This is a genomic window from Bradyrhizobium sp. LHD-71, from assembly GCF_031157255.1.
Classification (GTDB): Bacteria; Pseudomonadota; Alphaproteobacteria; order Rhizobiales; family Xanthobacteraceae; genus P52-10.
Map to the genome: position 1 here is coordinate 1 of NZ_JAVIFX010000039.1, position 57671 is coordinate 57671.

General features: G+C 62.5%; 48 protein-coding genes (1 of these 48 running past the window's edge). 19 read left to right on the forward strand and 29 right to left on the reverse strand.

All coding sequences use genetic code 11. The annotated features are described in order from the left end of the window. Positions 1-143: 143 nt before the first annotated feature. From RCO31_RS30815 to RCO31_RS30830, 4 genes are all read left to right on the forward strand, one after another. Positions 144-1634 carry an amidohydrolase family protein gene (locus RCO31_RS30815; RefSeq protein ID WP_308972167.1) on the forward strand — a complete coding sequence of 497 codons (1491 nt, stop codon included), beginning with the start codon at positions 144-146 and terminating at the stop codon, positions 1632-1634. A gap of 2 nt (positions 1635-1636) precedes the next feature. After that, positions 1637-2569 carry a GTP-binding protein gene (locus RCO31_RS30820; protein WP_308972168.1) on the forward strand — a complete coding sequence of 311 codons (933 nt, stop codon included), beginning with the start codon at positions 1637-1639 and terminating at the stop codon, positions 2567-2569. 111 nt (positions 2570-2680) lie between these two features. Beyond that, positions 2681-4273, forward strand: coding sequence for a GMC family oxidoreductase N-terminal domain-containing protein (locus RCO31_RS30825; RefSeq protein WP_308972169.1), 1593 nt, complete (start codon positions 2681-2683; stop codon positions 4271-4273). Between the two features lie 137 nt (positions 4274-4410). After that, a complete protein-coding gene (locus RCO31_RS30830) occupies positions 4411-5136 on the forward strand; it encodes a transporter substrate-binding domain-containing protein (RefSeq protein ID WP_308972170.1) in 726 nt (241 codons plus the stop codon). A 35-nt stretch (positions 5137-5171) separates the two neighbouring features. Here RCO31_RS30830 and RCO31_RS30835 read toward each other — a convergent pair whose 3' ends face one another. The 6 genes from RCO31_RS30835 to RCO31_RS30860 form a co-directional block, all read right to left on the reverse strand. Continuing rightward, on the reverse strand, positions 5172-6164 hold the full coding sequence (locus tag RCO31_RS30835) for a tripartite tricarboxylate transporter substrate binding protein BugD (protein WP_308972171.1): 993 nt from the start codon (positions 6162-6164) through the stop codon (positions 5172-5174). Between the two features lie 199 nt (positions 6165-6363). Further along, positions 6364-7221 (reverse strand): nucleotide kinase domain-containing protein, encoded by an 858-nt coding sequence (locus tag RCO31_RS30840; RefSeq protein WP_308972172.1) that lies wholly within the window; start codon positions 7219-7221, stop codon positions 6364-6366. Positions 7222-7262: 41 nt separating this feature from the next. Continuing rightward, positions 7263-8048, reverse strand: coding sequence for a GntR family transcriptional regulator (locus RCO31_RS30845; RefSeq protein WP_308972173.1), 786 nt, complete (start codon positions 8046-8048; stop codon positions 7263-7265). A gap of 8 nt (positions 8049-8056) precedes the next feature. Then, positions 8057-8926, reverse strand: coding sequence for an amidohydrolase family protein (locus RCO31_RS30850; protein WP_308972174.1), 870 nt, complete (start codon positions 8924-8926; stop codon positions 8057-8059). After that, complete coding sequence (locus tag RCO31_RS30855) at positions 8913-9743, reverse strand: NAD(P)-dependent oxidoreductase (protein ID WP_308972175.1); 831 nt, start codon at positions 9741-9743, stop codon at positions 8913-8915. Before RCO31_RS30855 ends, RCO31_RS30850 begins: the two co-directional genes overlap by 14 nt. Positions 9744-9794: 51 nt before the next feature. Further along, complete coding sequence (locus tag RCO31_RS30860) at positions 9795-10778, reverse strand: tripartite tricarboxylate transporter substrate binding protein (RefSeq protein ID WP_308972176.1); 984 nt, start codon at positions 10776-10778, stop codon at positions 9795-9797. Between the two features lie 305 nt (positions 10779-11083). On the opposite strand from RCO31_RS30860, the gene RCO31_RS30865 reads away from it, so the two are divergent. Further along, entirely contained in the window at positions 11084-11665 is a 582-nt protein-coding gene (locus RCO31_RS30865) for a hypothetical protein (protein WP_308972177.1), read from the forward strand. A 49-nt stretch (positions 11666-11714) separates the two neighbouring features. Here RCO31_RS30865 and RCO31_RS30870 read toward each other — a convergent pair whose 3' ends face one another. After that, complete coding sequence (locus RCO31_RS30870) at positions 11715-12395, reverse strand: glutelin (RefSeq protein ID WP_308972178.1); 681 nt, start codon at positions 12393-12395, stop codon at positions 11715-11717. A 218-nt stretch (positions 12396-12613) separates the two neighbouring features. Here RCO31_RS30870 and RCO31_RS30875 point away from each other — a divergent pair, with 218 nt between their 5' ends. Next, on the forward strand, positions 12614-13408 hold the full coding sequence (locus RCO31_RS30875) for an aldolase/citrate lyase family protein (RefSeq protein WP_308972179.1): 795 nt from the start codon (positions 12614-12616) through the stop codon (positions 13406-13408). Positions 13409-13497: 89 nt separating this feature from the next. Here RCO31_RS30875 and RCO31_RS30880 read toward each other — a convergent pair whose 3' ends face one another. The 4 genes from RCO31_RS30880 to mbfA form a co-directional block, all read right to left on the reverse strand. Next, entirely contained in the window at positions 13498-14868 is a 1371-nt protein-coding gene (locus RCO31_RS30880; protein ID WP_308972180.1) for an aminotransferase, read from the reverse strand. 143 nt (positions 14869-15011) lie between these two features. After that, complete coding sequence (locus RCO31_RS30885; RefSeq protein ID WP_308972181.1) at positions 15012-15935, reverse strand: NAD-dependent epimerase/dehydratase family protein; 924 nt, start codon at positions 15933-15935, stop codon at positions 15012-15014. 53 nt (positions 15936-15988) lie between these two features. Continuing rightward, complete coding sequence (locus RCO31_RS30890; RefSeq protein ID WP_308972182.1) at positions 15989-16285, reverse strand: cupin domain-containing protein; 297 nt, start codon at positions 16283-16285, stop codon at positions 15989-15991. 127 nt (positions 16286-16412) lie between these two features. Beyond that, positions 16413-17405: an iron exporter MbfA gene (mbfA, locus tag RCO31_RS30895; protein ID WP_308972183.1), complete on the reverse strand. Its 993-nt coding sequence runs from the start codon at positions 17403-17405 to the stop codon at positions 16413-16415. Positions 17406-17907: 502 nt separating this feature from the next. On the opposite strand from mbfA, the gene RCO31_RS30900 reads away from it, so the two are divergent. Together RCO31_RS30900 and RCO31_RS30905 are read left to right on the forward strand one after the other, a co-directional pair. Then, positions 17908-18318 (forward strand): hypothetical protein, encoded by a 411-nt coding sequence (locus RCO31_RS30900; RefSeq protein ID WP_308972184.1) that lies wholly within the window; start codon positions 17908-17910, stop codon positions 18316-18318. Positions 18319-18722: 404 nt separating this feature from the next. Beyond that, positions 18723-20504, forward strand: a complete 1782-nt coding sequence (locus RCO31_RS30905; protein ID WP_374991557.1) for a chloride channel protein — start codon at positions 18723-18725, stop codon at positions 20502-20504. 42 nt (positions 20505-20546) lie between these two features. Here the strand turns inward: RCO31_RS30905 and RCO31_RS30910 are convergent, their stop codons facing one another. After that, positions 20547-22097 carry an alpha/beta fold hydrolase gene (locus RCO31_RS30910; protein ID WP_308972185.1) on the reverse strand — a complete coding sequence of 517 codons (1551 nt, stop codon included), beginning with the start codon at positions 22095-22097 and terminating at the stop codon, positions 20547-20549. Positions 22098-22279: 182 nt separating this feature from the next. Between RCO31_RS30910 and RCO31_RS30915 the strand changes: the two genes are divergently transcribed. The 4 genes from RCO31_RS30915 (at position 22280) to RCO31_RS30930 (ending at position 26685) form a co-directional block, all read left to right on the forward strand. Next, complete coding sequence (locus tag RCO31_RS30915) at positions 22280-23257, forward strand: NADPH:quinone oxidoreductase family protein (RefSeq protein ID WP_308972186.1); 978 nt, start codon at positions 22280-22282, stop codon at positions 23255-23257. 69 nt (positions 23258-23326) lie between these two features. After that, positions 23327-24310, forward strand: coding sequence for a hypothetical protein (locus tag RCO31_RS30920; protein WP_308972187.1), 984 nt, complete (start codon positions 23327-23329; stop codon positions 24308-24310). A 3-nt stretch (positions 24311-24313) separates the two neighbouring features. After that, positions 24314-25393: a methyltransferase domain-containing protein gene (locus RCO31_RS30925; RefSeq protein WP_308972188.1), complete on the forward strand. Its 1080-nt coding sequence runs from the start codon at positions 24314-24316 to the stop codon at positions 25391-25393. A 35-nt stretch (positions 25394-25428) separates the two neighbouring features. Next, entirely contained in the window at positions 25429-26685 is a 1257-nt protein-coding gene (locus RCO31_RS30930; RefSeq protein WP_308972189.1) for a vanadium-dependent haloperoxidase, read from the forward strand. Between the two features lie 66 nt (positions 26686-26751). Here RCO31_RS30930 and RCO31_RS30935 read toward each other — a convergent pair whose 3' ends face one another. After that, a complete protein-coding gene (locus tag RCO31_RS30935) occupies positions 26752-28263 on the reverse strand; it encodes a sorbosone dehydrogenase family protein (RefSeq protein ID WP_308972190.1) in 1512 nt (503 codons plus the stop codon). After that, positions 28247-28714, reverse strand: a complete 468-nt coding sequence (locus RCO31_RS30940) for a DUF2231 domain-containing protein (protein WP_308972191.1) — start codon at positions 28712-28714, stop codon at positions 28247-28249. Before RCO31_RS30940 ends, RCO31_RS30935 begins: the two co-directional genes overlap by 17 nt. A 190-nt stretch (positions 28715-28904) precedes the next feature. Here RCO31_RS30940 and RCO31_RS30945 point away from each other — a divergent pair, with 190 nt between their 5' ends. Then, the gene (locus RCO31_RS30945; protein ID WP_308972192.1) at positions 28905-29762 is read left to right on the forward strand and encodes a cytochrome c oxidase assembly protein; all 858 of its coding nucleotides are present in this window, start codon (positions 28905-28907) and stop codon (positions 29760-29762) included. Between the two features lie 94 nt (positions 29763-29856). Here RCO31_RS30945 and RCO31_RS30950 read toward each other — a convergent pair whose 3' ends face one another. Genes RCO31_RS30950 through RCO31_RS30965 form a run of 4 tightly spaced genes read right to left on the reverse strand, consistent with a single transcriptional unit; the run spans position 29857 to position 34171 of the window. After that, a complete protein-coding gene (locus tag RCO31_RS30950; RefSeq protein WP_308972193.1) occupies positions 29857-30216 on the reverse strand; it encodes a hypothetical protein in 360 nt (119 codons plus the stop codon). Positions 30217-30222: 6 nt separating this feature from the next. Then, entirely contained in the window at positions 30223-32790 is a 2568-nt protein-coding gene (locus RCO31_RS30955) for a cbb3-type cytochrome c oxidase subunit I (protein WP_308972194.1), read from the reverse strand. Then, positions 32787-33812: a cytochrome c oxidase subunit II gene (coxB, locus tag RCO31_RS30960; protein WP_308972196.1), complete on the reverse strand. Its 1026-nt coding sequence runs from the start codon at positions 33810-33812 to the stop codon at positions 32787-32789. Before coxB ends, RCO31_RS30955 begins: the two co-directional genes overlap by 4 nt. Continuing rightward, positions 33809-34171 (reverse strand): c-type cytochrome, encoded by a 363-nt coding sequence (locus RCO31_RS30965; protein WP_308972197.1) that lies wholly within the window; start codon positions 34169-34171, stop codon positions 33809-33811. The genes coxB and RCO31_RS30965 overlap by 4 nt, the downstream gene beginning before the upstream one ends. A 423-nt stretch (positions 34172-34594) precedes the next feature. Between RCO31_RS30965 and RCO31_RS30970 the strand changes: the two genes are divergently transcribed. Continuing rightward, a complete protein-coding gene (locus tag RCO31_RS30970) occupies positions 34595-35683 on the forward strand; it encodes a c-type cytochrome (protein WP_308972198.1) in 1089 nt (362 codons plus the stop codon). A gap of 282 nt (positions 35684-35965) precedes the next feature. Beyond that, positions 35966-36592: an FMN-binding negative transcriptional regulator gene (locus RCO31_RS30975; protein ID WP_308972199.1), complete on the forward strand. Its 627-nt coding sequence runs from the start codon at positions 35966-35968 to the stop codon at positions 36590-36592. A 40-nt stretch (positions 36593-36632) separates the two neighbouring features. Here the strand turns inward: RCO31_RS30975 and RCO31_RS30980 are convergent, their stop codons facing one another. The 8 genes from RCO31_RS30980 to RCO31_RS31015 form a co-directional block, all read right to left on the reverse strand. Then, entirely contained in the window at positions 36633-38813 is a 2181-nt protein-coding gene (locus RCO31_RS30980) for a TRAP transporter permease (protein ID WP_308972200.1), read from the reverse strand. Positions 38814-38860: 47 nt separating this feature from the next. Further along, entirely contained in the window at positions 38861-39832 is a 972-nt protein-coding gene (locus tag RCO31_RS30985) for a TAXI family TRAP transporter solute-binding subunit (protein WP_308972201.1), read from the reverse strand. A gap of 187 nt (positions 39833-40019) precedes the next feature. Then, positions 40020-40775, reverse strand: a complete 756-nt coding sequence (locus tag RCO31_RS30990; RefSeq protein ID WP_308972202.1) for an ABC transporter ATP-binding protein — start codon at positions 40773-40775, stop codon at positions 40020-40022. Then, positions 40756-42549: a branched-chain amino acid ABC transporter ATP-binding protein/permease gene (locus tag RCO31_RS30995; protein WP_308972203.1), complete on the reverse strand. Its 1794-nt coding sequence runs from the start codon at positions 42547-42549 to the stop codon at positions 40756-40758. Before RCO31_RS30995 ends, RCO31_RS30990 begins: the two co-directional genes overlap by 20 nt. A gap of 11 nt (positions 42550-42560) precedes the next feature. Then, positions 42561-43418: a branched-chain amino acid ABC transporter permease gene (locus tag RCO31_RS31000; RefSeq protein WP_308972204.1), complete on the reverse strand. Its 858-nt coding sequence runs from the start codon at positions 43416-43418 to the stop codon at positions 42561-42563. 3 nt (positions 43419-43421) lie between these two features. Further along, positions 43422-44612: an ABC transporter substrate-binding protein gene (locus tag RCO31_RS31005; RefSeq protein ID WP_308972205.1), complete on the reverse strand. Its 1191-nt coding sequence runs from the start codon at positions 44610-44612 to the stop codon at positions 43422-43424. Positions 44613-44901: 289 nt separating this feature from the next. After that, positions 44902-45537, reverse strand: coding sequence for a pyridoxamine 5'-phosphate oxidase family protein (locus tag RCO31_RS31010; RefSeq protein WP_308972206.1), 636 nt, complete (start codon positions 45535-45537; stop codon positions 44902-44904). A gap of 29 nt (positions 45538-45566) precedes the next feature. Beyond that, a complete protein-coding gene (locus RCO31_RS31015) occupies positions 45567-46883 on the reverse strand; it encodes an ArgE/DapE family deacylase (protein ID WP_308972207.1) in 1317 nt (438 codons plus the stop codon). Between the two features lie 381 nt (positions 46884-47264). Between RCO31_RS31015 and RCO31_RS31020 the strand changes: the two genes are divergently transcribed. Next, positions 47265-48140, forward strand: coding sequence for a helix-turn-helix transcriptional regulator (locus RCO31_RS31020; RefSeq protein ID WP_308972208.1), 876 nt, complete (start codon positions 47265-47267; stop codon positions 48138-48140). Positions 48141-48173: 33 nt separating this feature from the next. Here RCO31_RS31020 and RCO31_RS31025 read toward each other — a convergent pair whose 3' ends face one another. Beyond that, complete coding sequence (locus RCO31_RS31025; RefSeq protein ID WP_308972209.1) at positions 48174-48914, reverse strand: IclR family transcriptional regulator; 741 nt, start codon at positions 48912-48914, stop codon at positions 48174-48176. A gap of 165 nt (positions 48915-49079) precedes the next feature. Between RCO31_RS31025 and RCO31_RS31030 the strand changes: the two genes are divergently transcribed. Continuing rightward, positions 49080-50294: an ABC transporter substrate-binding protein gene (locus tag RCO31_RS31030; RefSeq protein WP_308972210.1), complete on the forward strand. Its 1215-nt coding sequence runs from the start codon at positions 49080-49082 to the stop codon at positions 50292-50294. A gap of 154 nt (positions 50295-50448) precedes the next feature. After that, positions 50449-52152: a gamma-glutamyltransferase gene (gene ggt, locus RCO31_RS31035; protein WP_308972211.1), complete on the forward strand. Its 1704-nt coding sequence runs from the start codon at positions 50449-50451 to the stop codon at positions 52150-52152. Positions 52153-52176: 24 nt separating this feature from the next. On the opposite strand, the gene RCO31_RS31040 is transcribed toward ggt, so the two are convergent. Then, a complete protein-coding gene (locus RCO31_RS31040) occupies positions 52177-54426 on the reverse strand; it encodes a DUF2235 domain-containing protein (RefSeq protein WP_308972212.1) in 2250 nt (749 codons plus the stop codon). Between the two features lie 580 nt (positions 54427-55006). After that, positions 55007-55201 (reverse strand): hypothetical protein, encoded by a 195-nt coding sequence (locus tag RCO31_RS31045; RefSeq protein WP_308972213.1) that lies wholly within the window; start codon positions 55199-55201, stop codon positions 55007-55009. 307 nt (positions 55202-55508) lie between these two features. Between RCO31_RS31045 and RCO31_RS31050 the strand changes: the two genes are divergently transcribed. Next, positions 55509-57671: the 5' portion of a CHAT domain-containing tetratricopeptide repeat protein gene (locus tag RCO31_RS31050; RefSeq protein ID WP_308972214.1), read on the forward strand. 1077 nt of this gene lie beyond the right edge of the window; the window shows 2163 of its 3240 coding nt (coding positions 1-2163); its start codon is at positions 55509-55511; its stop codon lies beyond the right edge, outside the window.

The following is a 57671-nucleotide window of genomic DNA, read 5'->3' on the forward strand; positions in this document are numbered from 1 at the left end:
TTTATGGATCAGAAATTCGCACGATGGACTCGCGGCAACGATGGCGCGAATTTCTGATCCACGACACTAGAGACGGCCGGGACATGGTCGCTTGACGTGTTGCAGCCGCTGCTGCCGGACTTTGTGCGTGAAGGGATGCCGATATGGGTGGACTGGTGATCAGTGGCGGCCGGGTGGTGGATCCGGCAAGCGGGATGGACGCCATTGGCGATGTCGCAGTGCTGGATGGCAAGATCACCGCTGTCGGCACGGGGCTCGGCAGCGCTGAGCGGACGATCGACGCGACCGGGCTGGTGGTCGCTCCCGGCTTCATCGATCTGCATGCGCACGGCCAGTCGATACCTGCCGACCGCATGCAGGCGTTCGACGGCGTGACGACGACGCTCGACCTCGAGGCCGGTGTACTGCCGGTCGCGTCCTGGTATCGGCGTCAGGCCGCGCAGGGACGCGTGCTGAACTACGGCGCGGCTGCCAACTGGGCCTTCGCGCGCATCGGGGCGATGACCGGCTCCAATACGGAAAGCTCGCTGGAGGCGTTCGGCAATGCCATGCGCGATCGCCGCTGGATCGAGAACGTGGCCAGCGACGGGGAGGTGGCCGGCATCCTCGACCGTCTTGCAACCGGACTGAACGAGGGCGCCATCGGCATCGGCATCCTCAACGCCTATGCCCCCGGCGCCGGCGTGCAGGAGCTGACCGCGGTGTGCCAGCTGGCGGCGGCTCAGGATGTGCCGACCTTCACCCACATCGCCTACATGTCGCGTATCGACCCCGAAAGCGCTGCCGAGGCCTATATCCGCCTGATCGGCTATGCCGGCGCCACCGGCGCGCACATGCACATCTGTCACTTCAACAGCTCCAGCAAGACGGACGTGGAGCGTTGCGCCGTTTTGGTCGCCAAGGCGCAGGCACAGGGCCTGCCGATCACGGTGGAGGCCTATCCGTATGGCACCGGCTCGACGGTGCTGGCGGCAGCGTTCTTCAGCGATCCCGACTTCGAGACGCGCAACGGCACTGCTTACGATTCGGTGCAGCGCGTGACTGACGGGCGGCGTTTCCGCAACCGGCAGGAGTTGCTGTCGGCGCAGGCGGAAGAGCCTTCCACGCTGGTGCTGTGGCATATCCTGGATACGGAGCACAATCCGCATCATCGTGACCTGCTCGACATATCGGTCTTGTATCCCGGCGGCGCGATCGCCTCCGATGCGATGCCATGGACCCTGTCGGACGGCAGCGTTTACACTGGCGACGCTTGGCCGCTGCCTGAAGACGCCACCTCGCATCCGCGTTCGGCGGGTTGCTTCACCCGCTTCATCCGCGAGTGGGTGCGCGAGCGCCAGGCCGTGTCGCTTTTGGAAGGCGTGCGCAAATGCGCGCTGATCCCGGCTGACATCCTGGCCGCGAGCACGCCCGCGATGCAGGCCAAGGGCAGGCTCCAGCCGAGCGCGGATGCCGACATCGTCGTGTTCGATTTCGACACGTTGAGCGACCGGGCCACTTTCTCGGCCATGAACCGCCCGTCGGAGGGCGTGCGGCATCTGCTCGTCAGCGGCCAACCGCTGATCAGCGACGGTGTGCTCGATGTGGCGGCGCGGCCCGGCCGGCCGGTGCGCCGGCCCGTTGTCGAGAGCTGATTGTGCCGGTTCCGATCCTGCTGGTCGCCGGATTCCTCGGGGCGGGCAAGACCACGGTCGTGAACCATCTGCTGGCGCATGCCGAAGGACGGCGGATCGCCGCCGTGGTCAATGATTTCGGCGCGATCAACATCGATGCGGAGCTGATTGCGGGCGCCAGCGACGGGGTGGTCAGCCTGAGCAATGGCTGCATCTGTTGCTCGCTGGAAGGCGATCTCCTGCGCACGCTTGCCGCCCTGCTGCGGCGTGATCCGCGGCCTGAGTTCATCGTGATCGAAACCAGCGGCGTCGCTGATCCCTCGGACATCGTGCGCAACCTGATGGACCCGATGATATGGCGGGAGGCGCCGCTGGAAACGGTGCTGTGTGTGGTGGACGCAACGACAACGGCGACGGCATTGAACGATGCGTTGCTACGGTCGCAGTTGCGCGCGGCCGACGTGGTAGCGCTGAGCAAGGTGGACCTGGTGGATGCACCGGCGCGCGCCGAACTGCGCGATGCTGTGCGGATGTTGCATCCGGCGGCAGTCGTGGTCGATGCCTTGCATGGCGAGGTTCCAGCGGCGCTGCTGTTCCCGGCGGACGTGGACCGTGTACCGACGCCGCGCGAGACCGGGCCGCGACGGCCGGCGGCCGAGCGGTTCGAGACGCTGAGCTGGACATCGGACCGGCCGGTGTCGCTCGCCCGACTGCAGCAAGCGATCGGTCGGCTGGCGCCGAAGCTCGCTCGTGCGAAGGGGATGTTCGAGACAGTCGAGCAGCCCGGAGAGTCGATGGTGTTTCAACTCGCCGGCGGGCGCGCGACGCTGGCGCCAGGCGGGCCGCTGCCGTCTGGGGCTCCGCGAGCGCGAATCGTATTCATTGCCGAGATCGGCGTCCTCTCGAACACCGAGATCGACAGGATCATGGACGCGTGCATCGACCAGCAAATTTGATTGCCAGTGGAGTTGCCCTGCACGCGTTCACGATGCGATGCTGCATCAAAACGAGCGTCGAAAATCTAAGGCTCGGCCGCCCAGCCGACCTTGCCTTGGGAGGAAACAGGGATGCATGCGGATTATGTCGTGGTCGGTGCCGGCTCGGCGGGATGCACAGTTGCTGCGCGCCTGTCCGAGAGCGGCGCTTCGGTGATCGTGCTCGAGGCCGGACCACGCGACTGGCATCCGATGATCCATATCCCGGCCGGCATGCGTTCACTGCTGCGCAATCCGCTGGTCAACTGGAACTACACGACCGAGCCGGACAGCAACAGCGGCGAGCGGCGCATCGAGTGGCCGCGCGGCCGCACGCTGGGTGGCTCGTCCTCAATCAACGGCATGCTCTACGTGCGCGGTGCGCCGGCCGACTTCGACGGCTGGGCGCAGATGGGCTGTCAAGGCTGGAGCTATGACGATGTGCTGCCTTACTTCAGAAAGTCCGAGCACTATGTGCAGAAGGGCGACTCCGAGGTGCGCGGGCAGGGCGGCCCGCTCAAGGTCGAGGACTATCGCACCGTCCTGCCGCTGACCCATCGCTTCGTCGAGGCCGCGCAGCAGGCGGGATTCCCGTTCAATCCCGACCTCAACGGCAGGCAACGCCATGGCGTTGGTTACTCGCAGATGACGCGCCGCGGCCGCTGGCGCGGTTCGACGGCGCAGACCTTTTTGCGCGAGGCGCGGCGGCGTCCCAACCTGCGTGTCGAGACCAGTGCGCAGGGCGGCAAGCTCTTGTTCGAGGGCAAGCGTTGCACGGGAGTCGAATTCCAGCGCGACGGCAATGTCACCACCGTACGCGCGCACCGTGAGGTGATTGTGTCCGGCGGCACGGTGAACTCACCGCATATCCTGCAGGTCTCCGGTGTTGGCCCTGCGGCCCATCTGCAATCATTAGGAATCCCCGTCGTGCACGACCTGCCGGGCGTCGGCTCGAACCTGATAGACCACTATGTGGTTCGCATCGTGAATCGCGTGCAGGGCACGCCGACGGTGAACGAGCTGGCGCGCTTCCCGCGCGTGCTGCCAGAAATCGCGCGCTTCTTCCTGACCGGCAAAGGCGCGCTGACTTTCGGCGTCACTACGGCACAAGTGTTCTGCGACAGCCGTGAGGGCCTTGCCTCGCCCGATCTGCAGCTCCTGTTCACGCCCGGCAGCACCCACCCTCTGAAGTTCGGCCAGCTCGATGACGAGCCGGGCATGAGCTGCGTGGTCTGCGTGGTGAAGCCCGATTCGCGCGGAACCATCATGGCAACGTCGGCGGATCCATTTGCGCGGCCCGCGATCCGGCCAAACTATTTTTCGACCCGCACTGACGAGCTCGCGCTGCTGGGCGGGGTGCATCACGCACGGCGCATATTCTCTGCACCTGCGCTTGCCCGGCACAGTCTCGGCGAGACCAAACCCGGGCCCGACCTCACAAGCGACGCCGAGCTGCTCGATTATGCCCGTCGTTTCGGTAACACGCTCTATCACCCTGTCGGCACATGCAAGATGGGCGAGGACCCGCGCGCCGTCGTCGATTCACGGCTGCGCGTGCACGGTATCCAGGGTCTGCGCGTGATCGACGCATCGGTGATGCCGACGCTCACCACGGGTAACACCAACGCGCCCGCCATCATGATCGGCGAGAAGGGCGCTGCGATGATCCGCGAGGATGCTGGCTGACGTTTCGAATGTCATCGGCCTGGTCCGGCGTCTGCTGTTTTCCCGGATCAGAGGTGCTTGAAAAATAGCGGCGCGACGCGCGCGTTTCCTTTAGTCTCTCACGGGGAGAGGGACGTTCTGAAGTGAGAAAGGTCGTCATGTCATCAGAAGTTATCGCCGAGCTTGCGCCAACCGGTGTCCTCCGCGCAGGCATCAACTTGAGTAATTTTCTGCTCGTCACCGGGCGAAGCGCATCAGGCGATCCGGAAGGGGTCGCTCCTGACATGGCAAAAGCGGTCGCGGATCGATTAGGCGTTCCCATCCGTTATGTGCCCTTCGCCAAGCCAGGGCTGCTCGCAGATGCAGTGGACGACGATGTTTGGGACATCGGGCTGATCGGGGCAGAGCCGCAGCGCGCCGAGAAGATCGCCTTCACGGCCGCTTATACCGAGATCGAGGCGACCTATCTGGTGCCGGGCGGCTCCTCCATCACAGCGATCGATCAGGTCGATCGTCCCGGCGTCCGCATAGCCGTCAGTGCGCGCTCCGCCTACGATCTTTGGCTGGAGCGCAATATCAAGCATGCGACGGTGCTGCGTGTCGAAGGGCTCTCCGCCGCGTTCGCGAAGTTCCGCGACGAGGGCTTGGAGGCATTGGCGGGCTTGCGTCCCGGGCTTTTGACGGATGTGGAATCGCTTCCCGGCGCGCGCATTCTTGACGGTCAGTTCACCGCCGTTCAGCAGGCGATCGGTACGCAGCGCCGCAAGACCACGGGCGCCGCCTTCTTGCGAGACTTTGTGGAGGAAGCGAAGGCTTCCGGTGTCGTTGCCCGCTTCATCGAGAAACACAAGGTACGTGGCCTTTCGGTTGCGGCAGCCGCTTGAGACCCACCTCGAAGATTCTGGTACAGCGCCCTCGATCAGCCCGCCGGCTTGACCCCGGCGGCCTTGATCATCGGCCACCATTTATCGGCCTCCGCCTTCTGATGCGCGCGCAGGGCTTCCGGCGTCTGCCGGTTTGCCGGCATGGCCTCGAGACCAAGGTCGCCAAACCGCTTGAGCACGGTGGGATCGGCGAGCGCTTCGCGCATCGCGGAGTTCAGCTTCGCGATGACATCCTGCGGCGTTCCTTTCGGCACCCACATGCCGGACCACAGCCAGATGTGGAAGCCGGGCAAGCCCGCCTCGTCAACTGTCGGGATATCGGGAGCTGCGGTCATTCGCTTGTTCTGAGTGACGGCGTAGGCCCTGATCTTGCCATCCTGCACCTGCGGCATTGAGTTCGAGGCCTGGTCGATGATGATGTCGACGTTTCCGGCAACCAGATCCTGCATCGCCGGACCGGTGCCGCGATAGGGAACATATCTTGCCTTCGTGCCAATCAGGCTCTGGAGGTAGACCCCGCTGAAATGCGAGCCTGAACCGACGCCGGCGGTGCCGAACGTGACGTTCTCTTCATTCGCCTTGATCCAGGCAATCAATTCCTTGAGGTTCTTCGCCGGCACTGCGGTCTTGCTGACCACCAGCAGCGGATTGCCGCCGATCAGACCGACCGGTTCGAGATCGTCGAGCAGGTTGAACGTCAGCGGATAGATCGCGCCGTTGATCACGTGCGTCCCGAGGTGGCCGAAGCTCACGGTATAGCCGTCAGCCTCCGCGCGCGCCGCGCGTGTCACACCGATCGTGCCGCCCGCTCCGGTGGCGTTCTCGACAATGACCGGCTGATTGAGCACAGTGCGCATTCGCTCGCCGAGCAGACGCGCCAGCACGTCCGACGGCCCGCCGGCCGCGAACGGCACGATGATCGTGATGGGTCTTGAAGGATAGGTCTGCGCAAAGACGAGGCGCGAGCCGACGGGACATGCTGCGGTGCCAGCAGCCAGATGCAAGAACGTGCGGCGAGAAAGTCTCATGGCGATCCTCTCTGAGATGCCGATGAAAACGTCTTCACTCGGTCCTCGAACGCCAGTGACAACGGATCTTGTGCACGATCGCAGTTGTGCCTGCCGGCGGCACCAGGACTGCCAACGCCCGGAACGAGAGCTTGATACCATTCTCGCCTTAACGCAGCGCGTGGGCAAGCTGATCAACGCGCTCAGTTTGCTCCGCGTTTCAGTGCCCGCGCCCCGCGACGTATAAGCCGCGGGGTCTGCCTTCGCGGTTCTTCACCCTCAGATACTTGTCCGTCTCGCACAGGATGTTCGGGACATCGCTGAAATCCATCTCCACGCCCGTCTCGTTACGGACAACACGGTAAATCGCGCGCATCTCGCTTAGCGCCTGCGCCTGTGACAGCCTGCAATCGATGGCCCGCCCGTGCAGGCGATTGAGGCCGCGGATGGTGCCGGGGCCAGCAGCCGCCCAAGTCTCTCGATCCGCAGCGTGATCGAGGAGTGACGTGAACCGCATGTCCACGACCGCCTGATAGGCCATGAACTGGCCCCAGCCGTTCGATCTGGTGACAAGCTCGTGTGTTCGTTGAAGCGTTGCGTCCTGCCATTGCGAAAACAGCGCTCTACGCGCCCACAGGCCCCCGCAGACGGTCTCTGCAATGTAAGCTTGCTTGCTCGTGCCCTTGGTGGATGGCGCTGAGATCATGTAGGCACCGGTGTAGACCTTTTCTCCGCGCGCCTGCCATTCGTTAAGCTCGCGCGCAATCGCCGGACAGGGGTCGGCGTTGTCCGTCGCCGGCCAGGCTTCCGACGCCATTAGGTGAGAGAGCGTGGGTGGCCAGTTGATCTGACGGGCGATGCACAGCATGAACCAAAGGTGAGGGTGATCGGCATAGGGCTTTCGAATGTTGTCGCGCACCCAGACGGTCACGCGATCGTCTTCGCGCCGAACATTGCAGAACCGATACGTTGAGAGGATTGGATCATCGGTCCATGGCCGCGCGTCGCCGCGGTCCTTGCGGATGCGGACGTGTTCGCGCTCTCTCACCCAGTACCAGAGCGGTGCATATTCGGGCATCGGTCCGGTCCTTCCGTGCTGCGCGGTCATGAGTCCGCGGCCTACGCCACCGAAAAATCCCGTTCAATCGTGCGGCTCTGTTCCTGTTCGGATGCGCTGCCCGCGGCATTCAGCGCGCGCTGCTTGCCGTTGAGGATGTGCTGTCTGAAGACTTCGCCGGCTTTCCGTGCGTCACGCGCGACGATGGCCTTGACGATGTCCGCATGTTCCCGGTTCGATGTGGCGATGCCGGAAGGCTGGACCAGGCTGCGGTGCCGGTAGAGGTGCAGCTCCTTGTCGGTGCCGATGAACATCTCGGCGAGGCGCGGATTGCCGGACAAACGCACCAGCTCCGTGTGGAAATGGATGTTCTGCCGGTAGTACTCGCCGACATTGCCGGCCTTGACGTTGCGCTCCATCCGCCGGACCAGCCGTTGCAGCGCGTCGATGTCGCTCTGGCTGGCGCGCTGCGCGACCAGCGCGCCAGCCAGGGCTGCCAGCGCGGCGCGGATGTCGTAGATATCCATCGCCTGTTGCAGGTCGATGCGCCGCACGAAGATGCCGCGGTTCTTGATGATCTCCACGATCCCGGCCTGCTCGAGCTTCCGGCACGCCTCGCGGATGGGGCTGCGGCTGACGCCGAGCGCCCGCGCCAGCGCGAATTCGTTCAATCGTTCACCGGCCTTGATCTCCTCGCTCAGGATCATGTGCTCGATCTTCTTCTGAATCACCGTCGTCAACGAGGCTGAGCGCAGGAACGCCAGATCTGACGCCGGCTGCCGTTCAGCATTCGGTGCGGCCACTTCTGGCGGAGCCGACACGAGCCTCTTGCGACGATTGTTGTTCATCAGTCGACCTATCGCACAGAAAGACCTTCGTTGTTCGACAGACAATTGAAACCATACAGCCGGGCGGGATTGTCCACGAACAACGCCTGCCGACTGGCCTGATCCGGCAGAACCGCGAGCAGGGAGCGCAGCGTCGCCGCCTCGTCCGGCTTGTGCCGGGCTGGCAGATTTGGGTGCGGCCAGTTCATTCCCCAGATCGCGCGATCGCCCGCCGCATCGAGGCACGCGTGCAGACGTGGTCGCAACGTGCTGAAGTCGGACGCGCCATTCTCGGTGCCGTAGTAGGGCGCTGACAGCTTGATCCAGCCGCCCTGGCGCAGAAAGCGCAGCAGACTCTGGAAGACCGCGTCGTGCGTGCGCATGCCCGGCGGCACGCGCCCCATATGATCGAGCACGACAGGACAGTCGGCCACTGCCAGCGTTCCGTGCGCGCCTGCCAGTGCCGCGGCCGGCGCCTGAACCAGCGCGCTCCATCCAAGCGGCGCGATACGACGCGCCATCGCCAGAATTGCGGCGGTATCGACTGCGTCGTCGGGGCCAAAAAGAAAGCGCACGCCACGAACCCCTCGCTGATGCAGCTGCGCCAGATCTTCAGGCGTCAACGACGCATCCGCGACGATGACGCCGCGCGACCGCTCGATGCCGACGTCGGCCAACGCCTGCAGGAGCCAGCGCGTATCGGTCCCATAGGCCAGAGCCTGCACCAGGACATGGCGCTGCACCCCGAGCGCGCGGCTGATTTTAAGGTAATTGTCGAGGCTGCCGCCGGACGGGATCGCATGCCCGGCGCGCACCGGAAAAGCCTGCGGGTCGCCAAAGACATGCGAATGGGTCTCGCAGGCGAGCGGCGGCAGCAAGATCTGCTCAGCCGCGGCCACCGTCGCCTCCCGTCGGCGGTTCGGCTGCTCGCCGATGCTCGGCCCGTTTGCCGCCTTGCAAGGGATAACGCCTTTGCGCTGATGAGTCCGCCGGCGCATCCAGAATGGGTTGCGCATGGCGTGTTGCGTCGTCCTGCGGTTCGAATTCCAGTGCGCGCGCCTGGCCGTTGTCCCACCATGCGTCGCGGTTGGCGGAGATACCGTAGACAGGCAGAAAACCGATCGCCGGCGTTTGCAGGCTGCGCAGCAGCAGGCGCTCATAGTCCTGTTCGCTCAACCACGTCGAAAGCTCTCGGATCTCCCCGGGCCGGGGCCGTGCTGTGCCGATGCGCCAGCAGACTGATTCCAGCCCGAACTTGTCCCAGTAGTAGCGGGCCAGATTCTCGCCGAAACATTTGCTCAGCCCGTACAGGCTGTCCGGCCGCATGGGTGCGTCCAGTCCGAGCGTCTGTCCCACCGGATACATGCCGATGACATGATGCGAACTGGCATAGGCAATGCGCTTGACGCCGGCACGCCGCGCCGCCTCGTAGAGGTTGTAGGTTCCCTCGATATTGACCCGCAGGGTCTCGGGCCAGTCATCGACGTTGAGGCTGGCGCCGAGGTGCACGACATAGTCGATGCCGGTCACCAGCCGTTCAAGGTCTTGAGCATCTGTCAGATCGCAGGGCCGGATCTCCTCGTTTTCGGCGGCGTCCTTGAGCGGCGCGATATCCGACAACCGGAGCAGACCCACTTTGCTTTGCAAGCATTTGCGCGTCCATTGTCCGACGTGGCCAGCAGCTCCGGTAACCAGCACTTTCTTGTCGCTCAGCATGCGCCTCGTTTCCTCCTGTTGCGGCAAGTTGCGTCTCCCGGGCCGCCCGGATCAGTTCATCTGCAAATTACCCGCGCGGACCACGTCTCCCCAGCGCGAGACTTCCGACTGCAGAAACTTGGCGAAAGCAGCCGGCTCGTCCAGCACAGGCTCATTGCCGGACGCAAGCAGGCGTTCACGCGCATCGCCCTGGGACATGGCCTGGACGACGTCCTTGTAGATTTTCTGCACGAGCTTCGGATCCAGGCCGGCCGGCGCATACAACCCGTTCCATGTCGCCGTCTCGATGTCGCCTGCGCCGGATTCCTTGATCGTCGGAATGTCCTTGGCCTGCGGCGAGCGCTGCCGGCCGGTCGTGACCAGCGCCTTCAGTTGTCCTGAATTGATATGCGGCATGCCTGTCGGAATGTTCGCGAACAGCACGGGGACCTGTCCGCCCAGAACGTCGTTGAGCGCCGGAGCTTCGCCGCGATAAGGCACATGAACCATTTTCAGGCTCAGCTCCTTGTTCAATAGCTCCTGTGTCATATGCGGCGAGGAGCCCATGCCGCCGGATGCAAAGCTGATCTTGCCCGGATTGGCCCGGACGTGCGCGATGAACTGGGCGAAGTCGTTGGGCCCGAAGGACGGATGGGCGACCAGGACCAGGGGCGACGAGGCAATGGCGGTGATCGGCGTCAGATCACGCAGCGGATCGTAGGGCGGCTTGGGCATCATCTGCGGGGCGACGGCGATAGCAGTCTGAGGCGACACCAACAGTGTGTAGCCGTCCGGCTTCGCGCGCACCACTTCAGTACCGGCAATGGTGCCGCTGGCGCCGGTGCGGTTCTCCACGACGACAGACTGTCCCCAGATCTGCGAAAGCTGCTGGGCCAACATCCGGGCGACGAAATCGCTGACACCCCCCGGCGCAAAGCCGACGAGGATGCGGACGGGTTTGTCGGGGAAGGGCTGAGCTGCGGCGAACGGAACGGCAGCAAGTGTCGCCCACGCGATGGCACAAGCCAGCGCAAGCAATCGCAGAATGCGGTCCATATTGGCGTCTCCTCATGTTTCTTTTGATACCGCGTGCCACCCGCGGCCCGCTCAGAATGACGGCGGCGGTCCAGTCGGGTAGCGCGCGGTACGGTTTTGTCAGTCGAAATGTAGTCCGATTGACGATTGTCGACAATCTCGGATGGTTACCGCCGCCTAAACAACTGACGTCGAAACGGCGACGCATTCATTTTCGGGGCTTGGGTTGGGTGCCGACCCCGGGTTGGACCGGTCCGTGCGCTGATCCGATCGGATCGGGTGCCGCTGCCCGGCCGCCGACCGTCCAGACTCACGGGAGGAACTGATTGGTCGACAAATTGTTGGACCGTCGGCTGCACCTGAGCGCTGTAACCGCGATGCGAAACGTGCACGGCATGTCCGCAGCTAGGTCACGAGCCGAGCAGGGCTACGACAAACGAAGCTGGAGCGTTTCAATGTGTGACTACAGCCTGCGTTCCGTTCAATCGCGTCCCGCTAAGGCGGGAGATATGCTGATCACGAGCGAATTCCGTCATTCGTTTTCGCGAGGGTTCACGGCGGTCGGGGAGCCGGACGTCGCTGTGTGCGTGTTGCCGGGCACTGAGCTTGCCTTCAGCGATGACGCCGTTTGCGATCATCCGTTTGCGAGGCTCTTTCCAAGAATGTTCGGCGGCATAGGGGCCCGGCTGGCGCGTTTTCGGAAGATCGATCAGGAAATCACCGATACCCACCACGACGCGCTCGAGTTTGCGAACGGCAAGGTCGTACTTCTTACAAGATTGCGTCCTGGTCAGGTCGCCACTGTCCTCCAGCTTCCTGCGATGGACCACGCTGACAGGAAAATCGTGGAGGAGGAGCACGGTCCGCGCTCGGCGGTGCAAAATCACGGGCGCGTTGCGGGCAGCTGAGTCCGCGCAGCGAGCAGTTAGGTCGGATCTGCAAGAAATGGCGGCTGGATCACGGTGAGGCCAGTTGCCGGCTGATCGCGCGATCAATCCAGATGTCGCGCGATATGCCCGACTTCGCCGCAGCCTTGTCTATCTGATCGAGCAAACTCGGCGTGAGCGGCAGATCGACAATGACCGCCAGTTCGTCCTGCTCTGATGGCACGAACGCAAGCCCAGCCACCTGGCGTGCGAATCGGCGCACGCGGGTCGTCTTCTGCGCGTCCGAAAGACTGGTGTCCGCAAGGACGAGCGGACAGTAGGCTCCGACCAGATAGTTGACGATCGATGACGGGCTCGTGCCGTTCTTGCGTAAATCTGTGACGAGTACATTGAGCCGCTGATCGGCCGTCGCGTCGGTTGCCCCTGTGAAAAGATCGGCAAGCGGGGGCGCGTTTTTGGATGCGTCCATCGCCGTGGTGGAGGGACAGGTAAAGCCTGCGGCAACGGCGGGCTGCCCGATGAAAGCACCAGCACCTGCTGCGGAAACAAGCGCGACAAGTAAAACCTGTCGGAGCATGTTCACTCCTTTCGATTGAACGTTTGCCAGCCCTTGCGGCGCGAGGTCGTCGACGTCAGCGGTTGCAAGCCTGCGGCTCGTTGGATGAAAACGACGGCACACAATATCCGACAAGTTGGTTGGCATTTTCTGTTCTTTTGAAGAGCATGCTCTTCGGCTTTGCACGGCGGCCATGCGCCATCGTCGCGAGCTTTACAACGAAGCAGTTCCGCAAAGGTTGCTGTCCCCGGTTGCGGCTTTGCCGCTGTGCGAGCTGTTGGCCATGTGCGGCTGGAAAAGCCTGCCTGAGCTCGGATTTCATGATAGGCACGGCTGGTTGACCGGACGATTTGGCGGCAGATTATCTGGCAGGTTTTTCGCAAATGATCCGGCAACGAGAACAGGGGCGCGACATGACGCTGATCAGGAATGAAGCCAAGCGAAAATTGATGGCCGGCGAACTCGCACTCGGCTTTGGCGTCCATCATTTGCGGACGTCTGCAGTCGGCATGCTTGCTGCATCCTGCGGTCACGACTGGATCTTCATCGATATGGAGCACGGCGCCTTTTCGATGCAGGAGGCGACGCAGATCTGTATCGCAGCGCTTCCGACCGGCGTGACACCGATCGTTCGGGTTGCCGCCGACGCTCTCGACGAGGGCGCACGTGCGCTGGACAATGGCGCGATGGGTGTCGTTGTGCCCCACGTCGATACCCGCACGCAGGCTGAACGCGTGGCGCGCGCCTACCGCTACCCGCCTGCGGGCACGCGGAGCTGGGGTGGCCCGCCAGCGGCCTTCCGTTTCAAGGCGCCGGGTCACGCGGAGGCGCAGGCCCTGCTCAACGACGAAATTCTCATCGTCGCCATGATCGAGAGCCGCGAGGCAGTCAACAACGTTGAGGCGATCGCCGCCGTTGCAGGCATCGATGTACTTCTGATCGGAACGTCGGACCTCTCTGCCGACCTTGGGATTTCCGGACAGATCGGGCATCCGGAAGTGCAGGCCGCGTATCAGGCCGTCGCGGCCGCCTGCCGCAACAACGGCAAGGTTCTCGGCATGGGCGGCGTGTACGACCGCGAGTGGGCGACGCGATACATCAAGGAAAGCGGCGCGCGCCTCGTGCTGAGTGGCAGTGACCACAACTACCTGGTCGCAGGCGCAACGCAGCGAACGGAGTTGCTTCGCAGCATCGTGCCCGGCAAGTGACCGGAAACTGCGCGAGTAGCGTGCTCTAGATTCGTTTGTTTGGTCGCATTTTCTGCGGAAAACCGGTGTCCACTTTTCCGGAAAATGCTCTAGCTAGGAAGCTCCGCCAGTGTTGCGTTCAGCGCCGCCAGCAGCTTATCGCGCATCTCGACGATTTGACCTTCAGTGATGATAAGGGGCGGAGAGAAGGCAATCCGATTGCCGATGTAGCGAAGGATGAGACCATTGCGGCGCGCGTGAGCGTCGATCTTGCTCGCAACTTGAAGCGCAGGGTCGTGCGGGCGCCGGGAATCCTTGTCGGCAACGATCTCGATGCCGCCGATCAGGCCTGTACCGCAGAAATGGCCGACGAGCGGGTGCGAGGTCAGGCTGCCGATCGCTTCGAGAAAGGTCGGTTGCACGGCGCGCACATGGCCGACGATATCCATTTCTTCGTAGATCTTCAGCGTCTCCAGCGCCACCGCGGCCATCACCGGGTGACCGGCATAGGTATAGCCGTGCGCGAAGCCTCCGAGCTTGCCGCTCTCGCTGACCATCGCCTGAAAGATGCGGTCGTTGATCAAAAGGGCCGAGATCGGCGCCAGGCTGGCCGACAATGCCTTGGCGCTCGAGACCATGTCGGGCTTCAGGTCGTAGGTTTGCGAGCCCCACATGTTCCCGGTGCGGCCGAAGCCGCAGATCACCTCGTCGGCGACGAACAGGATGTCGTACTTTTTCAGGATAGCCTGGATTTTTTCGAAGTAACCCTTTGGCGGAACGACGGCACCGCCGGCGCCCATCACCGGCTCCGCCCAGAATGCCGCGACCGTGTCCGGTCCTTCGGCGAGGATCAGCCGCTCGAGCGCATCGGCCATACGTGCCGAGAACTGTTCCTCGCTCTCGCCCGTTTCGTGGAAGCGATAGTAATGAGGGAAACTGGTGTGCAGGAACGGCGCGAACGGCAATCCGAAGTCGGCATGCATGTCCGGTTTGCCGGTGAGGCTGACGCTGGCGCAGGTCGAGCCGTGATAGCTCTGTGTGCGCGCGATGATCTTACGCTTTTCCGGCTTGCCGACCGCATGCCAGTAGTACCAGACGAGCTTGATCGCGGTGTCGTTGGCTTCCGAACCGGAGCATTGGAACAGCACCTTCGACATGGGCACCGGGGCAAGCTGCAGCAGTCGCTCGGCGAGCTCGATCGCGGGGCCGTGGGAATGGGAACGATAGATCTGATAATAGCCCAGGCTGCGCATCTGTTCGTAGGCGACCTTGGCGAGCCGCTCTACGCCAAATCCCAGTGAAGCCGACCAGAGCCCCGCGGCGCCTTCGAGATATTTATTGCCCTCGTCGTCGTAGACGTAGATGCCTTGCGCCTTGTCGATGATCGTCGGGCCGGTTTGCAGGTGGCTCTGCAGGTTGGTTTGCGGGTGCACGAGGCTCGCGATGTCTCGGGCATGTAGACTGTTGGGGCGGAAAGTCATTGCCGGCTCCTTGTCGTGCCATTCGTTCAGTCGAATGCGCAGTAAAGTGTTTTTGTAAGATCCGAGAGGCCCGTCTCATCGAGGCCGTGCTCCCGAAGCAGCTCTTCGTTGTTGCAGATGTCGGCAGCCGTGCCCCCAGCTCCCTAGTGATTGCTTTCGGAGATCATCGACGTATAACAACCATGTTCGATCTCATCGATCAGCGCCGGGCTTTTCGGAGTCCATTTGAGCTCATTTCGTGCGCGAACAGCGCGCACGCGGCTGTTCGACCCCATGGTATTTTGCGCCGCGCTCTCGCCCCACTCGCGCGCGGCCTCCGTCAGCGACATGGCGATCGGCGCCTTGTCGATCCCGAGCGTTCGATTGATGGCCTCGCAGACCTCCTTCATGGAGTCTTCGCCGTTCTCGGCAAAATAGAATGCGCCGGCGGGCGCCGACGCGAGGGCAAGACGATAAAGCTCGACAAGGTCATCGATATGCACGTTGGACCAGATGTTCTCGCCTGGACCATAGTGCCTGGCTCCGCCGCGTTCCCGGGCGAGCGCGATCAGCCACGGGACTTGCATGCTGTGCTTTGCTGGACCGCGACCGACCCCGTAGATCAGGCTAGGGCAGATGATAATCGGACGAAGGCCCTTCGTCCTGGAAGACAGGATGAATTCGTTCAACGCGACCCGGGCGGCACGCCCAGGCGATGGATTGAAAGGCGTCTCCTCGTCGTAAATGGCGTCAACTCTCTCCCCCGCAGACTGGGTACCAACGATGCTGGAGCCGCTGGTATGGATGAAGGTCTTGCCCGAGCCTTCAAGAGCCTGCAGGAGGGCATCAGCTGAGCGTTCATGGTCAGCGTTGGCCGCGCTGATGACCACGTCCGAGCGGGCTGCCGCATCCGCCAGGACCTCGACATCATCGAGCGAACCGAAGATCGGCTCGATTCCGAGAGTTTTGACTGATTGTGCGCTGCTTTCAGAGCGTACCAGTCCGGAAACCTCATGCCCTGACGCGATCAGCGCAGCGGCGACCGATCCGCCGATATAGCCCGCTGCACCGGTACAAAAAACCTTCATGATCTGGCTCCTGGCAAAGCCGAGGCCTGAGCGAAGCGCCGCATCAAAACCCGTCAGCGCTTCATTTCAATTTCGATGAAGGCCATGTGGTTCTCGCCGTTATTCCTGACATCATGCTTGATGCCTGCCGGGCGGATGTAGCTTTGGCCGGCCTTCAGCGTGGTTTCCGTCACCACACCGTCCATCTCATACGCCATCGTCGCGTCCGTCATCATCACGACCGCGTAGTCCATGGCATGCTCATGCCAACCCGTCGTTGCGCCGGGCGCAAAATCCCATCGGGTGATCTTTGCCCGCTCGTCCTCTGCAAGCAACGTGGGGACGGCGGGAGTCGTGCAGACGAATGGCATGGGCGCACCTTCAGGAGAGCATCAGCAAAGCCTGATCTTCGCCTCTGGAATCAAACATGCCAAGGCCGAATGTGGGGCAAGGCGCTCCTGGGCAGCGCACCTTTCGCTGAACAGCGGGGATGGCGGGTCATGCCCCGCCGATCAGGATGCCGGCCGCGAGCACCAGGCTTCCGCCCAACACGATCTGCAGCGTTGCGCGCAGAAACGGCGTTTCCATATAGCGGTTCTGCACCCAGACGATCGCCCACAGTTCCAAAAAGACGACGACCAGAGCGATCGTCGTCGCGGTCCAGAAAGAAGGAATGAGATAGGGCAGCGCATGGCCAAGCCCGCCCAGCGCCGTCATCACTCCGGATGCGAGTCCGCGCTTGATTGGGGAGCCACGGCCCGACAACTTGCCGTCGTCGTGTACGGCCTCGGTGAAGCCCATCGAGATGCCGGCGCCGATGGAGGCCGACAGACCGACCAGGAGCGTCGTGCGTGGATCATGCGTGGCGAACGCAGTGGCGAAAATCGGCGCCAGCGTCGATACCGATCCGTCCATCAAACCGGCAAGACCCGGCTGCACCCAGGTCAGGATGAACTGCCGCCTGGCGGTTCTATTCTCTTCCTCACGCGCGTCGGTGCCGAGATATTCATCGGCAAGGTGTTCGGCCTTGTGCTCATGACCGGATTCCGCGGCGGCCAGGTCGCCGAGCAACTTACGGGTCGCGGCATCGGTGGCCCGCCCTGCGGCGCGCAGATAAAAGTCCCGCGCCTCCCGCTCCATATCCGCGGCTTCCTGCCGGATGCGCTCAAGCCCGAGATTCTCGATCAGCCACACCGGCGAGCGGCTCATGAAGTCGGCGACGTGCTCGCGGCGGATCGGCACGATGAAGTCGCCGAAACGACGCCGATAGAGGTCGATCAGCGCCTTGCGATGGCCGTCCTCCTCGGCCGCCATAGCCTCGAATACGGCGGCGGACGCGGCAAAATGGGGGCGCAGCTTCTCGGCATAGGCGGCGTAGATTGCGCCATCCTCCTCTTCCGACGAGATCGCGAGTGCGAGCACCTCGCGTTCGCTCAACTCGTCGAAACGACGCCTGCGTCCGAAGTGAAAGAGCGGCCGGTAACTGAACATGACGGAAGCCTTGCGGAGGTCGGATCTCCACTTTATAATCATTCTAAAGTAGAGATGCGCAGGTTTTTTGACGCCTGCTCAATGCAGCATGCGCGGCGTGTGTCGCCGTCATCGCTGGTCGGTACATGGTCGTCCTGCTGGCGAATGTTGATCGCGAGGTCTTGGCCAGAGCGCAAGCGATCGAGGACGGCGTGAATGAGTTGGCCTGCGGTGCTTTCCTCGAGGCCGGCAATTGCTGCGCGTGAATCGCAGAGGCGTCGGATGCATCGACAATAGCAAGCGATGCGCAGGCTTTGTTCGTCGAGTGCATTTCGTCCGCAGGAAAATCGCGCCTGCGTACGAACGAAACTGCTTCGCACATGACGGCCAGATCGTCGGGCGCGTCCGCTATCGTACGTTACAAATTGGTAAGACAGTGCGAGAGCCGCGCCGGTTGCGCACTGAGCCTGATAGCGTTTGTGCGCGCAGGAGAATGCTCTCCTGCAGAGGAGGGGAAACGCTCATGAACATATCCGGAGCTCAAGCAGAAACGATCAAGACCTTACTGCAAGGCGCGGCGATCGGGTGTCTGCTCGTTGCGATCGGGGGGCAGTTCTGGCCCGGCTACATGCTCGACAGCAATGTGAAGGCTGCGGCCGATCAGGCGACCGAGGCGGCCAATACCACGAGTGCGGCGCTGCTATGCCAAGAGATCTACATGAATGCGCCGGACAGCAAGGTGAAGCTCGCTGCACTTCGCGCACTCGACTCGTATCGCGTCAGCCAGGACGCCGACGTTGCGGCGGCTTCGGAGCAGGCGATCAAGCTTTTCTCGACTGCGAAGATCTCGCCTGAGCCGAGCAGCTACCGCGTGAAGTCCGCATGCGGCGATCAGCTCCACAAGAAGCCGCAGACGGCAGCATTGCTCAAGTAGCTGTCGCCGTGAGGTCAAGCCCTGCGCTTCATCGGCGCAGGGCTTTGTATTGCAGCAAAGCGCCACGATGGGGGCGGTACGCCCCGGTCAAGGAAATGGGGAGCCATGTCGCCTCTGAAGTGCTCGCGGTGCAAAGGCACTACGTTCTTTCGCACGCCAATCTCCGATCCGAAGACCACGCTGACTGCCCTTCTTTATACCTGCAAAAGTTGCGACCATCGTGAATGGGTGATGCCACGCGAGCAGAATGACCCGTCGCCCGCAAAGCCTGGACGGACAGGCTCGCGCGACTGAATCGCGCGGGGCGCGCTTTCGTCCGTTCCATGAACCATCCGATTGCCGCGATCGGAGTATACGCCTGATTGTTTGTGGAGTAGCAGGAGCGGTCGTTACGATTCACCGACATGCTCATGAAATCAGGTAACTGGCTCCGGCTCGTCCTCCCCACGTTCGAAGTTCCACAGTCGTTGCGTACGCTGGTCCGTGCGCGGGAAACGGGCTTTGTCGTGCTGTCGGCGCTGATCGGCGGGCTGGCCGGCGTGGTCGTTGCGTTAATGAGCCTCGGCGTGATGCTGATGCACCGGGTCCTGTTCGGCATTGCGCCAGGCGAACATCTGTCCGCGTTGAGTGGATTGAAACCCCGTTTCGCTCTCCTTGTTCCGACGGTCGGCGGGTTGGCGTTCGGGCTTGCGTTGGTGCTGCTGTTGCGCTGGCGGCCAAGCCGGGAAATCGACCCGATCGAGGCCAACGCCCTTCATGGCGGGCGGATGTCGCTGCGCGGCAGCATCATCGTGGCGTTACAGACAGTCTGGTCGAGCGGCGTCGGCGCGTCGGTAGGCCTTGAGGCCGGCTACACGCAGATGTCGAGCGGGCTTGCTTCCTGGATCGGCCGGGCTTTCCGGCTGCGTCGTCGCGACTTGCGCGTCCTCGTCGGCTGCGGCGCGGCCGGCGCAATTGCGGGCGCATTCGGCGCGCCGCTCGCCGGCGCGTTCTACGCCTTCGAGCTCGTGATCGCGAGCTACTCAGTCGCGAGTCTCGCGCCTGTCGGAATCGCGGCCGTGGTCGGATACACCGTGTCAAGCATCTTCTACGAGCCTTCGCTCGGTCTTGGCACGCCCTACACGTCGCTCGTGCGCGGATATGACCTTGCCATCGCTGCCGTCCTTGGCCTGGTTGCCGCCGCCGTCGGCATCCTGCTGATGCGCGGCGTGGCCGCGTGTGAAGCGATGATGAGCTGGATGCGTGTTCGTCCCGAACTGCGGCCCGCACTTGGCGGACTCGCGGTCGGCACGATGGCCATCCTGACGCCGCAGGTCATGTCGTCGGGCCACGGTGCGATCCATCTTTCGGCGGTGATGGCCAGCCCCTTGTCGACCCTCGCACTGCTGTTCGTGCTGAAATCGTTGGCGTCGATCGTCTCATTGGGGTCGGGCTTTCGTGGCGGCCTGTTCTTTGCCTCATTGATGCTCGGCGCTCTGGGCGGCAAGCTCTTCGCGGAAACGACGATGGCGGTGTGGCCCGCAGCCGCGCTCGATCCGCACGTCTACATGATCATCGGCATGGGGGCGGTGTCCGCATCGGTGATCGGCGGACCGCTGACCATGACATTCATCGCTCTGGAAACCACCGGCGACTTCTGGCTAACGGCCGCGGTTCTGGTCGCGATCATCATGTCGGCACAGGTAACGCGCGAAACGTTCGGGTACTCGTTTGCGACCTGGCGTTTTCATCTGCGTGGCGAGACCATCCGCAGCGCAGCCGATATCGGCTGGATTCGCGAGCTTACCGTGCGCCGCATGATGAGAACGGACGTGCGCACAGTTCCGGCGCACACGACCGTGGCGCGGTTCCGGCTTGTCTGCCCGCTCGGCTCGACGACGCATGTGATAGCCGTCGACGAAGACAAGCGCTACGCCGGCATCGTCTTGGTTGCCGAAGCACATGCGACGGATCTCGACGATACCATTCCGGTGCGCGACATCCTGCATTTTCAAGAGGTCTGGCTGCTGCCGAGCATGTCGGTGAAGGAAACAGCTACGCTGTTCGACAAGGCTGAAGCGGAAGCGTTGGCCGTCGTCGACTCGCCTGAAAGTCGGGACGTGATCGGACTCCTGACCGAAGCCTACGCCTTACGCCGTTATTCGGAAGAGCTGGAGCAGCGCCGGCGGGAACTGGTTGGAGAATAGGAACGGCACGGCGTGACGCTTCGTTGCGGCAACCAATAGGTTTCACGCCGTGAGACTGTCGACAAACTGCTTGATGCTGGCCAGCACTGGTTGTTGATCACCGGCAAAGGCCCAATGATCGGCACCGTCCAGCTCGATAAATCGCGCTTGAGCGATGTGATTGGCAAGATGCCGGCCGGCGCCGACGCGTACGGCGCGATCGTCGCGACGATGAAGCACTAGGGTTGGAGCCGAAATTCGTCGGAGAAGATGCCGCACATCGGTGTCGCGCAGTGCCTCGAGCACGCCCTTGATGGCTCCCGGGCTGGAAGCCGCGCGGAGCAAGCCTGCCCACCAGGCTCTCGCCTGCGCATCGCCAGAAAGACTCGGCGCAAACGTCTCGATGCCGGCAGGGCCGCCCCACTCCGTGACCAGTTGCTGCAGCCATATGTCATACTGGCCGGCATGCAACGCGTGCGGATAGTCGGGCGTCGCGCTTCCCTTCGCCAATGATGCGAACAGGATGAGGCCGGCGACGCGGCCCGGCTGATCGGCTGCGAGCTTGATGCAGGCCGGTCCGCCCTCGGACGCGCCGAACAGGATCACTCGCCGGCTGCCTGCGGCATCGAGGACGGTGCCGATGTCCTGTGCGGTTGCCTCCACATCGGGATGCGATCCGACCCGGTCAGAAAGGCCAATGCCCCGCCGGTCGAGTAAAATGAGTCGACCCATCCCGGCGAGGGAGGACAGGAAGGAGCGGCACCGGGGTTCCTCCCACGCGCGTTCGACATGTGAGACGAAGCCAGGCAGCGCCAGAATATCGATCTGTCCGGCGCCATAAGTCTGGAACGCGAGATGGATGCCGCCACCGCTGGCGTACCGCGTCGGCGGCGGATCCGTGGTTGGCAACTTTGCGTCGGCGTTCAGCAGCGCGCGGGTTTCGGCTTCGGGGGCTACGCCGAGCTCGTCGCGAAGGCGCTGCGTTAGAGCCTCGAAGTGACGCTCGGCAGAAGCTCGATCGCCGGCAAGGGTGAGATTGCGGACGAGGTGTTGACCGTACACTTCGCTCAGCGGATCAAGCTCAACGAGACGAAGCGCATGCGCGGCGGCGGTCGTGTAGTCACCCATCGCATTCTTGTCGTGCACCACGCGTTCGAGCGCCTGGATCGCTCGGCCGCGCAAGGCCTCGCGTCGAAAGAATGCCCACTCGTCAAACTGCGGCGCGTCACCGGGCGAAAAGCCCGCAAGGAAGTCGCCCAGATAGAGTCGGCAGGCCTGCTCGAACTCGCCGCGGTCGCATGCCTGCTCGAACAGCCGGGAATCGAGCTCCAGCGCGATCGCCTGCGACCAGCGAACGGTCGACCGGTCGATTGCAAGCGCGTCGTCACCGAGCGCAGGTTGAAGCCGATGCAGCAGGCGTCTTAGCCGCGCTCGCACGATCTCTTCGGGGCTCTCCTGCCAGAACATGGTCGCGAGAACATCACGCCCGACGGAGCCGTTTGCTTCGGCCAGGTAAACCAGCAGGGCAAGACCTTTGCGCAAGGCCAGCGGGCGCAGCTGGTCGTCCCGACGTATCTCCGGAAATCCAAGCGTCCGCACACTGAACCGAGTCATCGTTAGCGACCAGCAATGAAGGCGTCCGGGGACGCTCAGGGGACGGGGCGACGATATCACTCCTGACAGACGATCGTCGCTGGAATCAGCGGCAACGGATTAGGCCCGCGCGCTCCGACTGTCCAGATCGCGCGTGCCTTGCGCGGAAATTGTCGTCGCATGAACAGATTGCGGAGGGTGATGTGCGTGCCGTTCATTGCAATGCTTTCGAGGGCATCAAGGCTCTCACTCTAACCGAAGCTGCCGAACCGCAGCCGGCGGCGAACGAGGTTCTGATCGACGTCCACGCCGCGTCTGTAAGTTACATGGATTATTTGATGACCTGCGGCGGGTATCAGATGCGGCCGGCACTCCCTTATGTGCCGGGAACGGACGCCGCCGGCATTGTTGTTGCGTGCGGCGAACGGGTCAGTCGCTTTCGTCCCGGTGACCGGGTCTGCTGCGGAAACTGGTTCGGCGGCTTTGCGGAACGCATGGTCGCCCAGGAGTCGAGCACCGCATTCCTTCCAGAAAACGTGGACTTCATTGTCGGATCGACCATCCTGCACGCTTATCTCACCGCTTGGTACGCTCTCGTCGCGCGCGCGCAGCTCAAGGCTGACGAGACCGTTCTCGTCACGGGTGCCGCCGGCGGCGTCGGCCTGGCTTGCGTAGAGCTCGCAAATCTGCTCGGCGCACGCGTTATTGCAGTGGTCGGCAGCACCGCAAAGGCGGCTGTTGTCCGCGAGCATGGGGCGCGAGAGGTCATCGATCATTCGCGAGAAGATGTACGTCAACGTGTGAAAGCCCTCACGGACGGCGAAGGTGTCGACGTCTGCGTCGAGAACATTGGCGGTGCGCTCTTCACCACTCTGGCCCGGCTCATGCGTTGGAATGGCCGGCTGATGCCGATCGGATTCACCAGCGGCGAGATCCCGTCCCTGCCGATGAATCTCCCTCTGCTCAAGAACTATTCGATTGTGGGCGTCTTTGTCGGTCCCTGGAAAGAACGTTTTCCAGACGATGCGAGACGAGCAGTCGACACCGTCATGAAATGGGTCGGCGAAGGCAAATTGCGCCCGCACGTTGACCGCGTGCTACCGCTTGAGCGCGCCGCCGAAGCAATGGGTGCTGTCGCCGATCGGAGCGCTCAGGGACGGACTGTGCTGCGGGTCAGGTGAACCATCAGCGCAAGCAGGGACAGAACGATCGAACGCCGACCGTCGGCGTCGTTTTCCGCGGAGTTGCCGATGAAGTCTATCGTGATCGAGAAACGTTTCTGTGGTCCGCCCAACTCGGCCAATGGCGGCTATGTTTGCGGACTTCTCGCGGCCCATATTGCTGGAAGCGCGGAAGTCACTCTTCTGGCGCCACCACCGCTCGACCGTCGACTTGATATCGTGACGCTTGAAGGCGGTGTGGAACTCAGGAAAAACGCGACGACACTGGCGACAGGCCGCAGAGCCGAGGTCGACATTCCTGAAATTCCCATCGTCGACTTCGCTGAAGCGCAAGAAGCGGTTCACCGCACGCCATATGATGCTAGCCGTCATCCTTTGCCGAGATGCTTTGTGTGCGGGCCAGAGCGTGTGGACGGCGATGGTCTCCACATTATTCCTGTTCCTTTGTCGGCACGCACCAACTCCAAAGTCGGATCGTTCGTAGCACCGTGGGTTCCTCACGCAAATCTCGCAGGCGAGGGTGGTGCCATCGCCAGCGAGTTTGTCTGGGCCGCATTGGACTGCCCGACCGGATTTGCTGGCGTCGGCGCGCGGCATCTGGGAATGACCGGCGCGGAAACAATGCTCCTCGGACGGATGAGGGCGCGCATTGAAAGACGTCCCCGTCCAGATGACCGATGTATCATTGTCGCTTGGCCGATAGGTCGAGACGGCCGCAAGCTGTTTGCAAGCAGCGCCTTGCTGAGCGCGGCTGGCGAGCCCCTGGCGGTCGCCCAGGCAACCTGGATCCTCGTAGACCGACGGGGTCAACTAGGTGACGGGGCAGGTTGTCTCGGACCGACACCATCACGGCCGCTGGGAGATTCGCGGCTTCATCGACGCCTGCAACCGTTCCGCCCATTTCGGGCCTGTGGGACGCGATCGCGCCAGGCGCACGATCCGCATGACGCAGCTTCCCTGATTTTTCGAACGCGTGAGTTCGGGGCGACGGTGCCACCCGGACGGCTGAACGTGCGATCACCACAACGCTGCCACTTCATCAACCGGAGATAGACGATGCAAGGCCAAAATGTTCAGAGCGCGCTGGACGAAAACAAGCTCAATGACTTCGTGGGCCAGATGCTGGCAGATCTCGGCGGCGCATCCAGTGTTGCCATGGTCCGCACCGGCGATGCGCTTGGCCTTTACAAGACGCTCCATGCCCAGGGCCCCATGACATGTGCACAGCTTGCCAAAGTCTCGAATGTGCATGAGCGATACCTGCGCGAGTGGCTGTCGCATCAGGCGGCATCCAACTATCTGGCATATGACGCCAAGACCGCCAAGTTTGCCCTTCCGCCGGAACAGGCGCTGGTGTTCGCTAACGAAGACAGTCCGGTCTACATGATGGGCGGCTTCGACGTCGCGGCGGCCATGCTGGAGAACCAGCCAAAGGTCCAGGAGGCCTTCAGGTCGGGTGCCGGCGTCGCCTGGGGCGAGCAGGGCGGTTGCATGTTCTGCGCCGTGGCCCGGTTCTTCAGGCCAAGCTATCAGAATCACCTCGTGCGCGACTGGCTTCCTGCGCTCGGCGGCGCGGTCGAGAAGCTTCGCCGTGGCGCGAAGGTGGCCGACGTCGGCTGCGGGCATGGCTGGTCGACGGTTCTGATGGCCAAAGCATTCCCGAGGTCGCAATTTATTGGCTACGACTTTCACACCGGCTCGATCGCGCAGGCCAGAGCACATGCCGAGACACACGGTGTATCTGCGAACGTTCGCTTCGAGGTGGGATTGGCCAAGGATTACTCCGGCACCGACTTCGACCTCGTCACCTGTTTCGATTGTCTGCACGATATGGGCGATCCCGCGGGCGCGGCTGCGCACATTCGCCGATCCCTCAAGCCGGATGGTACCTGGATGATTGTCGAGCCGATGGCGGGCGACAGCCTCGAGCACAACCTCAATCCGGTCGGGCGTCTCTATTACGCGGCCTCAACGATGATCTGTCTGCCGACGTCGTTATCGCAGGAGGTCGGTACCGGTCTCGGTGCTCAGGCCGGCGAGGCGAGGCTGCGGGAGATCATCCTCGCCGGTGGCTTCCGCGAGGTGCGGCGTGCCGCAGCGACGCCGTTCAACATGGTTCTGGAAGCCCGTTCCTAAACGCATACTCACCGCTCCAGCTTGCAAGAGGAATCATGATTGCGCCAGCATTCAGGTTAGCGCCGATGTTGTGTGTCGGCGTGTTGCTAAACCTCGGAACAGCGTTCGCTACGCGCGCCGACGTCATCATCGACTGGAACGCAAAGGCCGAAGCGATCGCAGTCGACAAGCGGATGCTGCCGCCCGCGAACGCGCGCGGGATGGCCATTATGCATGTCGCCATGTTCGAAGCCGTGAACGCCATCGAGCGGCGGTATTCCACCTACCGGCTCAGCCTAACCGCCGATCGTAATGCGTCGAAAGACGCGGCTGCCGCGGCCGCGGCCTACGCCGTGTTGGTGGCTCTTCATCCCGAGCAGGAGAAATCGCTGACCGCGCATCTCGTGGCTGCGCTCCAGCAAATCCCCGAGGCGGAAACCAAGGCAAGTGCGATCGCACTCGGCACGAAGGCCGCAACGGAGATCCTCGCATGGCGCGCCAACGACGGCGCAAATGCGGTGGAGGGATATCGTCCGCACACCACGGCGGGACTCTATGTCCCGACCGTGATTCCGGTCAGTTCGACCTACGGTCGCGTCGTGCCGTGGGCGATGAGCTCGGGATCGCAGTTCCGGCCGCTGCCGCCGCCGTCGTTGACGTCCGCGAAGTGGGCGAGGGACGTCAACGAGGTCAGGGAGTTCGGCGTTCGTGCTAACTCAAAGCGTAGTGCCGAGCAGACGGATGTCGCCCGCTTCTGGTTCGTCACTGGTCCGCAAGCGTGGAATCCGATCGTGCGGCAGCTTGCTGCGATGAGGAAGCTCGATGTCGTCGACAGCGCGAGACTGTTTGCACTGGTGGCGATTGCAACGGATGACGCGTTCATCGCCGTGTTCGATGCAAAGTATCATTATAACTTCTGGCGACCGATCACTGCTATCCGCAATGCCGACCTAGGCAACAATCCCGGTACACCGCGCGATGGCGCGTGGCTGCCACTCGGCGATACGCCGATGCATCCGGAATATCCTTGCGCTCATTGCATCACGACGATGGCCGCCGCTGCTGTGTTGCAGACGGCTTTTGGTAACGATATCCCGGAAGTATCGATGACAAGCCCGACAGCGCCTGGCGTTACGCGGCGGTGGACGCGCCTGCAGGATTACGCCGACGAGGTGGCAATCGCGCGCATCTACGCAGGCTTCCATTACCGCTTCTCGAACGGAGCGGCGCAGGACATGGGACGCGACATCGCCAAGCTCGTCATCCGGACGAAACTGCAACGATTGAGCGCATCGGTGACACCTAAGCGCTGATCGCATTCACCGTTCGACGTGACAGGTTTCTCACTGGAATGCGTTGCCGTCAGAAACCGACGCGACCTATTGCTCCTGCTCTGGCGTCTGTCCCAGTCTTGGCCCTGGCGGCAGCACGGCCGGAGCAATGTCCATCTGCGGCGGACTGGTATTGCGCGGCGCTACCGCGCCCCGTCGGCCGCTTCCGGTGGTGCCGACGGTGGTCTGGTCCGTGCCGACTGGCTCCGGCGTCGTGGAGCCATCTGCCGCAGCTACGCGCCAGACCGTGTCGCCGGAATCATCAGCAATGAGTAGCGCGCCGGTACCGTCGATCCCTACACCGACCGGTCGGCCGCGCGCCTGATCGCCTTCGAGGAAGCCGGTCACCACATCGCGTGCCTTGCCGGCGGGAGAGCCGTTCTCGAAGGGAATGTAGACGACCTTGTAACCGGTGAACGAGCTGCGGTTCCAGCTGCCGTGTTGTCCCACGAAAGCCCCGTTCCGATATGCCTCCGGAAGAGCCGAGTTCAGCGCGAAGGTCATTCCGAGCGCGGCGACGTGGCTTCCAAGCGCGTAATCGGGAGCGATCGTCTGTTGGACCATGTCTGGCCGCGGCGGGTGCACACGCGCATCGACATGGTTGCCGTAGTAGCTCCAGGGCCAGCCGTAGAACGCGCCTTCCTTGACTGACGTCATGTAGTCGGGGACCAGGTTGGGGCCGAGTTCGTCGCGCTCGTTCACCACCGCCCAGAGTTCGCCCGTCTGCGGATGAACGGTCAGGCCATTGGGATTGCGCAGGCCGGAAGCGTAGACTCGGCTTGCGCCGGTCTGTCGGTCCACCTGCCAGATCGCTGCGCGTCCCTTTTCGGCCTCGAGCCCTCGCTCCGCGATGTTGGAGTTGGAGCCGACCGATGCGTAAAGAAAACGTCTGTCCGGAGAGAGCGCGAGATCCTTGGTCCAGTGATGGTTGATGGGGCCGCCGGGCAATGGCGTGAGCACATGGGGCTGCGCGGCAATCCTGGTGTCGCCTAGCCGGTAGGGGTAGGCCAGGATCGCATCGGCTGCGGCCACGTAGAGCGTATCGTCGGACCAGGCGACGCCGAACGGTGAAGTGAGGTCGGTCAGCAGGTCATGGCGCTCGTCCACCGTGCCGTCGCGATTGGTGTCGCGCAGAAGCGTAATGAGATTGCTCTTCTTCGACCCGCCATCGCCGCCCTGGGCGTATGACATGATCCAGCCGCGAATGAGATCCTTGGGGCGCGAGACTGGCTTGCCCGGCGGCGTGCGCGACTGAACGACGAGCACGTCTCCGTTCGGCAGGGTGTGCACGGTGCGCGGATGAGCCAGATCGCGCGCGTAGGCGGATATCTTGAGCCCGTCCGGGACAGATGGCGTCTGGCCCTCTTTCCAGCCGACGACCTCGGCCACCTCCAGGTCGGGGACCAATGAACTGATCGGCGCCGGCAGGACCGGATCCGGTCCGACCTGTTGGGAAACATCGAAATCCGACCCGCTCTCTCTGCATGCTGCAAGCGCGACCAGACAAAGAAGGCTGCCGGCGGCGGCGGTGGCGCGCCGCAATCTAAAACACTTGGTCATTTCGGCTTACTCCCACGCCATGCCGGTAAACCAGCGAGCGTCCCAGCCAATCATTGACGATGATCGCGATGACAGTCAGCGCTGAGAGGATCAGGCCCCAGGGCACGACGGCGGGCCAGCCGTCGGCGGCATGCACGAAGCTGTTGAGCAAGGCCAGCGCGAGCACGACCACGCCGCCAAGGGCATGCGGCCACGCAGGCGCTGGCGCTCGCACGGTCGAGCGCGAGAAGAAGAAATCAATGAATCCCGCGATCAGCGCGAATGCGCCGAACACAAGCCCGGCAAACAGCAGCCAGGACGAGAACTCCTGCCACATGAGGTGCGACGTTTGCCAATATGCGATGTCAGTCAGCAGCGCCAGTGTGAAGCAGACGTTCGGAAACTGCGCGAGCATCGAGTGGATCGGCTGCCCGGCGACCGCGGCAGCCACGGGTGTCTCAACCTGGGCCATTTGTCACGTCCGATTACCGCTTGCTCGAAACTTATCGAATAGCGGGCGACCGTATTTGTTCCTCCGGGGGCATCCAGGGTGCCTCGGCGTCGACGTGGAACTGGAACATCCGGTCATGCGAGACATTTCTTGATTGCCAAAAAGGCTGGTCGACGGTCTGTCGGCGGCTCCCAGACGAAGGGTATTGCCGGTGAGCGATCCTGCAATCGCGCTCGCTCCTCTCTGGTCACTCTGTCTTGCGTCCGGGCCAACCTTGTCGCCGGACAGGGCCTGGTCGGCGTGGCGCCTCGCACCCGTCGTGGTCATGCCGCTGATCGCGTTCGGCGTGATCTACGCTGCAGGCAAGTTGCGGCAGGTAGCGGAATCGGCAAGGTCACGAATGCTTAGGCTCGAGGCAACCGCCGCGGCGTCAGCCGTGACCCTGCTGACAGTTGCGCTCGTCAGTCCGCTTTGTCGGCTCTCCGCTACGCTGGCGTGGGCCCATATGGTCCAGCATCTGATCCTGGTCGCGCTGGCGCCACCGCTCATTGTTCTTGCTGCGCCTGTACGAACGATCGAAGCCGGCCTCCGTGCATACGTCGCGTGCGCCAGCCGGAAGCGGATTGAATGGAATAGGCCGCTGATTGCCACCGGCCTGTATGGCTTTCTGATCTGGTTCTGGCATGTGCCCGCCATGTACGAACTCGGCTTGATCAGCGCGAGCTGGCACGTGCTCTATATCGGGTCGCTTATTGCCGTCAGTCTCTGGTTCTGGTCCTGCGTCGTTCACGCCACGTCACCTGGCCTGGTTGCCGTAACGTTGCTGGTGACGATGGTTCACACTGGCTTGCTTGGCGCACTGCTGACGTTCGCCCCATCGCCGCTTTATCCCCTCATGGCAACGGGTGCGATGAGGTTCGGGCTGTTGCCGATCGAAGATCAGCAGTTGGCGGGACTCATCATGTGGGTGCCAATGGGCATGATCTATCTTGTGAGCGCGCTTCTCGTCATCAATCGACGATTGTTCGCGTCGACGATCGCGTCCGCTGGTGCGCGCGGCACGGACTGAGCGGTAACGTCGAATTGCGTCAGTCCTCAATGAAATAGAAGATCACGACGCCGGCGACGACGCCGAGAAGCGCAGCGGTGCCCTTCCTTCGTCGCTAGCCGCAGGGTGGAACCAACAACGCAGGCAAGCCGCTCCAGCCGATTGCTAAGAGCGACAGGAGCGCGACCGCTGCTGCCAGTTGGCTGAGGAAGCTGGCGGATGGTTCCTGCGTGCCGACGATGCGGCTTGGTGCTCCCACCGCGACGACGAGCAGGGTGAGGACGGCGGCTGCGGCAAGCGCCGTGCCCAGGCCGATCGCCAGGGGAACGATGCCGAGATTGAACAAGCGTAATTCGTGAAAATTGCGGGCGCAGGCTAGCGCATTGAATATGTAGACAAAGCCGAAATGAGCAGCCCAGATCAATAGCCCACCCAGCACGAAGAGTGATTTGCGAATGAATGCGGTCTCGCCCATGCCCGCTCACCCTAGGATGCGCGGAAAGAGGTGAACGATCGCGAGTGTTACCAGACCCTGCGTCACGCCGTAATGCCAGAACAACCCGGTGTTATCGAACGTGACGCGACGTTCGGCAGACAGACGGCCTGCCAGTGAACGTGCGATCGTGTAGAGTCCCATGAGCATAAGCACTGCCGCAAAGAATCCCTGCCAGGCGACAAGCGTGTACGTGATCGCGCCGTAGCTGGTTGTCGACGGCGACAGCCCGGCAGATTGCTGCGCGAGCGCCTCGATGACGACCGGCAGCGGTATGAGCAAGATGGCGGCAATGAGAGCGAGGACGGCCGGCGCAGCACTGCGGTTCGGCACGCGTGCGAGCAGTCGGCCTGCGGCGAATACAGCGGCACTGCTCAGGAGGTACAGTGCAGCCGAAATGGCCGGCCAGCGAAGATGAGGAAAACTGGCCGGCTGGCTGGGCCAAAGCTGCGGGTTCACGGTCCAGAGAAAGAAATACGAGAACAGCAGGCATGCGAACGCTGTCGCCGCGACCAGAATGAGAACGATCATCGCCCACCAGCTGTGGCTGACAGGTCCGGTGACATAAGCGGGAAGCGTGATGCCGCCGCCAATGTCAACGGGTGGCACATCCGGACCCGGGTCGGTGTCCCAGATCCACCAGATCACGCACGCGATCGCGAGGGCGCCGCAGGCGAAGGCCGGAATATAGATCTGGATTGTCAGTCCGAAGAAGAAGGCGGCAGTAAACAGCGCTGCCAGGACGGTCGACCAGGTCGGACCGGGCATCCGCAAGAGATATTGCGGCCGTGCGTCGATCGGACTGGTTATGATCGTCTCGCGTGTCTTGGTGGGGGCGCCGGGCAGATAGTACCGTCCCTCCTGCACATCGCGGGCGAGGTTGGGTTGGTCCCACAGCGGTTCGCGGCTGGTGATGATAGGAATTGATCGTGTCTGATATTCTCCGGTCGGCAGCCATTCGAGCGTGCCCGCGTTCCACGGATTTGCGGCCTTTGCTCTGAATGGACGGAAGTTCTTCGCGAGGTCTATCAGAAAAACCAGAACGCCACTCGCAATCATGAACGCACCCACGGTCGAGATCATGTTCAGCGGACCCCAACCCATCGCTGCAATGTAAGTATAGGTTCGCCGCGGCATGCCCATCAGCCCGGTCAGGTGCATGGTGAAGAAGGTGATGTTGACGCCGATGAACATCAACCAGAATGCGATCTTGCCGAGCCGTTCGGAGAGTGGCGTGTGCGATGTCGTCGGCGCCCAGTAGTAGAACGCCGCAAAGAGCGGAAAGACCATCCCGCCGATCAGTACATAGTGGAAGTGTGCGACGATGAAATAGGTGTCGTGAGCCTGCCAGTCGAACGGTGCCATCGCGACCATGACGCCGGTCAATCCGCCCATTGTGAAGATGAACAGGAAGCCGAGAACGAAATAGGAGGGCGTCTTCCATTGCAACGTGCCGGATGCGAACGTCGCGATCCACGCAAAGACCTGAATTCCGCTTGGAACGGATACGGCCATGCTGGCGGCCGAGAAGAAGCTGACCGAGAGGGCCGGAAGGCCGGTCGTGAACATGTGGTGGACCCACAGTCCGAATGACAGGAAGCCCGTACCGATGATCGCCAGCACCACCAGCCGGTAAGCTACGAGCGGCGTCTGCGCCATTGCCGGCACGATCATCGAGACCATGCCCGCTGCAGGCAGGAAGATGATGTAGACCTCGGGATGGCCGAAAAACCAGAACAGATGCTGCCAGAGCAGTGGATCGCCGCCCTTCTCGGCGAGGAAGAACGGCCAGTGGAAGGCCCGCTCGAGCTCGAGCAGCACGGTTGCCACGATGATGGCCGGAAAAGCGAAAACGATCATCAGCGCGAAGATCAACATCGCCCAGGAGTAAACCGGCAGCTTGTCCAGGGACTGTCCGGGAGCGCGGGTCTTGAGAACTCCGACAATGATCTCGATCGCGCCGGCGATGGCCGAGATTTCAATGAAGCCGATGCCCAGCAGCCAGAAGTCGGCGTTGATGCCTGACGAGAACGTATAGCTTGTCAGCGGCGGATACATGAACCATCCGCCGTCCGGGGCGAGACCGAAGAAGAGACTGCAAAAGAACGCAAGGCCGCCGATGAAGTACGCCCAGAACGCGTAGGCGGAGAGGCGAGGGAACGGTAGATCGCGCGCGGCCTGCAGGCTGGGAAGGAGGTAGACGCCCATGGCTTCGACGGCCGGCACGGCGAACAGAAACATCATCAGCGTGCCGTGCATCGTGAACAGCTGATTGTAGAGTGCATGGCCGATCAGCCGGCTCTCGGGCATGGCGAGTTGCGCGCGCATCAGAAGCGCTAGAATTCCTGCCAGCACGAAGAACAGTACCGAAGCGCCGACATACCAGACGCCGACATAGATATTGTTGACCGCAGAGACGATATGGAAGCCACGCGGCGGCGACCAGATCCGCTCGAGTTCATCAAGCTCGCCTTCGGGACGCGGAAGCGTGTTTGGCAGATCGCCCTTCGCGATCGGCTTTTCCGTCCGCGCGTCGTCTTGTGCGTTCGTCGTCACTTCAAACCCTCGAGATAGGCGGCAACGGCGCGGAGATCTTCTCCCCGCAAGTTGACGAACGAGGGCATCAGATTGCCGGGTTTCAGATGCTGCGATGAGACGATCCAGCCTGCTATCGTACCGGCGTTGTTGGGGAAGCTTCCTGCGGCTACGGAGCGGCGGCCGCCGAAATGAGTGAGATCGGGACCGATCAGGCCGGAAGCCGCGGTGCCGCGTATCGTGTGGCAGGCGCCGCATCCTGCCGCGATGAACAGCTCCTTGCCCTTGGTCCCGAGTGCAGTGGCCGGTTCGCTCGCCGGCATCTCGTGATTTTCCAGCCAGGTCCGGAAGCGATCAGGCTCCATTGCGACAACGTAGAAGGCCATCAACGCATGCTGCGCGCCGCAGTATTCGGCGCACTGGCCGCGGTAGATACCGGGTCGCGCCGCCGAGAACTGATACCGATTGATGCGACCGGGAATCATGTCGAGCTTTCCAGCCAGACTCGGCACCCAGAACGAATGGATCACGTCGCTGGTCTTCAGGATGAACTCGACCGGGACACCGGTAGGAATGGCGATCTCGTTTGCGGTGACGAACTGGTGCGCACCGTCTGCTCCAAGGTAATGGACCCGCCACCACCAGCGCTCGCCGACGACCTCGATGCGCAACGCCGGCTGCTCTCGTGCGGCGGAACGCGCCGTAAGGCTGAGCCCGTAGAGGAGGAGGATCGAAAGCACGAGCACCGGCATCGCGACGCCGAACGCGATGACGAAGTGCGGATTCGTCATCCATGTCCGCCGTCCGCCAAAGATTGCGTAGGCGGTGAAGCCGACAACCAGCAACAGGATTGCCGCGGCGCCGGCAAACATCACCCAGCTCAGGGTGCCGATCGCGTTGCCGGTCGGCCCCGCCGTAACCAGTATGGACTGGATCCACATGAGTGCCGGCCTGCTGCCGTGACTCTCGTCAGGCAATATCCAGGCACATCCGGAGAGCGTAGCGCCGGCCGCGATGATCGTGAGGGCGGTGATCGCTCTCATTTCTGCAGCGTGTAAAGAAAAGCGACGATATGCGTGGCGTCGTCGTGTGAAATCGGCAGACGCGGCATGGCCGTTTGCGGCAGCAGCGACGGCGCGTTGCTAACCCACGCGGATAGCGCCGTGGGCTCATTCGGAACAATTCCTGCGATGTAAGTTCTCCGTGCGAACGTGGTCAGTGGCGGTCCCACAATTCCGGTTGCACCCGGAATGCCCGGAATCGTGTGGCAGACACCGCATCCCACCGCCGCGACGAGGTCTCGGCCTTTGGCCGGATCGCCATTCACGGTGCGCGGTGCATCCAAACGGTGCTGCTCTGTCGATTGCAGGGCGTCGGAGCAGCCGCTCAGGGTCACGGCCATCAGGACGCATGCGAGTGCCCCTCCGGACACGCGATGCTCGCGCCGGCTCCTTGCTCGCACGCGGTCACCGGGCTCGTTCACGTCCGTTGTCCGTGATCCTCGTATGCATCGGCTTCGTTGACGCGGCGTTGGCGAGCGTCGAAACGACGCGCTCGCGAGCACGCCAAGTCTTGCTGTTCGCGTTTGCAGTTCGGGAACCCCGGCCGAGGAAATTTGTTCCTCGAACGCTGTGCTGCATGGGCTGTTTGTGCAGCTGGCGAATTGCTGTTCTTAACAGCGCGCACCGGTCGCAGGTCGCGGCTTCAATCGCGTGAGTGCGCGCCACTGTTCGCAGCCGCGTTCCGAGGGAACTGAGAGTTCAATTGCGAGGTTGTACCAACATCATCCGTTTCAGCGGGTGAGTTTCGCGAGCATGGGCAATCGATGCGCAAGCTGTTGTGGGCCGTGCTGATCGTGCTTTGTGCGGCGCCTCCGGCTGCATTTCTGTTCGCGTGGTCCGGACTTTACAATGTCGCGGCCTCGAACGGGCACCTGCCGATCGTCAGCTGGCTTCTCAAGTTCGGAATGGAGAACTCGATCGAGACCTATTCGACTGGCGTTGACCCACCGCCGCTGACGGATGCCGCGCTGGTGGAGCGCGGCATACTGTATTTCCAGTCGGGCTGTGCGCCCTGCCACGGCGCGCCGGGGTTGTCACGCAGCCCCGTCGCACTGCAAATGCTTCCGCCGCCGCCGGAACTGACAGACGCCGTGCACCATTGGTCAACTGCAGAGCTCTTCCGTATCGTGAAGCATGGAATCAAGTACACGGGCATGCCGGCATGGCCCGCGCCAGGCCGCGATGACGAGGTGTGGGCGTTGGTCGCGTTCCTGACGCGCATGCCGCAAATTCCGCCAGCAGAATACAAGACGGCAACCAGGCGGCACGATAGTGGCGGTGACGCCGCGCGCGCGATCGCGCACGAGGGTCTGATTGTCGGCCCGTTCGCGTGCGCAAGTTGTCATGGTGCGACAGGTCAAGGAAGCCCGCTTGGCAGCGTGCCCAGGCTCGCCGGGCAGAAAGCCGCCTATCTCGAGATGGCGTTGGAGGATTTCGCCACCACTGCGCGCCCGAGCGGCATGATGGCGCCGCCGGCCGTCAATCTCGACCAGCAACAGCGATCGGACCTTGCGCGCTATTATTCCTCGCTGAAGCCTGAGAAGGCCGACGAACCTGGCGAAGGCTCCGGTGAGTTGCAACGGCGCGGAGCCATTCTGGTCGAGCAAGGTGATCCGTCGCGCGGAATTCCAGCCTGCCAAGCGTGCCACGGCAAAGACGGGCTCGCACGTGACAACGTTCCGCAGTATCCGGCGCTCGCCGGCCAGCATCTCGACTATCTCGCAAATCAGTTGCGGCTTTTTCGAGCGAACAAGCGGGGCGGTCGCCTCGCTGAGGTGATGTCAGCCACGGTCCGCAATCTGACCGACGACGATATCGAGGCGGTGGCTTCATATTACAGCAGGCTGAAATAATCGCCGATGCGTGTCGGGGGAACGGAGATTGACGCGCCTCCGGCTGCGGCGCGAAGTCACCAGATCCCGGCTTCGCCGAAGGACAAAAACCTAAACGGATGCCTTGTTGGTCCGGCAACGGACCTGCTAAAAGATATCATTACAAGCGTCGATCCCGAAGGATTGCGGCAGATCCGCAATCGTTGCCCGATATCCCGGTGCGCTGGGATCGACCATTTGACTTCGCGCAGGCGATCATCGCCCCGATTGGGCCGTGCATCGCTACGCCAAGGAGCTTCACCGATGTACATCCCGCCAGCCTTCCGTGTTGACGATGTGGCCGACATTCATCGGGCCATGCGTGAGGCGCGTTCGGCAACGCTCGTGACCGCGACCGAGGAGGGGCTTATCGGCACGCCGCTGCCTATCTTCGTTGATGAAGGCGACGGCCCTTATGGCACGCTCTACGCGCATGTAGCTCGCGCCAACCCGCAGTGGAAGCTGGCGCCGATCGGCGAGGCCATGGCCATCCTCACCGGCCCTGAGGCCTACGTTACTCCGTCCTGGTATGCGACCAAGCAGGAGACACATAAGGTCGTGCCGACGTGGAATTATGTGGCCGTCCACGCCTACGGGCCCGTCGAATTCTTCGACGATGCGGATCGGCTTCTCGGCGTCGTAACGCGACTAACGAACCTGCATGAGCAGTCGCGAGTGCAACCGTGGGCCGTCGGAGATGCCCCGGCGGATTTCATCAAAGCGCAGCTCAAGGGCATCGTCGGCCTGCGGATGTCGATCTCGAGGCTCGAAGGCAAGCGGAAAATGAGTCAGAACCGCAACGCTGCCGATCGCGCCGGAGTTATCGAAGGCCTGTCGGAGAGCGACCGCCCGGAGGATCGCGTTGTTGCGTCCCTGATCCCCAATGGATGATCAGCCTGGACGCCGACGCGGCTACGCGTGTCCGAACGTTTCATCCTCGTGCAGGTAGTGAGGATTGCGCGGCTCGCCAGGCCGCGAGCTGGCGTATGAGAACCGGCACCGACATCGCAAGACCGATCAGTGTCGCCGTACGGCTCGGCGATATGACCAGGATCGAGGCGGCGCCGAGCCAGAACCGTTCGAAGTTCGAAATGCGAGCAAGGCCATAGCCTGTGAGGGCCATGGCAAGCATGACAACTCCGACGGCGCAGGCGATAGTCGTTTCGAAGAATTCGGCCCACGTGAATCCTTTGACGACGAGCAGCATCGCCGGCGAATACACGAAGACGAACGGCACCAGCGCCTTTGCGAGGCCCAGACGGAACGCGGTGTTGCCGGTCTTGAAAGGATCGGCGCCGGCCATACTGGCGCCAGCATAAGCCGCAAGCGCGACAGGTGGCGTAATGTCGGCGAGGACGCCGAAATAGAAGACGAAGAAGTGCGACACGAGCTGCGGTACACCGAGCATCGCGAGCGCAGGCGCCGCGATCGTCACCATGATGAGGTAGTTTGCGGTGGTTGGGACGCCACAGCCCAGCAGGATGCAGACAATCGCTGTCATGATCAGCGTGAAGAACAGCGTCATCGCCTTCGCGTCGAACAGGCTGGCCGGCAGGACTCCCCCGAGCAAGGCGGCAATGTCCGCAGCGGCTTCCGTAATGATGGTCGACAGCTTGAAGCCGACGCCGGTCAGCGTAACGATGCCGATGATGATTCCGACGGTGGCGGCCGCGGCGCCGACGCTGATTGCGTACTTGGCGCCGACCACGAAGGCGTCGAGAATGCTGAAGAGCCTTACCTTGCCCGCCTCGTCGCGAAGCACGTACAGGGCTGACACGGCGGCCGATGCGCCGATAATTGTCCCCATGCCGATCCACTCGGTCAGAATTCCGAGCCGAATGCAAAGCGCGACAGCGGCCGCGAAGGCGAGGGCAACGATCGGGCTGCGATTGGTCAGCCCAAGCACGAGGCAGCCCGTAATGCCCCAGAATGCCGCGAGATAGGGCGTGAAGCCCGAGAACAGCACCATGAGCAGCACGGCAAGCGGCATTGCGGTCGGCCAGTCGCGGCGAATGACGTCGCGCGCGATCGGCAGCTCGGATCGCGGCAGCCCACGCAAGCCGTGCTTTCGCGCCTCAAAATGAATCTGACAGAACACGCCGAAGAAATGCATGAAGGCCGGAACGATCGCAGCAAGGATGATCGTCTGGTACGGGACAGCGAGAAACTCCACCATCAGGAATGCGGCCGCGCCCATGATCGGTGGCGTGATCTGACCGCCTGTCGCGGCCGCAGCCTCAACGGCGCCGGCAAAGTGTCGCGCGTAACCAATGCGGATCATCGCTGGAATTGTGAGCGAGCCGACCGTCACGGTGTTGGCAATTGACGAGCCCGAGATCATGCCAAACAGCGCCGATCCGAAGATCGAGACTTTGGCGGGACCTCCGGAGAAGCGGCCGGTGAGCGCGGTCGCAAGGTCGATGAAGAAGCGGCCCAATCCGACGCGTGTGGCCAGGACGCCGAACAGAACGTAGTGAAAAACGTACGTCGCGACGACGCCCAGAGCGATGCCGTAAATACCCTGGCTTGTGAGATAGAGATGGTTGACGACGCTTTTCCACGTGTTGCCGGGATGCGCGAGGATGCCCGGCAACGACGGACCGTAAAGTGCGTAGGCCATCAAGAGAATAGCGATGATCGGCAAGGGCCAGCCGACACTGCGGCGCGTTGCTTCCAGCAGCACGACGATCATGATCGTGCCCATGATCCAGTCGATAGGGTCCGGGTTGCCGACGCGGAACTGAAGGTCGTGGAAGACGTAAGGTACGTACAGGCTGGCGATGGCAGCGGCGATGGCGCAAAGCCAATCGAGGAGGCCGATCCCGAGCGGCGAGAAAATCCCCGCCCGCGGCGGCGCGGTGTTGTTCTTTTTGCGCCAGGAGAAGACCAGAAAGATCAGGCCAAGCACACAGGCGATATGAATGCCGCGGTGCACGGTTTCGGGCAGGAGACCGAAGCCGGCCGTATAGTAATGAAAGCAGGAGAGACCGAAAAGCAAACCGGCCACGATCCCCGCCGCCGCGGGCAGCAGCGGACGGAATCGCATCTCCGGATCGAGTTCGCTCTCGAGTTTCTGGATTCTGGCGTCATCGACTTCCGGCGCAATCGTCATGCAGTCTCCGCCAATCGAGCCGCGTCCATCGCCTGGCCGCCTGCCGGCTACTTCAGCAAGCCGATCTCCTTGTAGAATCTCTCCGCGCCGGCATGCAGCGGGATGCCGATCCCCTGAAGCGCGGTCGCCTTCTGGATCTCCTTTCCCTTGGCGTGGCCGGCGTCCATTGCGGCGCGCGTCTTGTCACTCCAGAGCGCCTTGGTGATCTCGTAGACGAGATCGTCGGGCTGCTTGGATGATGTGGTCCATTGCGCGCCGACAGCGATCGTTTCGACGCCCTTGACGTCCTTGTAGACCCCGTCGGGGATTTTATCCTTGGCGAAGAACTTGTACTGCGCCATGATCTTGTCGCGCTCAGCGCCATCGATCGGCAGCAATTCGAAGCCGTTGGTTGCGGCCAGTTCGGACAGCGTGCCTTGCGGATATCCGGTGGTCTGGAAATAGGCGTCGAGCGAGCCGTCCTTGAACTTCTCTGCGGATTGCGCCTGTTTCAGGTATTCGGGCTTGATGTCCTTCTCGGTGACGCCGTAGGCGGCCAGCAGGGCGCGGGCGTTCACCAGCGTGCCCGAGCCTGGCTCGTCGATTGAGACGCGTTTGCCCTTGAGATCGGCAAGCGACTTGATCCCTGCGCCCTTCTTCACAACGACGTGGACGCTCTCCGGATAGAGATTGGCGATCACGCGCAGCTCTTCGATCTTCGGCTTGCCTTCGTAGATGCCGGTACCGGTATAGGCCCAGGCGTTGATGTCGGACTGGCTGAAGCCTGACTCCATCGAGCCGCCGACGATGCCATTCACATTGGCGACCGAGCCGTTGGTTGCAACTGCGCTGACATTGATCTTGTCCGTCGAGACCGCGTTGGCGATCATGCCGCCGACGGGATAGTAGGTGCCGCCGGTGCCTCCGGTCCCGATGCGGAAGAACCGTTGCTGGGCAAACGCCGGTACGCCGGTCAAGGCGAGCGCTCCAAAGCCGGAACCGAGCGACAGCATCCTGCGGCGGCTGAAGAAAGAGGTCATGCGTTCGTTCTCCTGATCCGGTACGCGTCGCAAGCCCGCGATATCTCGTCGAGGCTGGCGCGCAGCCGCAGCATCCTAGCGCCAGCGCATCCTGCGTGTCGATTGCTGAAGCTCTTGTGGCGGCCACAGCGGTCGCCGCCCGCCGCCCATGGAGCAGGCAACCGGCCGACCGAATGTGCACGAACTGCTAGCCAGCGCCATGCTCGAAAGCAGCAGGCCTTGCGGTTGCAAGGTAGGCGGCCTCCAGCCGTTGCGGCAGATCGGGTTCGGCGGTGCCGGCTTCCAGTGCTATCGATCCGCGGGCAAGTGCATAGACGCGGTCGGAGACGGCCAGCGCCTTCTCGATCAACTGCTCGACCAGCAGCACCGCCGTACCCGCCGCGCGCAATCGCCGCACCACCTCGAGCACGCGGTCGACCAGCACCGGCGAAAGGCCGGCGGAGGGCTCGTCCAGCATCAGCAGGCGCGGACGCCGCACCAGTCCCTGCGCGACCGCCAGGATCTGCTGTTGTCCGCCGGACAGCGAAACGGCTCGCTCGAGCCGCTTGGCGGCGATCTCCGGGAACAGGTCGAGGACCTCCTCGACGCGGGCAAGGCGATCTGCGCGCGGCAGGTCGTAGGCGCCGAGCAGCAGGTTGTCGAGCACTGTGAGCTGCCTGAAGACGCGATGTCCTTCGATGACATGCGCGAGCCCGGCCTTCACGGCGTCGCGCGGATGCAGGCCTTTAAGGTCGCGGCCGGCAAAGCGAACGTTTCCGGCCCACGGCAGCAGGCCCGACACCGCCCGCAACAGCGTGGTCTTTCCGGCGCCGTTCGGGCCGAGCAAGGCGACCACTTCGCTTTCGCGCACAGTCATGTCGATGCCATGCAGCACCCTGATCTTGCCGTAGCCGCTGAAGAGACCGGCGATATTCAATAGCGGTTCAGGCGCCGAGATAGGCATCGACCACCTCGCGATGTGAGCGGATTTCCGCCGGCGTGCCGGCGGCCAGCTTTCGACCGAGATTGAGCACAGTGACGCGGTCGCACACGTCGAAGATCAGTTCGGCGTGATGCTCGACCAGCAGCACGCCGGTGCCGGCCCTGGCGATCGCCGCCAGCAGCGCGCTGAGTTGCGCGATCTCGTTGGCCGAGAGCCCGGCCGCGGGTTCGTCGAGCAGCAGGAAGGCGGGACGCAGCGTCAACGCGCGTGCGATCTCCGTGAAGCGCAGCTCACTGTGCTGCAATCGGTCGGCCCGTACCTCGGCGAGCCGCTCCAGTCCCACCGCCGCCAGGGCCTGCATGGCGCGCTCGCGCAGCATGGTCTCGTCGCGGCGATGGCGCGGCAGCGACAACAGCGATTCGACGAAAGTGCCCATCCCGTCGATCGTGGCGCCGATCATGACATTTTCAAGCACCGAAGCCGAGCCGACAATGCGAGGCGTTTGAAATGTCCGCGCGATCCGCACATGCGCGCGTTGCGCCGGTGCGAGCACAGGAAGCGCCGCGCCGTTCATTCTGACTGCGCCGCGTTGCGGCGCGTAGTAGCCGGATATGATGTTCAACGTCGTCGTCTTGCCGCTGCCGTTCGGGCCGATCAGCCCATGCACCTGAGCGGGCTCGATCTTGAGATCGAGTTCGTCGACCGCGCGGAGCGCGCCAAAACTCAAGCTCACGCCGTCAAGCGTCAGCGCGCTGCGGCCCTTTGCTGTGCCGAGCAGGCGCGAAAGCAACTCGGGCCGCGGCATGATCGCGCGCCCGCTTTCGAGCGGACGACGGTTCTTGAAATCCAGAAGCTCGGCGATGCCTCCGGGAATCGCCAGGACGATGACAAGCAGCAGCGCCGCATAAAGAAATGTCGACCACGCCACCAGCGGCGCCGAGAACTCCGGCAGCACCGTCAGCAACAGCGTGCCCAGCAGCGGTCCCAGGATCGAACCTTGCCCGCCGATCAGGATGGCGATGAAGAAGAGTACCGAGAGGTCGATCGTGAACGCGTCGGGCGTGATGTAGGATTGCAGCGAGGCGAACAGTCCTCCGGCGACGCCAGCCACCGCACCGCTGAACAGAAATACCATGGCCAGCAACGCCGGCTTGGAGATGCCGCACGCCTCCGCGGCCACATCCGCGTCGCGGATCGCGGTCAGCGCCCGGCCAAAGCGGCTTGCGGCGATGTTCGCGGTCATCCAGGTGCAGATCGCGGCAAGCGCCAGGCAGAAATAGTAGAAGCCCCATTGTGAGTAGAACGGCTCGGGCAGGATCGGTCCGGGCACACCGACGCCACCGCCGGTGACGCTCTGCCAGGCCAGCGCCACCTGCGTGACGATTGTCGCGAAGCCCAGCGTTGTGATGGCGAAGTAGAAGGTCCGCAGCCGCAGCGCCGGCAGGCCGATGATCAGACCGAACACCGCCCCGACGACGCCTGCAATTGCCAATGCCAGATAGGGATGCAGCGGCGGCATCACGTTGCCGGCCGTCAGCACGCTTGCGGTGTAGGCGCCGAGCGTCAACAGCGCGACCCAGCCGATCGCGATCTGGCCGGCGAAGCCCACGACGAGATTGAGGCCGGCGACCAGCACCCAGTAGATGCAGGCTCGCGTCGCGATGACGCCCCAATAACCGCCGCCGAACAGCGGAAACGTGAGGCCGACCACCAGCAGCGCCAGAAGCGGCAGCGCCACACCAAATGTGAATCTTGTGCCGGGCAGTTCTGACCGGCTCAGGCGTAGTTGAGACATCGACGCCCCCTTCAAACCCGACGCGGTGTGACCCCACCAGCAAGGCCCTCTGGCCGCACCAGCAGCACGAGGATGAACACGGTGAACACGGCGACCGAGGCGAAGATGCCGCCGACGAGAAAATTGGCGGTCTGCTGAAACAGTCCGAGCAGCAGGCCGGCGACAACGGCGCCTCGGTTGTTACCCATCCCGCCGAGCGCAACGGGGACAAAGCCATAGAAGGTCAGCAACGGCGCATTTCCGAAGAAGGCCAGCAACATCTGTCCGCCGGCGAAGCCGGCAAGCGCGCCGATGACGCCGGCAAGTGCGAAGCTTGCCATTCGCAAGCGGCGTTCGGGCAAACCGAGCGCACGTGCGGCATAGGTGTCTTCGGCGATGGCGAGGAAGGCGCGGCCGACCAGCGTGCGACGATGCAACAGCTCCAGGCCGACAATCACGACTGCACAGGCGAGCATCGGCAGCCAGAACTGCTGATCGAATCCGCCGCGCGGGATGTCGATCAGCCGCGGAAACGGTCGCGCCTCGGTGCCCCATTCGATTGCGGTGAACTGCTGAACCATCAGCGCCAGCGCGAGCGTGGAGAGGACGTAGAGGTGCTGATCGAGACTCTTCAGCACCGGTCGAACGGCGACGATCTCGGTGACGAGACCGAACAGCGCGCCGCCGGCCAGTGCGAGCAGGAAGCCGGCGGCCACCGGCATTCCCATGCGGGCAATGAACAACGCGCCAAGTATGCCGCCCAGCATGCCGAGCGTGCCGGCCGTGAAGCTGAACACGCGCGAGGCGGAATACATCACGTTGTAGGTGATGCCGATCAGTGCGTAGATGCAGCCGATCGCCAATCCCGTCGAGACGATCGATTCAACCATCGCTCAGGCGCCGTAGCCTGGAGCAAGGCGGAATGCGCCGTCCTTGAGCGAGTTAGCCTCGACCATCACGACCTGTTCGTCGGGATATCCGTCGTGCTGCTCGGGCGTGAACGAGATGTCGCCGAAAACGCCAGCAAATCCTTTAAGCTTGTTGAGATAGCCGACGATCTGCTGCGGCTCTGTGCCGGCGTTCTTCATCGCCTCGGCGATCATCCGCGGCGAGTCGTAGCCGATCGCAATCCACCACAACAGCGTATCGCCTATATCGATTTTGGCGCTCTTCAGCCGGTCGAGAAATTCCCGTGTGCGGTCGGTGAGCTGGCCGTCGGACTGATAGCAAACGGGGCGGAAATTGTTGGGATAGACCTTTGCCCAGTAGTCGAGCTTTTCGAGCAGATCCTTGGTCTGGCCGGAGCCGAGCGTGGTCTGGCCGACAATGGGTACGTCCCATCCCATCTGTCCACGCGTATTGATGATGCGCGACAGGAACCCTGCGTTCACGCTCCAGGGCATGATCGCTTCGGTGCCGGCGGACTGCATGCGCAGGAGCTCGGGTTTGAGATCCGGATTGGCTGCGTCCACGTTGCCTTGATAGACTATGTCGGCGCCCATGCCCTTGAGCATCGGCACATAAGCGTTGACCGATGCGGTGCCGTAGCCCGTCGTGTCGCTGATCACCGCGACCTTCTTCTTCTTCAGGATGTTGACCACGTAGCGGTTCGCGGCGGCGCCGATCTGCTGGTTGGTTGGCGCGTTGCGGAAGCACATCGGATACTTTTTCGGATCGGTCAGCGTATCGACCCAGCATGGATGCACTTGTGGCGTATTGGTCCGCGCCAAAAGCGGCACGACCGCGAGCGACTCGCCGGAGTTGACCGGACCGAACACCACGCTGACCTTCTGCCCGCGTGTCAGCTCGGCGGCGCCGTTGACGGCCTTGGTCGGATCGCTCTGCGTATCGCGGGTGATCAGTTCAATCTGCCGGCCATCGATGCCACCGGCGGCGTTGAGTTCCTGCACTGCCAACTGGATCCCGCGGTTGATGCCGATGCCCGTCGATGACGAGGGACCGGTGAGCGCGGGCAAATAGCCAACCTGTATAGGGTCTTTCGCAGCGATCGCCGGTTTTGCAAGGCCACTCGCGAAGGCGGCTGCGCCGGCGGATACCAGAGCTTGACGACGGGTCAGCGTCATTTGTTTTCCTCCCTAAAGCGTTTCAGTCACTCCCAAGGTTTTTTGAATTCTTTTGACTTGCGATGATGCATTATAGCTTTGCCGCTTTGGCGGGCAAAGCTTCAGGTTCGTAACATCAGCGCGCACCGGGCTCTGAGCGTTCTGCCAGTGCGAACGGAGCGATGGTTAGATTAGGCGCGATCGATGACCTTGGATATTGGGTCGATTGTGCCGTGTGGGGGCACGGCCGCACAGGATAGCGCCGGAACATCGCGCGCACCCGGCGCGGTCTCGCGGGATATGAAGGTCGTCAGTAGAGTTTCGTCCGGTAGGCGTCGTCCATTGTCTTCTCGGCGACATCCACAGATATGGCCGCCGTCTGCTCGGCGATGATGCGGCCGAGGGTCGGGAAGCTGTGGCGCTCCACCTGCGCTTGCGGATCCCACAGCTTCGAGCGCATCAGCGCCTTGCCGCAATGGAAGTAGCATTCCTCGACATGCACCTTGATGCCGATCGTTGGTGCAACGTTCTGCACCGTCAGCGGCGTCAGCAATGCCGGATCCTGGGTGATCTCAGCCTTGCCGTTGACACGCAACGTTTCGTTGATGCCCGGCACCAGAAAGATCAGGCCGACGCCCGGTGAGGCCATGATGTTGCCGAATGTATCGACCCGGTTGTTGCCGCGCCGGTCGGGGATCAGCAGCGACTTGTCGTCGAGCACGGCGACGAAGCCCGGCGCATCCCCGCGCGGGCTTGCATCGGCGTTACCGTTCCCATCGCTGGATGCGAAGACAAGGAACGGTGACAGTGCGATGAAGTCGCGGCAGAACCGGTCGAGGTGGCGCAGGACCTTCTTCTCCGCGAGCGGGCTCAGCTTCCCGAAATGCGCGCGCAGATCATCCGTGGTCCGGACCAGGGGCTTGCCGCCCGCACCGTGCTTTTCCATTGCAGCCCTCCTTCCGTTGGATCGTGCGCTCACGCAGGCTCGACGCCGCACCAGCCCGCGATGAACAAAGCGAGCGTCTTGGTGACCTTCTTCACGGATTCGAGCTCGACACGCTCATTGAAACCATGAGCGTTTTCCATTCGGGCACCGAAGCAGAATGCGGGGACGTCGTAATCAAGGCCATAGAAGCGTGTATCGGTCAGGCCGGTGAAGTAGGCGTCTTCGAGCGGACCGCCGAACACGGCTTCATACGCCGCAGCGAGCACCGTCTCGCTTTCCTGTGCAGCGCTGACCTCGTAGCCCGGCGACAGAAAGCCGGACCACACGACCTCGGGCATGTTGTCGGCAAGGAACGGATGAGTCTTGGCGGCCTTCTCGACGCAGGCGACAATTTCGGCCTGACATTCTGCAATCGTCCAGCCCGGCAGGATGCCGATGCGACAATCGACGTCGCACCAGGCCGGGACGCTCGAGGCCCAGTCACCGCCCTTGATGATGCCGGGGTTGAAGTTGAGTGGATGATTGACCGTTTTGAAGAAGTGATGGGACTTTGCGCGCTCGTTCCACTCGGCTTCCAGCCCTTCGATGGCCTGGATCAGGTGATAGGCGGCCTTGATGGCATTCGAGCCGGTGCCGGCCTGCGAGACATGGACAGGCAATCCTCGCACTTTCAGGCGGAACCAGATCACTCCGACCTGGGCGCGCATCAGCTTTCCGTTGGTGGGCTCGGGAATGAGGCAGGCGTCGGCGCGGTAGCCGCGGTGCAGCGTCGAGAGTGCACCAAGCCCGGTGCTCTCCTCTTCGATCACCGACTGCAGATGAATTCGTCCCTTCGGCGCGAGCCCGGCCGCCTTCAGCGCATCGAGTGCGTAGAGGGCGGCGATCGTGCCGGATTTCATGTCGCCGGCGCCGCGGCCATAGAGCCAGCCGTCCTCGACCACGGGGCGAAAGGGCGGTCGCTGCCACATGTCGAGAGGGCCGGTCGGCACGACGTCGCAATGGCCTTGCAGGATCAATGATCGTCCCGTCTCCTGCGCCGGCCGATAGGTTCCGACAACCGTGCGCGCGCGCGAGAAGTCGGTCTCGACCGGTCCATAGCCCGGCAGTGCCTTCAGGTCGTCCTGATTGATGATCCAGTCGTCGACTTCGTAACCGCGCTCGCGCAAAAGACGCGCCATCATATCCTGGCAGGGCCCTTCCTGGCTGCGCGTGCTCGGAATCGCCGCAAACGCGATCGTGGTCGCGATCTGCTGCTCAAAGGCCGCATCAACGGCGGCTTCGATGCGTTCACGTGCACCAGCGGGAAGGGGAATGACGTTGCTTTGAGACACTTGATCGGCAGACATGGATCAGTCCTTGCAGAGGTGAACAGCGGGGAAATGGTCGGAGCTGCGTCTTGTCAGTACGCGTCACCGTTCGCGGTCATGCTAGCACCTCGCGGCGTTGCGCCAAGCGGGCCGCGTGTGCAGGCCTCGCGCGGAGTGCAATACGGCTGTGGCCGGTCCTACCTCGACAATGCGGTCGCTCTGCAGGACGATCACTCGGTCGGCGCCGTGAATTCGCGCATGTTCATGGACCAAACCCTCTGTTCCGGATTGGCCTATCGTGACCGAGCCTGCTGTTTTGTGCTATACGGAAGGGGACAGCAATCATCGCGATCGGGCCAACTGGCCCGGAAGATGCATGAAGCTGTGAGGAGATCAGGGCACCTCGCATCAAGAGTCCAGATGAACATCAATGTAAGAGCCGGCAAGGCACCGGCCGACGGCGATAGCCATCAACGCCCGTGCCACAAGCGAGTCGGACCGAAAGCTGCAGCGAATTATGCTGGTCATCTGCAGGCCCAGAAGCGGCCGGTCGTTGCGATGGCGGCGGCTTACCCGTCCGAAAGCAAAAGCACGCGGCACACGCATCGTCGGGGACAGTTCATCCTTCAGACTGCCGGCGTTACCTCGATGATGACGGAACGGGGCAACTTTGTCATACCGTCGGGCCACGGCTTATGGATTCCTGCAGGCGTGGTGCATCAATCGTGCGCCTGGGCTGACGTCGAGATTCAGACCATCTATGTCGAACCGGATCAGGTGCCCAACTACCCTGCGACCTGTCGCCTGATCCGCGCTTCATCGCTGCTTGAGGCGCTCATGGATGAAGCAGTCCAAATGCCGGTAGACTACGACGAGGACGGACGAGACGGTCAACTGGTCGATCTGCTGCTTGCGGAGATCGGCCGGATGCCTGAGGTCTTGCTGCACGTGCCAATTCCGCTGGATCGGCGGCTTGCCCGGATCTGCGAGGCAGTCATTGCTGATACGAGTTCTGACCTTACCCTCGACGATTGGGCCGATCGTAGCGGACTGAGCCGACGCACCCTGACGCGAATGTTCCGCCGTGAGACCGGCCAGAGCTTTTCGGCCTGGCGCCAGCGCGTCCGGTTGCTGGAAGCGCTCGCGCGCCTCGGCGCCGGCGAGTCTGTCACCAATGTCGCACTTGATGTCGGGTACGACAGCCCGAGCGCATTCACGGCAATGTTCAGGCGTGAACTCGGTGCTGCGCCGCGTCACTATCTGCGCTGGGCCGACCAGGAGATCGTGTTGCGATAGCTGAGCGCGGTGGAGCGCTGAGCAACCCGAGGGTCAATTGTCTTGGCCGGGGACGAACTGTTGCAGCGCGCTTTGCATGATCGCCGCGGTTACCGGTCTTCTCTCAAGACAGCGTGAGGTCGGACCGGCGACAACGATCGACAATTGCCGCGAGCCGAGTGGCAGCGACAGCGAGACACCTGCAAGATCGGCGATGTATTCCGACGAACTCTGATGGTAACCACGGTTGGCCGCCTGCCGTAGCTCTGCCTCGATCGTATCGACGCTCATCGGCGTCGTCTCTGAGAACTGCTCGAACTTGATTTTCCGATAGATCGCACGCCGCTCTTCCGGCGAATGCTGTGCGAGAATCGCGCGACCGACCGAGCTCGCATAGACCGGCACGCGATCTCCGACCTGGGCGAAGTAACGCACGGACTGCGTCGACTCGACGACATGCAGGAACACGACATCGGTCCCTGCCAATGCGCCGATTGCCGTCGTTTCCCCGGTCTTGTCGGCAATATCGGAGGCAAGCGCATACGCTGCATCCGGCAGCGGTTCAGCATCGGCAACGGCGCGCGCCAGAGTGAGCCACCTCGGCGTAGGATAGTAGCCGCTGCGGGCGCGGGGTTCGTAAAGCCAACCCTTCTCGGCGATGGTGCCGACGAGATTGAATGTGCTGGAGCGCGGCCAGCCGAGATCGTCGGCAATCTCGGCGAGCGTCGCCGGCCGCCTTCGGCGCGCGAAATACTCCATCAACTCGAGCACGTTGGCGGCTTGCCTGACCAGCATATGCGCCCGCTTTTCTCCATTAGATGCCGCGGCTTCGACACGCCGCGCCGTCGGACGCGGAGCAATTCCCTTGACTCAAAATTCATAACCACGTTTCATGAATTCATAAACAAGAATTTTGCTGGAGCAACGGATCTGCCGCCGGCAACGCGATGGGATGGATTCATGAGAACTTTCAAATATTTATTGACCCTCGTGGGGGTGTTGGGCGGTCTGAGCTCGGTGGCTTCGGCCCAGACGCCGATCAAGCTCGGCGTGCTGGCCGATATGTCCGGTATTTTCTCGGACATTGGCGGCATGGGCGCCTACGAGGCCACCAGGATGGCGGTCGAGGATTTCAACAAGCTGCCGGGCGCCGACAAATTCAAGGTCGAGGTCATCGCCGCTGACGCGCAGAATAAGCCGGACATTGCGCGAGGCATTGCCCGCAAATGGTTCGATACCGAAGGGGTCGATGCGCTGGTCGACTTACCCACCAGCGCCATCTCGCTTGCGATCGCACCGCTTGCTCAGGAATTGAACAAGGTCGCGCTGTTCACCGCATCGGGCACGTCGGACCTGACAGGAAAGGCCTGCACGCCGAATTCCGTGCACTGGACCTATGACACCTGGGCGCTGTCGCATGGCACGGCGGATGCTATCACCAAGAGTGGCGGCAAGAGCTGGTTTTTCATCACGGCGGATTTCGCGCTTGGACATTCCCTTGAGCGGGACGCGTCGGCGGTGGTCGGCGCCAACGGGGGAAAGGTCGTCGGCAGCGTCAAGCATCCAAGCGACTCGAATGATTTTGCTTCCTATCTGCTTCAGGCCCAGGCATCCCGCGCTGATATCATTGCGCTCGCCAATGCCGGCGGCGATACGATCAAGGCAATCAAACAGGCGTCGGAGTTCGGCATCATTCAGGGTGGGCAGAAGCTGGCAGGAATGCTGCTCTTTATTTCCGACATCCACTCTCTCGGCCTGAAGACTGCACAAGGCCTGCAATTGACCACGGCGTTCTATTGGGACCTCAACGAAAAGACGCGGAGCTTCGGTGAGCGTTTTGCGGCAGCCAACAAGGGGCGATATCCGTCGATGAACCAGGCGGGCGCTTATTCTGCCGCGCTGGCGTACCTGAAGGCGGTGGCAAAGGTCGGATCGCCGAAGGACGGTGCCGCCGTCGTCAAGGCAATGCGTGAGGCGGGAACGTTCGAGGATCCGCTGTTTGGCAGGACATCGCTGCGCCAGGACGGCCGCGTTGTTCACGACATGATGCTGGTGCAGGTCAAAACGCCTGCAGAGTCGACGAAGCCTTTCGACTACTACAAGATCATTTCGACGATTCCAGGAGCTGAAGCATTCCGGCCGCTGAAGGAAGGCGATTGCCCGCTCGTCAAATAGGCGACCGATCGGCTCCACCGTCGAAGCCTCGCCAATGAGACACGCCGGCTTGCGATCGCACTGTCTTCCGCGGGACTGCTCCGCGTGGTAGCGCACATTGTCGCCGCTTTGCGGGGATCGGTAGCGACAGACGCCACAGGAGACGTGCACGCCCATGGGACGATGGCGAGATCTGACGACCAGCACGTTCGATTGCGAGAAGACGCCCGTGTCCGCGTCCCGTGGCATGGCGGTGACCAATCATCCGCTGGCGTCTGCAGCGGCGCTGGAAATCATGGCGCAGGGCGGCAATGCCATTGACGCTGCGGTGGCGGCACTGTTTACGCTGACTGTGGTCGAGCCGATGATGGTCGGTATCTTCGGTGGCGGTGTGGCGGTGATCAGACTGGCCGACGGCCGCGAACTGGTGATCGATGGTCTCGCCACGGCACCGGCGATGACGCGGCCGGACAGCTACACGCCGGTCTCCGATACTTGGCCCGACTACATGGAGACGGAGGGGCGCGCCAATCGCGTGGGCCCGAAAGCGATCGCAGTTCCGGGCAATCTGATGGCATGGTGCGAGATTGCACAGCGCTTCGGCAAGCTCGACCTGCCGACGCTGATGGAGCCGGCTATCCGCCACGCGGTGCGCGGCTTTGAGGTGACGCCCTATCTGGCCACCTGCATCGAAGAGACTGCAGCGGATCTGGCGCCTGATCGAGCCATCGCTGCGATCTTTCTGCCGGATGGCAAGCCGCTTCAGGCGGGCAGCCGGCTCATTCAATCCGACTACGCCGCAACGTTGCGCACGATTGCGCAGTCCGGTCCAGGCGTCGTGTACGGCGGTGAACTCGGGCGAACCATCGCTGGCAAGCTCGAAGAAGCCGGCTCCTTCATCAGGCTGGAGGATCTGGTCAACTACCGGACCATCGAGCGGAAGCCGGTGCGCGGGACCTATCGCGGCGTCGAGATCATTGGACCTCCGCCGCCGTGCTCAGGTGGCGTGCACACAATCCAGATTCTCAACATCCTGGAAGCCTACGACATCCGCGCCTCGGGATTTGGTACGCCGCAAACGCTGCATCTGGTGATCGAGGCGCTGAAGATTGCCGCGGCGGACCGTCGTGCGGCAACTGCCGATCCGGCATTTGTCGATGTCCCGATCGAAAAGCTGATCTCCAAGGATTATGCGAAACAGCGTCGCGCGGAAATCGACCCAAAGCGCGCGGGCACCTACGCCTCGAAAGTGCTGTCAAATGAGTCTGCAAACACCACGCATGTCACGATTGCGGATGGTGACGGCAACATCGTCACCTCGACTCAGACCATCAACAGTCTCTTCGGCGCACGTCTCGTGATTCCGGGAACCGGCATCATTCCGAACAACTACATGTTCCTGTTCGATCCGCATCCCGGGCTGGCGTTGTCGCTGATGCCCGGCAAGCGCATCACCAGCGGCATCTCGGCGCTGATCGGCAAGAAGGATGGCAAGCCGTTGTTTGCGCTGGGGCTTCCAGGCGCGCACCGTATTCCGTCGTGCGTGCTGCAAGCGGTGCTCAACATCGTCGATCATGGCATGAGCGTGCAGGAAGTCGTCGAGGCGCCACGGGTTTTCAGCTGGGGCCTCGAAGCCGAGATCGAGCGTGGGTTTTCGGAAAGCGTGCGCCGCGAACTCGCTGCACGAGGACATGATGTCGTCCCGGTCGATCATGTCGGCGGCGGCATGTGCGCGATCACCTTCGCGCCGGATGGGGCCATGACAGGCGCAGCGTGCTGGCGTGCCGATGGCGTAGCGGCGGGGATGGGGGGCGGACTGGCACGCGCCAACACCTCGTTCTGGCCGGATCCGCGCCGTCCGTCCATGCGGCAATCGTAAATACTGTTCGCATCAGGAGCTTGGTCAGGGCCTGTTGGCGAGATTGATGGTAACTCGTGCCGTGCCAGCATTTTTCTTATAGAATGCCGAGATCAACCCCGGGACGGCAATGACGGCGTCGTTCACATAGAGAAACACTTCGCCTGACCTCCTTGCGATGAAAGCGGAACGATAGGCGTCAATCGTTGGATCGCGAACCGGCACGGGTTCGAGGAAGTACTCATCGACCCCCGTTTCCCCAATGCGCGCCACGGCCATGTACCAGCGCCGGAAGAGAATACGTCGCAACGGAAGGATTGCCGGCAGATACCAACGGAACGGTTGCGACGCGGACGTGTAGCCGATTGGGCTCGTCGCGACATCGTCGTCGCTCCATGGCTTGTCCACGGTGAGGACAATCTCGTAGCGATAGCCTTCTCGTACCTTCAGTCCCGTCGGCGCGCATAGCGATTTGGTATCGAACGGAAGCGCGGCTTGTGGAATGCCGAGATTGATTTGAACGAGTTTGCTCTCCTCCGTGCCCTTGCAGACCGCGCCCATGGCGTCGGCGACATTGAAGAGAAAATGACTGGCGAAGCCCAGGACTGCGACTGCGCCGCACGCAGCAAACAGGAACGGCAGCACGCGAAGCCGTCCTGTTCGTATGATCCATCGATACACGCTCCAGGTCCGGAAACGGTAGATGGCATGCTGTATCGCGCTTGCCGATACCGGGCTGATGCTGCCGTGTGACGCCCAGATGCGCCGCATGGAATCCTTGATGGATGCCTGCAGGCGCCCGCCAAGCAATAGAAGAGCGGTAAGCGCGAGGACGCCAATCGAAAAAAGTTCGGGATTTCCTGCATACCAGCTGGGCCACCACTGGAGCGATTCTGGAATGAAAGAACCGACGAGGCGGATGAACTCCGAAACAAGACGAATCGGGCTTTCGAATTCGTGCTCCGCATTGCGGTCGTGAATGAATGGAAACAGCACGAGATAGAAGGTGGCGGCCAGTGTCAGGAAATAGACGCCGCGCCGCATCCACACATAGTTCCAGAGGCGCTCCTGCGCGGTGTGCCTGTTGACCACCTCTTGAGGTGCCTCGAATTGGGGCGGCGTCACGGTGCCATCGTCATGAACGACGACGTATTTCTCCGGCAGCCCGATCGGTCCGTAGGAATTGGCGCCGCTGTCGATGCGGCCGAATACGCTATGATGAATTTTTGGAATATCTATCTTAACGCCGGCATCGGGATCGTTGCACAGGTCGAAGACCTTGCGGGGGCCATAGCGGTAATAGCCGCCGAGGCCGGAACGTGAGTTGTACATTCGGCCATCTTTATCCTGGCTTGATGCAATGAACTTCGTCGTGTCCGGCTCGGCATCCGGCGCAGACTTGAACTCCAGTCCGCGCTTTCTTGCCTCTTCCACCAGCCAATAGAGCGGCACAAACGCGAGCGCATCGTCTGGATATCCGCCGCCGACGTTAGCATGCATTCCGGCGAACCAGACCTGAACGATGCGTTCGTTGTCGATCGAGTAAGGCGCCTGGGGAGGCGCCGGCTCATTCTCTTCCGTCCACAGGACTGGATGAAAGGTCGTTCGCTCGTCGTCGAGAGCAATCGCGTGGCGCGCATAGCGCACGCGTTCGTTCAACACGCGGTCGGGGAAGTGCAGCGGCCAGATCCAGTCGCTCACGCCCCGCGTCATTTCGTCCATCGGCAGGCCGTAGGCTGCGACCGTGTCCCACAGGCCCAGGAATTCAATGGATGGTACGTACGTGTTGTTGGCCTTGTCGTATCGCTTTCGGCGGCGCAACACATCCCAGATGCGAACGAAGGCGTCCCGCAGATGGCGGAATGGTATCTCAATTCGCCACAGTGAATGATATCCGCCGGCGCGATAGGCGCGGTAGGCTTTGCGAGCCAGGTCGTGCAACTCGGCTTCGGTCTCGGCCTTCACCAGCCCCTGGCTCAGCACAAAACCCGTGATCACTCTCGCGGTGAACGCGCCGCGGCTGAATCCGAACAGATACAGCTTGGAATCACTGCGATAGTTGCGGCAGATGAACTTGTACGCGTCCAGCACGTTGCGTTTGAGGCCCCATCCAAATGCGCCACCAAGAAGCGCCAAGGGTACGAAGGACGATGTCCCGACGCCATCGTCGTACTTGGCGGCCTGCGTATCGGCGCGCAGATCAAGGGATTGGAAAACCCGCCATACGTTCGTTCGCCAGACGCTCGAGGCGGCATTGCCGGTGCCGTCCGACAGAATAATTATGCGCTCAGCCATCGCTCCCCCTAACCGGCGGCCGCGCTCGCTTGCTCAGAAATGACTGGCCACGGGGCGGGACGGCCGCGAAGAATTGGTTCTTCGCGGTCTCTCCACGGTTCAATTTGCCGATGACCTGAGCCCCACGGGTCGCGCTCTGCCCAGCGTTCGTCCGTGCCCGCAAGTTCTCCCAAGATCGGTATGGCTGCAATGGTTGTGGATAACTAATTCTGTAGCGGGCGACCTTTATCAACTCGGGAAGCGGGCCGACTGCGGTGCATTTGGCAGACGCGTTCGCCCGGACAATCGGCCGCAGGCAAGGCGCCTGTTGTATAAGCACGGGACGCTACCGTACGACCGCATAATAATAATCTGAAGCAGATGCCCTTGTGCCGCAGGCCGGGCTGCGCACAGCCCTGACGCACTCAAGGCGTGCGAATAATGCGAATAATGTGTGCAGAACGTCCGCTAACGTTCCGATCTGAGGTCTGCGGACCCCACGTTATATAAAGTCAGCCCACCTCCTCATCGCCACGGCGGTTCGTAGCGATTCGGGTTGAGACGACGCTGGCTGTTATACGAGCCTGGCGGCGGAATGCCGTTATGCCACGGCGACCCGGCGCGCCTTCTCTGCCGGCGAGGAGACGTAGTTCAATAGGACGCAGATCGAGTTCGCCTCTTGTTCAGAGAGCCCGACTGCAAGCCTTTCGCCCAGCAAAGCAAAATGGCTGTCGTGCAGATCCCAGATAAGCCAATTGTCCAGGGGATCAGGAAAGGCCTCGAATCGCGCGTCCACCGAATGCACTCCCATTCTTCTTGTTTTGGCCGGCGGATCGTCTCGACAGAAGTTGAAGAGAATGGGGCGAGACTGGCGCTTGAGCAATTCAATGTTGTGAGTGTTGCAAATGAGTCGCTTTGGAGGTTCCGTGCCGGGCCTTGGAGTGTTGCGTCCGGTGGTGTGGGACCAGCAATCTGGCGCGGAGCTCGTTCCGCGCTTCGCGTGAGCGATAACCGCTAGGGCTGACATGGTTTTTGTCATATCCCTGATGGACCGTTTCCGCACCTTGAGCGTCATGGCGTCCAGCAATGAGCGGAGCATCTCGATGCAGCCGAAGCACGGCAGTCTCCTGGCGCGAGTCGTGATCGCGCTGCTGCTTCTCCTTTGCCTGGCGCGTCCCGGCGAAGCCCAGCGCCCGGCTGACTTGCCAGGCCTCATGCAGCGAATCACCGACCTTGCGAAGGCCGGCCAGTTCGCCGAGGCGACGTCCCTGGCGCGGCAACTGGTTTCCTCGGCAGAGAAGCTTGCGGGCAAAGAGCATCCGCTCGCAGCAACGGCACAGTCCACGCTGGCCGAGCTTCTTGTTCTGCAAGGCCAGCTGGATGCGGCGGAGCCGGTCCTGAAACGCGTGCTCCGCATCCGCGAGAAGAAGCTCGGATCGGAGCATGTCGATGTAGCCGCAACACTTGCGAGTCTCGCCAATGTGTCGATCCAGCGCTCGCGTTACCGCGAGGCCGATCAATATCTGCAGCGCACGCTCAGCATCCGGCAGCGCAAATTCGGGCCCGAGCATGCCGATACCGCCATGACGTTGCTGAGCCTTGGCCGTGTGCGCTACTTCGAAGCGCGTCACGCCGAGGCCGAAAAGCTCTTTCAGCAGGCACTTGCAGGCTTAAGAAAGGCGCTCGGACCGCAGCACATCCAGGTCGCAGTGGCGCTCAACAACTTGGCCGAAGTTTGTAAGGAACAGGGGCGCCTGACTGAGGCCGAAAGCCAGTTCCGCGAAGCTGTCGCCATCCAGGAGCGGCAGTTCGGCCCCCAAAGCATCTACGTCAGTGCTTCGTTGAACAACCTCGGCGATCTCTATCTGCGTCAAGGCAAGTATTCACAGGCCGAAAATCTGCATCGCCTCGTTGTTGAAATCACGCAGAAGGCGCTCGGGCCTGACCATCCTGATTTGGCGAAGAGTCTCAATAATCTCGCGATCACATTCAGCCGTCAGGATCGTGCGAGCGAGGCGGAAGGCCTGCTCAAGCGAGCCCTGGCAATTCAGGAGAAGGCGATCGGTCGCGACCATCCTGAGGTCGCAGCGACGTTGAACAATCTCGCCGACGCCATCGGCGCGCAGGACCGGGCGGGCGAAGCCGAAACCCTCCTGCGTCGCTCGCTGGCGATCCGGGAGCGACAGTTCGATTCTGAACACGCATCCGTGGCCATCGCGCTGGACAATCTCGCCATCGTTCTGGAACGACAGGGCCGGTTTGCGGAAGCGGAGCCTATCGCCCGCCGCTCGCTGACCATTCGTGAGAAAGCATATGACGGTCGACATCCGCTCGTCGCGCGCAGCCTCGAGCGCCTTGCTGTCGTGCTGGATGATCTACGACGGCACGATGAGGCCGAGCCGTTGCTGCGGCGGGCGCTGGCTATTCAAGAGGCGACCCTCGGCGACCGCCATCCTGATTTCGCCATCACCTTGCACAATCTTGCATCCCACTATCGTGATCTCGGACGATGGCAGGATGCGCATGCGGCGTTCACGCGCGCCAGCGCAATTCTGATCGAGCGCAAAGGAGCTGGCGCAGGCGAAAGTCGGTCGGGCGATTTCCGAAGCAACGCGGACACTTTCCGCGGGTTGATCGCGGCGGCCTATCATGCTGCCGAAAACGCTCCCCATGCTGCCAGCGCGAAACTGCGCGCGGACGCTTTCGAGAAGGCGCAGTGGGTGACCGGTGCGCGAACTGGCGCTGCGGTTTCGCGCATGTCGGCACGCCTTGCCGCTGGAGGCGGCAAGCTTGGTGAACTGGTGCGCGAGCGTCAGGATCTGGCGGAGCAGGCCGTCGCCACGGACCGTGCCATGATCGCATTATTGTCTCAGCCGATGGAGCAGCGTGGATCCGCGGCACAGGCGGAGCTGCGCGAACGCATAAACGGCATCGCGCGCCGAATGAAGGACATCGATGCCGCACTCGATGTCGAGTTTCCAGATTACGTGGCGCTGACCAGCGCTGCTCCGGTTTCTCTCGATGACGCCGTCGGTTTGCTTCGTGCGAACGAGGCCCTGCTGCTGTTTGTCCCGACCAAGGACGACATTTATCTCTGGGCGGTGACGCAGGGCGCGGACCGCTGGGTTAGAATACCGCTCGCGGCGACGGCCTTGGACGAACTGGTGGCCGCCCTGCGCTGCGGGCTCGATCGCGACGGCGCCTGGACGGGGGCCGGTGCGCAGCGGTGCAGAAATCTGCTTCGGAGTGTGGGGACGGCGAATATC

Coding starts and splice junctions, on each gene's coding strand:
- RCO31_RS30825 (WP_308972169.1), top strand. CDS start 2,681: ATGCATGCGGATTATGTCGTGGTCGGTGCCGGCTCGGCGGGATGCACA.
- RCO31_RS30885 (WP_308972181.1), bottom strand. CDS start 15,935: ATGAAGGTTTTTTGTACCGGTGCAGCGGGCTATATCGGCGGATCGGTC.
- RCO31_RS30830 (WP_308972170.1), top strand. CDS start 4,411: ATGTCATCAGAAGTTATCGCCGAGCTTGCGCCAACCGGTGTCCTCCGC.
- ggt (WP_308972211.1), top strand. CDS start 50,449: ATGGGACGATGGCGAGATCTGACGACCAGCACGTTCGATTGCGAGAAG.
- RCO31_RS31040 (WP_308972212.1), bottom strand. CDS start 54,426: ATGGCTGAGCGCATAATTATTCTGTCGGACGGCACCGGCAATGCCGCC.
- mbfA (WP_308972183.1), bottom strand. CDS start 17,405: ATGTTCAGTTACCGGCCGCTCTTTCACTTCGGACGCAGGCGTCGTTTC.
- RCO31_RS30970 (WP_308972198.1), top strand. CDS start 34,595: ATGCGCAAGCTGTTGTGGGCCGTGCTGATCGTGCTTTGTGCGGCGCCT.
- RCO31_RS30990 (WP_308972202.1), bottom strand. CDS start 40,775: ATGCCTATCTCGGCGCCTGAACCGCTATTGAATATCGCCGGTCTCTTC.
- RCO31_RS31010 (WP_308972206.1), bottom strand. CDS start 45,537: ATGGAAAAGCACGGTGCGGGCGGCAAGCCCCTGGTCCGGACCACGGAT.
- RCO31_RS30905 (WP_374991557.1), top strand. CDS start 18,723: ATGCTCATGAAATCAGGTAACTGGCTCCGGCTCGTCCTCCCCACGTTC.
- RCO31_RS30975 (WP_308972199.1), top strand. CDS start 35,966: ATGTACATCCCGCCAGCCTTCCGTGTTGACGATGTGGCCGACATTCAT.
- RCO31_RS30935 (WP_308972190.1), bottom strand. CDS start 28,263: ATGACCAAGTGTTTTAGATTGCGGCGCGCCACCGCCGCCGCCGGCAGC.
- RCO31_RS31020 (WP_308972208.1), top strand. CDS start 47,265: ATGAACATCAATGTAAGAGCCGGCAAGGCACCGGCCGACGGCGATAGC.
- RCO31_RS30980 (WP_308972200.1), bottom strand. CDS start 38,813: ATGACGATTGCGCCGGAAGTCGATGACGCCAGAATCCAGAAACTCGAG.
- RCO31_RS30835 (WP_308972171.1), bottom strand. CDS start 6,164: ATGAGACTTTCTCGCCGCACGTTCTTGCATCTGGCTGCTGGCACCGCA.
- RCO31_RS30845 (WP_308972173.1), bottom strand. CDS start 8,048: ATGAACAACAATCGTCGCAAGAGGCTCGTGTCGGCTCCGCCAGAAGTG.
- RCO31_RS30930 (WP_308972189.1), top strand. CDS start 25,429: ATGATTGCGCCAGCATTCAGGTTAGCGCCGATGTTGTGTGTCGGCGTG.
- RCO31_RS30965 (WP_308972197.1), bottom strand. CDS start 34,171: ATGGCCGTGACCCTGAGCGGCTGCTCCGACGCCCTGCAATCGACAGAG.
- RCO31_RS30920 (WP_308972187.1), top strand. CDS start 23,327: ATGAAGTCTATCGTGATCGAGAAACGTTTCTGTGGTCCGCCCAACTCG.
- RCO31_RS31000 (WP_308972204.1), bottom strand. CDS start 43,418: ATGGTTGAATCGATCGTCTCGACGGGATTGGCGATCGGCTGCATCTAC.
- RCO31_RS30840 (WP_308972172.1), bottom strand. CDS start 7,221: ATGCCCGAATATGCACCGCTCTGGTACTGGGTGAGAGAGCGCGAACAC.
- RCO31_RS30890 (WP_308972182.1), bottom strand. CDS start 16,285: ATGCCATTCGTCTGCACGACTCCCGCCGTCCCCACGTTGCTTGCAGAG.
- RCO31_RS30815 (WP_308972167.1), top strand. CDS start 144: ATGGGTGGACTGGTGATCAGTGGCGGCCGGGTGGTGGATCCGGCAAGC.
- coxB (WP_308972196.1), bottom strand. CDS start 33,812: ATGAGAGCGATCACCGCCCTCACGATCATCGCGGCCGGCGCTACGCTC.
- RCO31_RS30875 (WP_308972179.1), top strand. CDS start 12,614: ATGACGCTGATCAGGAATGAAGCCAAGCGAAAATTGATGGCCGGCGAA.
- RCO31_RS31025 (WP_308972209.1), bottom strand. CDS start 48,914: ATGCTGGTCAGGCAAGCCGCCAACGTGCTCGAGTTGATGGAGTATTTC.
- RCO31_RS30870 (WP_308972178.1), bottom strand. CDS start 12,395: ATGGCCGCCGTGCAAAGCCGAAGAGCATGCTCTTCAAAAGAACAGAAA.
- RCO31_RS30995 (WP_308972203.1), bottom strand. CDS start 42,549: ATGTCTCAACTACGCCTGAGCCGGTCAGAACTGCCCGGCACAAGATTC.
- RCO31_RS31030 (WP_308972210.1), top strand. CDS start 49,080: ATGAGAACTTTCAAATATTTATTGACCCTCGTGGGGGTGTTGGGCGGT.
- RCO31_RS30940 (WP_308972191.1), bottom strand. CDS start 28,714: ATGGCCCAGGTTGAGACACCCGTGGCTGCCGCGGTCGCCGGGCAGCCG.
- RCO31_RS30950 (WP_308972193.1), bottom strand. CDS start 30,216: ATGGGCGAGACCGCATTCATTCGCAAATCACTCTTCGTGCTGGGTGGG.
- RCO31_RS30910 (WP_308972185.1), bottom strand. CDS start 22,097: ATGACTCGGTTCAGTGTGCGGACGCTTGGATTTCCGGAGATACGTCGG.
- RCO31_RS31005 (WP_308972205.1), bottom strand. CDS start 44,612: ATGACGCTGACCCGTCGTCAAGCTCTGGTATCCGCCGGCGCAGCCGCC.
- RCO31_RS31015 (WP_308972207.1), bottom strand. CDS start 46,883: ATGTCTGCCGATCAAGTGTCTCAAAGCAACGTCATTCCCCTTCCCGCT.
- RCO31_RS30900 (WP_308972184.1), top strand. CDS start 17,908: ATGAACATATCCGGAGCTCAAGCAGAAACGATCAAGACCTTACTGCAA.
- RCO31_RS30860 (WP_308972176.1), bottom strand. CDS start 10,778: ATGGACCGCATTCTGCGATTGCTTGCGCTGGCTTGTGCCATCGCGTGG.
- RCO31_RS30925 (WP_308972188.1), top strand. CDS start 24,314: ATGCAAGGCCAAAATGTTCAGAGCGCGCTGGACGAAAACAAGCTCAAT.
- RCO31_RS30855 (WP_308972175.1), bottom strand. CDS start 9,743: ATGCTGAGCGACAAGAAAGTGCTGGTTACCGGAGCTGCTGGCCACGTC.
- RCO31_RS30985 (WP_308972201.1), bottom strand. CDS start 39,832: ATGACCTCTTTCTTCAGCCGCCGCAGGATGCTGTCGCTCGGTTCCGGC.
- RCO31_RS30880 (WP_308972180.1), bottom strand. CDS start 14,868: ATGACTTTCCGCCCCAACAGTCTACATGCCCGAGACATCGCGAGCCTC.